Here is a 46,015-nt window from a genome sequence, read left to right as displayed (position 1 = left end):
TTCAGAGTCAGATGAGTTCCGGAGTTGCTTACTATGAAGGTGAGTTTTACAACGTTGTTCGTCAAGGCCGAGGCGTTCCAGCGGTTCCCCTTGTGCTGATCGGTATCGAACCATGAGACCTAACAAGGCGCTGCATTGGACGGCTATTCCGATGCGCTCCATAGCTGCCAATGAGCTTGGTCGTTAGGCGAGCTTTTAGAAGCAACTTGGAAAAGGAGCGTGATGACTTCAAAAACCCCTGACCAAACCAAAGCCAAGGTATCGGTCCCTGTTCTTGTGGGGTTTCTATTAACCTTGGTTGTACCGTTGCTATGGGTGTTCATCATCTCCCCGTTGGTGAAACCCTTATTGAACTCACAAGCTTTTATGATAGCTGGCGAGGTAGTTTTTTGGGGATTGGCCTTTGGTGTAATAGCCGTGGTGGTGTTTTGGGAGCGTCAGCCTCTGGAGTTCGGTAGGGGCTCACGGTCTGACCTGGAAAGAGGGGCTGTTGGCATTACTCTTGAGCATGGTTTTGTTTGTGTTGGCACCGATCTTGGTGATCATAGTGGGGCGTGTGATTGGGAGTTCAGTTAGCACAATGGCAGGCTTGGATGAGTTGGCTGAACAGTCAATCGTGCTGCGTATCCTTTTGGCACTCAGAGCAGGGGTTACAGAGGAGATTCTCTATCGGGCGTATCCGACGGAGAGAATGAAAGGCTTGACGGGAAAGACTTGGGTAGGCGCGCTAATGGGACTGGTCGTGTTCACGATCTTGCATGTGCCGGGATGGGGATGGGGGCACAGCATAGGTGTCGTTCTGCCGATAGGGTTGATATTACTGGGCTATACATGTGGAAACGAAACCTTACCTTGAACATCGTTGCCCATTTCTTGACAGATTTGATACTGTTGATTGTTGTGCCGTTGTTGCCGCCGCTGCCACTCTAAAGAGACGAGGGAAGCTCATCTAACAATGCGCTGGAGCTGACGTGGCTATCATGAAGCCTACGGAAATTGGATTGGGCTTGCCGTCAAGATTCTGAACAAGGGGGTGACCGCCTGGGCCGCCACGCAGCTCAACTCGAAGCCGTAAATCCTTGAATCACATGTCCAGACACGCTTTGTATTCTGTAATGAGTATAATAGGCGATTATTCTTAAGCTTAAGCTAATAGCCGAGGGCGCAGCCGTCTTTGCGGGATTCCGATCCGCCCAGGAGCACGCCGCGGTCATGGTCGATCCAGATGCCCTGGTAACCGCCGTACCCCCCGCGCCGGGGCACGATGCGGTGCCCCCGATCCATGAGTTCCCGCACCACGGACCAGGAAATGCCCGACTCCAGGTGCACCACGCCGCCATCGGTCATGGTGCCGCCGTTGGGCTGGGAAGAGCCACTGTGACGGAAGCGGGGGGCATCTCCGGCGGCCTGAACGTTCATGTCGAAATCGATGATGTTGCACAGAATCTGCACGTGACCCTGGGGCTGCATGGCCCCACCCATCACGCCGAAACTGAAAACAGGCTTTCCCCCTTTGGTCACCATGGCGGGGATGATGGTATGAAAGGGTCGCTTACCCGGAGCCACGACGTTGGCATGATCTCTTTCCAGGGAGAACAGGGCGCCGCGGTTCTGGATGCAGAATCCCAGTCCGTCGGGAACGTTTCCGGAACCGAACCCGCCGTAGTTGCTCTGGATTAACGAGACCACATTGCGATGGCGATCCACCACGGTTAGGTAAACGGTGTCTCCCGTTTCCAGGCGGGGATTGCCCGCGGATACGGTACGCGCTGCTCTTTGGGGATCAAACAGTTTGAGGCGGCGCAGGGCATAGTCCCGCGAAATCATTTCCCGGACCGGGACGTCCACGAAAGCGGGATCCGCGTAAAACTTCGCCCGGTCTTCATAAACCATTTTCTTGATTTCCACCAGGGCGTGCAGGTACGCGGCGGTGTTGTGACCCAGGGCGGCCACGTCCATTTCACTCAGCATTGCCAGCATCTGCAGCGCGGCGATCCCCTGCCCGTTGGGGGGAAGCTCCCAGACACGGTAGCCGCGGTAATCCACCGATAGCGGTTCCTCCCAGCGGGGAGTGCAGGCGGCCAGATCTTCCATGGTGAAATACCCGCCCACGCGGTTGGAATAATCCACCATGCGCCGCGCGATGGCGCCGCGATAAAAGGCGTCGGCACCGGATTTCCCGATCAACTCCAATGTGTCGGCCAATTGGGAGTTGCGGAAAACATCTCCTTTGGCGGGCGCTTTGCCGTCCGGGGCATAGAGTTGTTGGAAATTAGGGTAATCCTTGAATGCCGCCACGGACAATTCCCAATAGTGGGCGATCAGTTCGGTCAGGGGGAACCCCGCCCTGGCATAGGCGATTGTGGGCTCAAGAAGGGTTTTGACAGGCAGTTTGCCGAAACGCTCATGCAGGGCAAACCAGCCGGCCACGCATCCGGGAACAGTCCAGCTCAGGGGACCACGATAGGGAACCTGTTCGAGTCCACGCTCACGAAACATCTGCAGGCTATGACCGGAAGGTGCCGCTCCGCTGGCGTTCAATCCATACAGCTTGCCGGATTCGGCGTCCCAGACCAGGGCGAAAAGGTCGCCGCCGACTCCACTTCCCGTGGGTTCCATTAAACCCAGTGCCGCGTCAACGGCAATGGCGGCATCCACCGCGGTGCCGCCTTTCTTGAGGATATCGATCCCGATCCGGGCCGCCAGGGGATGGCTGGTGGCCACCATGCCGTTCCGGGCTACCACTTCCGAGCGGGTGGCCCACTCCGGTCCCGTGATGCGGTCCGCCGCGAACAAACCGGCGGCGAACAACAGGCAAATCAGCACAACAATTCTTAAATCAGGCATGGTAACCTCCCGCGGGAATTCCCGCCATGGTTGTACTGCGGGCGGAGTGGATTGTCCAATCAGGCGCGACCGTACACGCGGGTCAGGTGAGCCAACCAGTCCAGAACACCTGGATTCAGGTCTTGTGGTTTCAACTGCCAGGCCCAGTTGCCGCTTGCCCTGCCGGGGGTGTTCATGCGGCAATCCGCACCGAACCCCAACACGTCTTGCACCGGGATCACGGCCAGGCGGGCGATCGACTGCAGCGCCAGACGGATGATATTCCAGTGCATGTCGTGAGGATTCCCGGCACCCACGTACTCCATTACCCGTTTGCGCGACGCGTCATCGAGCTCCGGGCCGTAGAACCATCCGTTCACCGTGTTGTTGTCATGGGTGCCCGGATAGACCACGCAACAGGGAGAGGAGTAATTGTGGGGAAGGTGGATGTTACCTGGATCCCCGTCAAAGGCGAACTGCAGGATCTTCATGCCCGGCAATTCAAGCTCATCCCGCAGGGCCTCCACGTCGGGCGTAATCTCTCCCAGGTCCTCGGCAATAAGCGGTAGCGGCCCCAGCCGCTTCTGCATCGATTGAAAAAAAGCACTGCCCGGGCCGGGCCGCCATTGCCCGCATTCAGCAGTTCGCGAATCCGCGGGGACCGCCCAATACTTGGCAAAGGCGCGGAAGTGATCCAGACGGACCAGGTGAAACCATTCCAGCATACGCCGCATCCGGTTCTCCCACCAGTGCAGCACGGCCTGGTTCAAACTCGAACCATTGAACCAGTTGTAAAGCGGATTGCCCCAGAGTTGGCCGGTGGCGCTGAAATAATCGGGAGGTACGCCGGCAACGGCTCCAGGCTTGCGCGTGCGTTGGTCCAGGTCAAAGATTTCCGGGTGGGCCCAGGCATCGGCACTGTCCAGATTGACGTAGATGGGAATATCGCCGATGAGCCGAACTCCATGCTGCTCAGCCGACTCTTTCAGCTTCAGCCATTGCCGCTCAAACAGGAATTGACGAAAAACCACGGTTTCCGTTTCCGCCTCATGATCACGACGCGCGACGGCGAGAGCCCGGGGATCCCGAACGCGGATTTCTTCCGGCCAGTCCAACCAGTGCCCTGTTTGGAAGCGCCGGCAAAAACAGGTGAACAAAGCGTAATCGTCCAGCCAGCCCGCCTGGTTTTTTTTGAATTCATTGAACGCGTCCCGGTCCCGCAGAGGAGCGGATTTACAAAAGCCCCTGAACGCCGTTTCCAGGCGGCAACCACATCGTTCCGCGGCAGCGAAATCGACCCGGCCCGCAGCCGGCACTTCCAGGCTGGATAACTCCAAGTCGGGACACCAGGATTCAGCCTGGATCGACTCCAGGTCGATCAGGAGCGGATTGCCGGCAAGGGCGGATGGGGATGCGTAGGGCGAGTAGCCGAATACCGACGAGGTTGGATTCAGGGGAAGAACCTGCCAGGCGCTCTGCCCGGCCCGGACCAGTTGCTCGAGAAATGCTTCCGCTTCCCTTCCCAGCGTACCGATACCGAAACGGCCGGGCAAAGAAGTAATGTGCAGCAACAAGCCGCTGGAACGCTGTTCCCTGCCCAGAGGATCGTTCATTGCTTGCGGGCCGCGGCCAGCATGACCGCCTGGATACGCGGCACCAGCTCATCCATACCGTCCGCCATACCTTCAGCCAGCAATTGATTGTCCAGCAGAAGACGGGACAACTCCGCCAACTCCTCGGAGTCGGGTGACTCGCTATGCATGCGCACCAGCTCTCGGATCAGGGCATGCCCGGGATTGATCTCAAAAATACGCTGCGTGAACCGGTACTCTTCGTTCATCATGCGCATGACTTTTTCCATCTGGGCCGAGGGTCCGTCTCCCGGACGAACCAGCATGCAGGGATGATCTACGAGGCGGCTGGACACACGGACATCCGACACGCGATCCCCGTACAACTTTTTCAGGAAAGCCGCAAATTCCCGTGCCTGGTCGGGATCTTCTTTACCGGCGCCGGAGTCGTCTTTCGCCTCCAGGGATATATCCGCGCTTTCAGCGGATTTGAAAGGGTGCTCCTTGAATTTGCGCAGATGATCCAACACGATCTCATCCAGGGGATCCACCAGCAACAGCACCTCTATCTTTCGCCGCTGGAAAGCTTCCAGAGCGGGATTCTTGCGCAGAGATTTCATGTCGGGACCGGATATGAAAAAGATCTCTTTCTGATCGGGTTTCATGCGTTGCGCATACGATTCCAAATCCACCCACTCCTCTCCATCGCCGTAGGTGGAATGAAACAGCAGAAGCGGAGCCAACGCATCTTTGTGATTTGGATCCGTGGCCACGCCCTCACGCAGATGCCGGCCAAACAAATCCCATACCTTTAGGTAGAGATCACGATCGCGGCGTTGCAGGTCGCCCAGGTGGGAGATGAACTTCTTGACCAGATGTTGACGGATGCGGTCGATTCGGGCATTGTGCTGAATTGATTCGCGTGAAATATTGAGGGGAATCTCCTCGGAGTCGACCACACCGCGCAGGAAACGCAAATACTCCGGCAGGATGTCACGATTGCCCTTGCTGATCAGCACTTTGCGCGAATAGAGGTCAACGCCCGGCTCCGTCGGACCCAACCCCATGGACTCCAACGAGATTCCGGGAACAAACAACAGGGCGTTGAACTGAACCGGGGCGTCGGATGAAAGATGGAGCCAGGTCAACGGTTTCTCCGGTGTATGATCCAGAAACGAGTAAAACTCGCGGTACTGCTCCTCAGTCAGACTGGACTTGGGTTGGGTCCAGATGGCTTCCGCACTGTCAAATTTTCTGTTTTCCAGGTAAATGGGAAAGGGGACGAAGCGGGAATGCTTGTGCAGCGCCCGGCGAATCCGCGTGGGATCAAGAAATTCCAGGGCATCCTTTTTCAGGCGCAACTCGATGCGCGTGCCCCGGGTCTTTTTCACAGCTTCCCGGATGGAGTAGGCCGAGTCTCCCTTTGAACTCCATAACCAGGCTTTGGCATCGGCAGCCAACCCTCGGGTGGTCACATGAATCTCTTTGGCAACCATGAACGCGGAGTAGAATCCCACGCCGAACTTGCCGATCAAATCGACCTGACGATCGGACGCGGAGTCAGACAAATGCCTGAGAAACTCGGTTGTGCCTGAATGGGCGATCGTGCCAAGATTTTCAATCAACTCCTCACGGGTCATGCCGATACCGTTATCTTCAATGACCAACGCTTTCTGAGCCTGGTTCACCGAAATGTGAATGGCCAACTCTTCCTCTTTATCGGCAAGCTCCGGGTGGGTCAGAAGCTGAAATTGAACTTTGTTTAACGCATCCACGGCGTTGGACACGAGCTCCCGCAAAAACACTTCCGGGTTCTGATACAATGAGTAAACCAGGATATTCAGCAATTGCCGGACTTCGGATTGAAATTCAAAGGTTTGTTTTTTGTCTTTTTCGCTACTCATGCTTCCTCCTCAATGCAACTCGTTTCCCCGATCCGGATTGACTCCATTATTTCTCCAGCAACCGGGAAACCGGGACAAAGTGTACGCCCATGCCGCGAACCTCGTTGACCGCATCCCGGATGGCTTTGAGCGTGGTGGGGTAAGGATGTCCGATAGCCACGGCGTATCCGCGGCTGCGGGCCAGCTTGGCCCCTTTTATCACTTGACTGCGTGCGTAATGATAGGTGACTTGATCGTTGTTGATGTCTTCGAGAAAGACATCCCGCTGCGTCGCGGCCACGTTCATCTTCCTGGCCATGCTGTAGGCCACCGTGGATACGGAGGTACGGGAGTCCACGAAAAACAGTCCCTCTTCTTTCAATACGGACAATACCCGACTCATGGTTTGGGGATCGCCGGTAGTCAGTGAGCCCATATGATTGTTGATCCCCCGGGCATAGGGCACCAGGGTGCGGGAGCGATGGATCAAACGACGTATGGTGGTCAAATCCGCACCTTTGAGAACAAACTGGTCGGGATCGGGTTCCAAGTTGCGATTGGCGGCCTGCATGGGCAGGTGAATGATCTGTTCAATGCCGTACATATGGAGCTGGCGGGCTTCGTCATAAGCGTAGGGGGCGTGGGGAATCACGGCTGCCGTGACGGGAACGCCCAACCGCTTCAACTCCAGGGACCCCAATTCGTTAAAGCCGATATCATCGATGATGACTGCCAAGCGTCCTTTGATGGGCTTGCCGGAATCCGGAAGCGGTGCCGCCTCAGGAGCTGGGGCTCCCGTGGTAATGAGCATCAGGTGGGAAGCTTCTCCTGCATCAGAGTGGATGGAATACAGGTAAAGATGCTCCCCGTTGAGGTGCTGGACTTCCTCAATTTTCCAGTGGCGGCCGTGAACCTTCGCCAGTTTCTCTAGTTCGTCCACCACTTTTTTGCGCTTTTCATCCCCCAGTTTCCATTTGACATGATAGCGCCCGCGGGAATCCTGAACCAGGCTGTAGTTGGGATCCCGGGAATCCATGAGTCGCATCAACTTGTGGTGAAACGAATCCTTCGGCTTACCGGCATCAACCGCTTTTCCGCCATGCGGCCGACCCAGAACGCGAGACAAAAGGAAGGTAGGCTTGCCGTTGCGATGATCCAAGTATTCCAGGACGATAACGATCCCCAGGGCCAGGGCGGCAAACAGCAGAAAATAAGCCAACACATTGCTTTTTCTACGGCGGATTTTTCTTGCGCTCATTGTTCTCTCTGTAACATGGATTGCGCCCGGGCCAGGGTCGCGTCATCTTTCGAGGTTCTGACATTCGGAGTCAGAGATTCGTGCTGGATGTTTTTGCCGTCCCAGCAGAAAAATCCATCCACATGCACCAGTTCACCACCATCCGGCAGGGCAATCCGGCGCAAATGAGCGTTAAATCCTGCACTTTTTTCTCCCACCAGCTTTGTGCCCGCCGACCGCATAAATCGTGCCAGTATTTCCGCATACATGACGGTTGCCGGACCAATCAACACGGCCATGCGCGGTTGTGCAGCGCTGAGTTTCCCGGCACGGATGCGTTGGGCGCCATTGCGTGTGTGCAGGGTCAGCCCTGCGACAGGCGGCAGCAGGAGGTCCGCAAGGGACAGGCAAGCCCCCAGTTCACCATCCTGGTAATTGCGCAGGTCAACGATCCAGTTCCGCCCCGGACGCGACTGAAAAAGCGACGAAACCATTGTTACCGCTGCCGGGGTCAGGCGCCGCAGATCCAGGTGTATAGTGGAACCGGCGAGATTGTGAAATTCCACGTCTGAAAGCATGGGAATCGCGGAAACAGCGATTTCTACGGGGTTGAGCGAGTCGGCACGATTTACGGCCAGGTGAAACGTCTTTTCGGCAGTGGCGTACAGCAAAAGCTGAGCCTCCTCTAAAGTTCGCCCCGTCAGGCCTATGCCGTCAATACCTTCAATCATGTCACCCACTTGCGCGGCGGATCGCGCCGCAGGGGAACCGGGCAGGACACGGGAAACACGAAAACCCCGCTCAGTGGGGAGAATCCAGATTCCGGCCCAGAAACCCCGGCCTTGCCTCCGGGATCTCGATGCCGGAACCAGGTCGGGCGGAATGTAGGAAGCAAAGGAATCCAGTCTTCGCAGCATGGTTGCGTACGCTCCCGGCCAGGCTTTCTCTGGATCAACCACATCCACATAGTGCTCCTGAATCAACCTGGACACTTCAGCGTAAAGCGAGCGTGCGGAAACCGGATCCTCTTTATTCGCAGCCGGCGGATGCAAAACCCACAGGCGCACAACGACCACGGTGGCCAAGAGGACCAGAAAAACCAGTGTAGACCTTCGCATGGGACCGATCCGCTATTTTACCCCAAAGCACCTGAGGCATCAAGCCGCCGATCAGCGGGAAGATAGCCACTGGAGGGGGTCACTGGGCTTGAGGTCCGTGCGGATGGCAAAGTAGAGGGACGGCCCCGAAGTAGAACCACTGTCTCCTACCACGGCAATCACCTCTCCCGACTTTACCCGCTCACCCTGACCTTTTGCGAATCGCGCGCAATGGCCGTAGAGTGAATGGAAGTTCTTGGCATGCTGAAGAATGATCAGGTTGCCGTATCCTTTAAAATAATCGGCAAAAATCACTTTCCCCGGATAAACCGCCCTGATGCTGCGGTTGCCGCTTGGTTTGATTTCAATGCCGTCGTTCATGATAAACGTGTTGAACCGAGTACTGCGCTGTCGCCCGAAGCGCGATGAGATCGTCCCCGTCAGCGGCCATGGCAGACGGCCCTTCAAGGCGTTCAGGTGGCTCATGGGGGTCAGCGTGTCTCCGGTCCCGGCGCGATGGATCAGGTCTTCGAGCTCCCCGGCCCGGGCACGCAGTTCATTGAGTAAACGCAGATAGGTGCTGCGATCCCGATTCACCCGGGAAACCGCCTCTTTCTGCTGGGAACGCAATGCATCCAGTCGCTGGATGGCCTCCTGATGCGCCTGTTCGCGGCGGCTTAACTGTTGTTGCTGACCATCCAGTTCCCGGTTCACTTGCTCGAGCTTTTGTGTCTTCTTGCGCACGGAGTGGATCTGATCCAGATGGTGGCGGATCAGGATCATGAACAGGTGATAGTTGTGAAACAACTGATCCAGTGATTCGACCCGCAAAAACAGTTTTAAATAAGATTGCCCCCCCAACTTGTACAGGTACCGTGCCACCTTTCGTACCCGGATACGTTCGAGTTCCAACTCTGTTTCCAACAGACCGCGGCGTTCCTGGTTGGCGCGGATCTGATCTTGCAATTGGCGTTGTCCCAAATGAATGCGTTGAATCCCCAGCTGCTCACGCTCAATTTTCAGGTCGATCCGCGCCAACTCGGCCAGGATGGGTTGGCGGACGGCATCCAGGGAATTCAAGCGCTCGTTGACACGCCCGATCTGCTTGCGAAGGGAATCGAGTTCTTTATGCAGGTCCGGGGCGGCGCCGGGGGCCGGGATTCCACCGGCCATGACCCAACCAACCAAAAAAACAAACAACCATGGACGCCTCTTGGTCATGGACACGATCCAACCGCGATTATAATGCATGTTCCCCACAGGGCCAAACCCATCGATTCTATTCATTTGAGCGGCGGTAAAAAACAAACACCAGGCCGCCAAGCAGACCCACCATAATGCGAAAACCCAAATCCACAAACTCTGCCGCAAGGGCAAATGCGGCTGGAAATCGCATCAGGGTTCTGAATCCAGCCGTGCGAACCCCCAACCCGTTAATGGCCGGTACAACCATCAACAAAAACACCATGATGGGAACATTCAGCACGAAATCAACAAAATCGGGAACACGGTTCAGGGTGCGCGCAATCACCCAGTAATAAACCACCATGTTGAACTGGAACACCAGGCTGATTCCCAGGCAGGCTCCCAAGCTGGCCGGCCGGCGATAATACGCCCAGAGGCTTTCAACCGCGGCCTGGATACGACTACCCATACCGGTCGGCAGCAGCCTGCGCAGACGGGGAAGCCATCGAGACGCCGTACGGGGGTGGCCCAACACAACCGACAGCACGGCCAGCGCCGTCAATGCCAGAATCACCACGGAGATCAACCGGTTTCGCGACGTTCGCAAAGGGCCGTCCACCACTATACCAACAGCCGCGATCAGCATCAGGGCGGCAAGTCCGCTCAACCGTTCAACCAAAACCACCATCAGCGACATGGCACCCCGGGACGAATCCCTGCGGCTTTGCACCACTCTCAGGGCATCGCCGCCAATGGTGGAGGGCAGAAAATTGTTGAAAAAGGTGGACATGATATAAAAGCGAAAGAGACGTTTATATGGGGGATAGTGGTCCTGTGCGGCAAGCAATACTTTCCAGCGTAGGGTCAGAAGGGAATAGCCCAGCATCATAAGGCCCAAGGCGGCCAACAACCAGATCGGCCGGGCCATGGAAAACACGCGCACAAACTGGAGCCAGGCTCCGTGAAGCCCACCGTATCTGTCCGCCAGGTTGAAAACAAAATATCCGATCAGCAAAGCGCTGACCGTCAGCCGCAGCAACCAGGAAAACCACTTTCTTTTCATTTCGATCGCGGATGGTATTTGCGGTAAACCTTTAAGAGGTCACCATAATTCAGGCTGGTGTACTTCTGCGTTGTGGCCAGATTCGTGTGGCCCAAAAGTTCCTGGATAATCCTGAGGTTCGCCCCTCTCTGCAGCAGGTGGGTGGCGAAACTGTGGCGGAACAGGTGGGGATAAACCCTGCGGGTACTCTGCGTCAATGTTTGGAAAGTGGCCTGCAGAATACGCTCAATGGACCGTTCCGAAATGCCGCTTCCCCGGACGTTGAGAAACACTCTGTCAGGCAGAGAAGAAAAACGGGCACGACAAGCATCCATATAGCGTGTCAGCAAACGGCCGGCATGGGCATTGAATGGAACGATTCGTTCCTTTCTTCCTTTTCCCATTACCCGGATCAAACCTTCATTGACGCGAATATGGTCATGAGTCAGCCCCGTTAACTCAGATACCCGCAGCCCCGTAGCGTACAGCAACTCAAAGATCGTCTTGTTGCGCAACCGGATAAAAGTGTCTTCGGGCAGGCGGTCGAGAAAACCCAGCACTTCCGCCTCGGTAAGAATCTGGGGAATTTTGCGATCAATCTTGAGCGACTGGATACCATCAAAAGGATTGTCCTTGATGCGGCCCCGCTGAACCTGAAAATCACAGAAAGATTTGACCGCGTAGATCTTGCGGGCCACCGTGGTCTTGTTGCCGCTTTGCAGGTAAGCCCAGGTAATGAAGTCGCGTGCCGACTGCCGGTCGGCTTTGAGCCGGTTTTCTTTAAGGAAAGAGAGATACTGGCGGATATCCTGCCCGTATGCGCGCAGAGTGTGTTGCGATACATTGCGAATATCGCGCAGATATTCCAGGTAGTCGTTTAGAACTCTTGACGACGAATCCATTGGTCCAGGGTCTCCAGGGCCCGTTGGGCCAGTTGTTCTTTGCGCTCTCGTTTCGAGAGTTTCCGGCTTTCCCGGGACAATTCCAGGGGCGCCAGAAGACCGAAAGAGAACTTGGTGGGCCGGAAATTCTTCCACTCTGCGGATGAAACGTAATCCAGCAGGGCACCGCAGGCGGTTTCCCCGGGCAACGGTACCAGAGGCCGCCCGGTAAGATGACGCGACATCTGGCGCCCTGCCAGCAGGCCGGAGCAGATCGATTCCACGTATCCCTCCACTCCGCTGATTTGACCGGCGAAAAACAACGAATCCCTTCTGCGGGCACGCCCTGTCGCGTCCAGGATCAGGGGCGCATTGATATACGTATTGCGGTGCATGCGCCCGAAACGTTCAAATTCAGCCGCTTCCAACCCGGGGAGTGTACGGAAGATACGCTTCTGTTCTTTCCACTTCAGCCTTGTCTGGAAACCCACCATCTGGTAAAGGGTTTCACGGATATTGTCCCGGCGCAACTGAATCGCGGCAAAGGGCATATGCCCGGTGCGGGGATCCTTTAATCCTACCGGCTTCATCGGTCCGAATGCCAATGACATGGGTCCCCGGCGGGCGATCTCTTCTACCGGCAGGCAGGCCTCGAAAAAAATCCCTTTCTCGAAATCGGGGAGTTCTACGGTCTCCGCCTTGACCAGCTCGGAAACAAAAGCATGATAGTTACCCTCAGCCAGGGGAATATTAAGGAAATCGGCCTCGCCCTTATCGTAACGAGTGCCGCGAAAAACCCGGAAGAAATCGATGCTGTCGGAACGAATGATGGGGCTGGTGGCATCGTAAAAAAAAAGGTGCCTGCGCTGGGTAAACCGCGTGAGGTGCCGGGCAAACACCGGGCTGGTCAGTGGTCCGGTAGCCACAATCACGGGAACATCGGTTTCAGGCAACTCCCGCGTTTCTTCGCGGATCATTTCAATGCCGGGATGGGCCGCCAATGTGCTTTCCATGTTTTCAGCCAATTGATGCCGATCCACGGAAAAACTACTCCCTGCGGGTACGCGGAATTGGGCGGCGGTTTGGAGGAAACGACTCCCCAGCAACTCCAGTTCCGCTTTCAACAAACCGGAAGCCGAGTGAAGCTCCGTTGAGCCCAGGGAATTGGAACAAACCATTTCACCGGCAAACGGCGTTTCGTGAATTTCGGTGCCGGTTTGCGGTCGCATTTCGTACAGTTTCACCCGGATTCCCCGATCCGCCATTTGCAACGCGGCTTCACTGCCGGCAAGCCCGGCGCCGATCACCTGAACCGTTGGGATCAAACGGAATCCTCCCCTGATTCCGTCTTTTCAGATGGAGGTGACTTCTGAATATAGGTACATTCCGGATATCCCGAGCAACCGACAAAGTAGCGCCTGGTTTTGCGGGAATAGCTTTTGCGCAAGGGTTTCCCGCACACAGGACACTCTCCCAGTTCCGGCTCTTCCGTCTCGATATGGCGGCACTCGGGGTACCCGGTACAGCCGACAAAGTGTTGCCGCGTCTTGGGTGAATAACGACGAACCAGGGGTTTGCCGCACTGGGGACATGAACGATCCAGAGGTTCGTCCTTGGGACGGGGAGTATCCTTGTCCAACCGCTCCGTATAGGTACACTGGGGATATCCATTGCAACCGACGAACCAGCCGTTGGTTTTGCGTGAATACTTTTTTACCAGGTCTTTGCCACACTCGGGACAAGCCCGGCCCACTTTCAGGTCCACTTTTTCCGTATTGCGGACCTGGTCGAGGTTTTGTTCCAGGTGTTGATAGAAACGCTGAATTCCCTGCACCCAGTCCAACTTACCTTCGGATACTTTGTCCAGTTGCTTTTCCAACTCCGCAGTAAAGGAATACTGCATCATATCCGAAAAGTGTCTATCCAGGTATTCCGTCACCTTGATCCCCAATTGTGTCGGGACAAAACGTCGCTCTTCTCGAACAATGTAATCCCGCTTCCCCAGGGTGGAGATGATCTTGGCATAGGTGGAGGGGCGCCCGATCCCCTTCTCTTCAAGAATCTTGACCAGGCTGGCCTCCGTGTACCGTGACGGCGGCTTGGTAAAATTCTGTTTGGGGGTAACAGCCAGAGCATTCAGAACCTCTCCTTCCTCTAAAGGTGGCAGCAATGGCGTACCGCTGTCGGTATTCCAACATTTTAAATGACCATCAAAACGGATTACTTCGCCCTTTACGGCAAAAAGATAGTTACCATTTGCGATGTCGAAAGTGGTGACATCGATGCGAGCGGCTTTCATCTGGGAGGCCATGAAGCGGTCCCAGATCAGGCTGTAGATTTTAAATTGATCCGCACTTAAGAAGCCCTTGATGTCTTGCGGGTGGTAGAGTGGCACACTGGGACGGATGGCTTCATGGGCATCCTGGATCTTGCCTTTGCGCCCGAACACATTGGCTTTGTCGGGCAGGTACTCTTTTCCCCAGGTTGAGCGGATGAAATCAGCGGCGGCTTCCCGGGCGGAAGTGGAAATGCGGAACGAATCCGTACGCATGTAAGTGATCAGGCCGGTTTGTTCTCCTCCTTCAAGGTTCACGCCTTCGTAAAGCGATTGGGCCACTTTCATGGTCTTGCTGACGGGAAAACGATGTTTTTTAAAAGCTTCCTGCTGAAGCGTGGAAGTGATCAGGGGTGGAAGCGGCTTGGGGCGGCGAACCCGCTTGCGAACCGCTTTCAAAATATAGGGGTTTCGCGACAACTCATCCAGTATGTGCCGGGCGGCCTTTTCATCCGGAATCAAAAGCTTTTTGCCGTTGTGCTTCTCCAGGCGCGCGTGAAATGCCGGTGGGGCGCTGCCTTCCAACTCCGCGCCAATCGTCCAGTACTCTTTCTCGATGAAAGCCTGAACCTCTTTTTCCCGCTCCACGATGAGTTTGAGTGCGATCGATTGCACCCTGCCCGCGGAAAGGGGACCGCCGATCTTTCGCTGCAGCACGGGACTGATCTTGTATCCGGCCAGGCGGTCCAGCACACGCCGCATCTGCTGCGCGTTCACCTTATCCTGATCGATATCCACGGGACATTGCACCGCCTCCGATACCGCCTGGCGCGTGATCTCGTGAAACAGAATGCGGAATATCCGCTCATTGGAGGGCCTGAGAATCTCCTTTAAATGATAGGCAATGGCTTCGCCCTCACGATCCGGGTCCGGAGCCAGGAAAATTCGTTCGCAGCGTCTGGCCAGTGCCTTCAGATCCCCGATGACCTTCTTTTTATCCTTCAATTCTTCATAGTGCGGCTTGAAATTGTTCTGCACATCAATGCTGAGGATATGGGGATTCAAGTCGCGAACGTGGCCCATGGATGAGCTGACCAGGTAATCCTTGCCGAGATAGCGGGATATCGTTGATGACTTGGCGGGTGACTCAACAATAATCAAGGTTTTCTTTGTCATGACTGCTTGCGGTATCCGTCTCCTTCCTCGCGGATAAACCCCTTCATTGTCAATTCAAGCAGCAGGGAAACCACTACCGGAACGGGAAGGTTCAATGTTTCCACGAAATCGTCAATATGTTTTACCCCATCCGTGCTCATCAAGTCAAGCACGCGACGTTCCCGGGAAGAGAGACCGGCAAGCGACCGTTGGCCCGCATCCGCACTCAAACCGTACTCTTCAAGTATGTCTTGCGGTTGCTGAACCAGTTTGGCGCCTTGCTGGATCAATTGATGCGGACCCGAACTAAGAGGCGAATCGGCCGGACCCGGGACAGCCAGCAACTCACGGTTCTGGTCCAGGGCCATGCGCGCGGTGATCAGCGAGCCACTGCGCAATGTTCCCTGCACCACCATCACCGCCCGGCACAACCCGGAAATGATGCGATTGCGTACAGGGAAAAGAAACGGCTGAGGCGGAGTTCCCAAAGGGGCCTCGCAGATAATGCATCCATTTTTCTGGATGCGGTCATGAAGGCTGCGATTGCCCGCCGGATAAAGGTGATCCATGCCACAGGCGTTGACTCCCACGGTTGGGTGACCGCCGTCAAGGGCAACCCGATGAGCCAGGGTGTCGATGCCGTAAGCCATACCGGAAACCACCGTTATTCCAGCCATAGAGGCGGGAGGAATCAAACGGTTAACCATGCGCCTGCCGTAGGCGTCCGCCTTGCGTGATCCCACCACAGCCAACTGCATGCCCTGGAGATGGCGCGCATCTCCACGTACGTAGAGAATTTCCGGCGGGTCGTAGATTTCCTTTAACAATGGCGGATAAGCCGGATCATCGCGCAATATCAATGCCGTTCGCAGTTGTCGGCACTTTGCGATTTCCTCGTGCGCGGCCGCCAGGTATTTTTGCGGGAATCCTTCCAGTGCGTCGAAAGGAAATCCCAGGGAGCGGACATCGGCGCGATCCATACGCAAAAGATCCCGCAAACCCAGATTGCGCCGCAACATGCGCCGGCGGGCCGCAGCATGATGCCAGCAGAAAAGATGGGCCGCGATGGTGTGCAGCCGGAAATCATTCAGCGGCTGAATCACCGTTCGGCGGAAGAACGATCAGGGGGATCGAAGTGGCCAGCAACACTTTCTGAGTCACGCTTCCCATCAGGAACTTTTCCAGGCCCCTGCGCTGGCTGGTTGCCATAACGATCACATCTATGTCCTGATCGGCGGCCACTTCAATGATCTTGTGTGCCGGTTCCCCGGTCTCATGAATGATGTTTTGCACTTCGTAGTCCATATCGGCGGCGACATCGGCAATGCGCCGGTTGATGCGTTCCATCAACTGATGGTGTTTCAGTGCGGGAACCTTGTAGTTGTAGAATTCCGCCACGTGGGTCACGAGCAATTCAGAGCGAAGTTGCCGTGCCAGGGCAATGGCATAACACAACTCCCGCATAGACAACTCGTTCAGATCCACCGGAGCCAGGATGCGCTTGATGGCGGCTTTGCGCTTTTCTTTTGGCACCACGAACACAGGGGCGTGTGAGTTTCGCACCAACCGCGCCGTCGTGGATCCAACCAGGATCTGTTCGATCTCCGATAAACCCCGACGTCCGGCAAAGATCATGTCGATGGAATGCTCTTGGGCATAGTTGGAGATCTCTTCACTGGCGATTCCTTCTCGAACGGCCGCGACGAAGTCCAATCCTTTGTGCTTGGCGATCTCAGCCAATTTGGAAACGGATTTTTCCCGGGTGGACTCAATCTCCAGGCGCAAGTCTTCCAGGGAAAAGAAAGCAGCTTCGTAAACCCAGTCAGAAAAGCGCGGCAAGACGTAGAGAGCATGGGCTTCGGGTTGGATCCGGTTTTGCACCCATCGCATCCAGGATAAGCAGGACATGCTCTCATTCGAGAAATCAGTGGCCCAGAGAACCCGCTGGATCTGAAAGGAGTGTTTTTGTTTCATCTACTTTTTCGCTATAGATTGTTTCAGGTTTTTTGATGGAATAAACTTAACGATCTTTTTGGACGGGATAATCATGGGATTCTGAGTATTGGGATTGATGACCCGCTTGTTGTCTCGACGGATGATCTTGAACGTGCCGAAATTTGAGATCAGTACTTTGCGTCCGCTTTTCAGTTGCTCCACCACTACCTGAATCATGAAATCGATGAATTGATAGGACTCAAATTTCTTGATGTCCAACCGGCGGGCCATGAGTTCCGAAATCTCTCGTTTGTTCATGCGCACTCCTGGTCTCGCTTTACCACAGGGGAAAAATATTGTCAACAATAACGGGTGTTCAGTCCAAATTCCCCTGTTTTCCTCTTGACATGAACGTTGACATCACACGCAGAGAATCCTATATTAGTCAGTAGAATCGGATTCCATTGCTTGGATCCGCGGAATGGAGAATGAAACATGAACCACACCATTGAAGCCCGCTCCAAAATATACGAAGACGCTTACCGCCGGGTAAGGCAGCGCATCACTGAATGGGCGGCCTCCAGGCAACTCTGCCGACGTACCGGCGGCTGGAGCGACCGGTTTCTGCAATACCTGCTGGTTTTTCCCGACCTGGTGCATCTGACCATCCGCTTGCTCATGGACCGGGCCGTGCCCCCGGCAGTTAAGGGACGGCTGCTGATTGCCATGGCCTACGTGATCATGCCGCTGGATTTCATTCCCGATGTGATCCCCTGCGCCGGCCTGATTGACGACCTGTTGGTTACAGCCGTATTGCTGAACAAAACCTTTAACTCCGGCGGCCCGGATTTTCAGAACAGGCTCCTGACCAGCTGGGCGGGAAATCCCGAATTATTTGAAAAAGTGCGCGAAATCGTTGCGGTTCTAAACGAAATTGCAGCCCAGATACCACGAACGCTGTTGAACTACATCCGCCGTAGGGGCTGAACGTTTTCGCACGATAATGAACGGTCGAAGGTATGCCGGATGATATCGGTCAAGGTGATTGAGGCAAAGCGGTACTCGATCAGGTCCACCAGGTAGTCCCACAACGGCCGAGCATAGCAGGTGTCAAAAAGCGGGCAAGTGTCCCCGTTGACGCAGTCAGACAAACGGATTTTTTCGTTAAACGCGGAAAAAAGCTTTTGGATCGAAATCAGGTCCGGAGACATCTGCAGCCGGTAACCCCCGTAAATCCCCTGCACGCTGTCAATCAGCCCGGCCTTTTCCATTGGACCCGCCAGTTTGCGCAGGTATTTCGGTGATACTTTCATGGCCTCACCAAGTTCCGCGGTGCTGCGCACTTTACCCGGTTCTTCCGCCAGGGCAAGCAACATGCGCAGACCGTAACGCAACTTGGTATTGATCTTCATCGCCATGTTGTACCGCAGGTCCGGGAATGCTAATCCGCCGGGATCGGGGCAAAAAAAACCCCGCGGCTGGGGGCACCGCGGGGCTTATCGAATCTTGAGTATCTCTTTTTCAGGTCAGCCGCCCAGTTGTTCCAATTTTTTCATCTTTTCTTCCATGGCCAGCTGGCGTTGTCTCAATCTCTGGAATTTTTCTACATCTTCCTGTGCCTTGGCCGTGAATTCCTCGCGTTTCAGCGGTTCCACCTTGATCATTTCACGCCACAGCAGGTTGCTGTACGCCCAGGGTTCCGCGTAAGTGGGGTTGAGTTCCACCGACCGCTCCAGGGCCTGGAAACCGCGATCCAACACGTTGCGCCGCTCCTGGGCGCTCATCATGTCGATGGGTGTCTGGAAACTCTTGAACCAGCATACCACGCCAAGAGAATAATAGGCTTCAGAAAGCTTGGTCTTTTTTTCCCCGGGCATCTGATCCTGGATCTCTTTTAAGCCCTCCAGCTTGGCATTGACCGCTTCGCGTTTTTCGGCCAACGCTTTTTCCAAGGCTTCTTTGTCGCCGATTTCACGGATCTGCTGTTCTTTTTCCTCGATCATCTGCTTGCGCGCATCTGCGGAAATCGTACGGTTCTTGCGTACATGCTTGTCAAGGTATTCTTCGATCTTTTCAATATCCGACACCTTCCGTTCAAGTTCTTGGATTTCCAGGCGTTCCATCTGGATTTCCGGGGCCGTCATGGCAATGATCATGGATTCAAAAGCGTCCATGGCTTCATACCATTTGCGCTTGTTCTGCAGGTAATTGGCGTAGTACAGATAACCTTCCGGATCTTTCGGATCGAGAGCTATGCGTTTTTTGAACATCTCCCCGGACTTGTCTTCTTGATCGTACTTAGAGTAAAAGTCGGCCAGAATGTAGTAGGATTTGGGATTATCCGGTTCGTTTTCCAGGATCCGCAAATAGTACTTCTCTGCTTCTTCGGCGTTTTCCATCTTGTCGAAGATGTCGCCGAGAGCCAGGTAGATCTGTTCATTTTCCGGATCGTTTTCCAGGGCTTTCTGCAGGTATTCCACAGCTTCCTGTGCGTACTCCTCATTGCGGTCCGTGCCGCGGCCGGGACGATACAGGCTGGCGTACGCCGTGCCCACGTGAAAGTAAATCAATTCCAACTTGGGGTTTAATTCCAGGGCCTGCTCATATTCCTTTACCGCCTTGGCGAACTTCTCATCCCGGTAGTATTTGTTGCCTTTATTGAGGTGGTCGTTGGCCTTCAAGTTGTCCAGCTTGAGATTCTCGCAGCCGGTAAACGAGAATGAGAGCACAAGTAATGCAGCGAACATGCCGATTAAGAGCAGTATCGACGTTTTTCTCATAAGAGCCTCCTCCAAGTCTTCTATATAAATAAACCCTTGGCAAAAGTCAAGCCAAAATGTGTTGTTCCACTCAATTCCAGCCCTATCAGACGCGGTAAAACCACATCAAAAACATCCATAAGTCCTGAATATAGGGAATTCGTTTGTTGTTCAGAAAGATCACCGTGGTCTCGGCTCCCTTGACCAGCTCAAACAACTCATAAAGTTCATCCACGCGGTCCGGCGAAAAACCGGCGTAGACCCTGTAGAAATCACCTTCGCCTTCTTCCATGAAATGGGGGTTCCGCCTGGCCAGTTCAAGCGCCCGCTCGAAATTCCGCGTCAATTGCTTCTGGAAACGGATGGTGATCTTAAAGCAGCGGTTGGATTTTTTGGGATTCAGGATGTTATCCAACTTTTCCCGCTGAATGATCTCAGATGCGTTCATGGAGTTGGTATTATACGCCAAAAACACAATGAAATAAAGAGACAAAATCTCAGGTCGGGTTTAACGGCACGATCGACGTGTCGATCACTTTTCTTCCCCGCTCGGCAAAATCCACCAGCAAGCGATGGGTGTCAATGCGCTTTTCAATCCGTCCTTGTCCGAATATCGGGTGCACGACCTCTTCTCCGGAAGCTTCTCTAACCGGAAGCGGGTCCCGGCCGGCGCTGATTTCCTCCGGGGAGTGCGCAAAGCGGTAGAGGCGGGCGGGCAGCGAACTGAGGAAAGGAGACAAGCGCTCTGAACCGGTTGACACGATCAAGTGATGAATGGCCCGGGTAGAGGCTACGTAGAAGAGCCTGCGTTCCTCTTCCCACTCATGCAGGCCCTTGCGCAGAAAAAACGGTAAGTAAGTGGCATTGACACCCGCCGCAATCACGGTCTTGAATTCCAAACCTTTGGCATTGTGCATGGTTAAGAGAAAAGCATCAACGGAATGGTTGTGATCCTTGTCAAACGCATCCACATTGATACGATCCAGCAAGTCGGTGATTTGGGGGTTGGTCTCGTTTTCTTCCCAATTGCGCACAAACTCCTCCAACTCGTCCAGATTCAGTAAGCGTTCTTCCTCTTCCCGTTGCCGCAGAATCTTTCGATAACCGGAAAGCTTCAACAAAGAACGCAGCACGTCGGCGTATCCGGACCGGGGCGGATCGGCTGAAAGTTGCTCCAGGTGAAGCAGAAACGGCTTGGACCGGGCTTTCTGAGGCATCATGCGAAACAAGGTGGCCAGCAGGGGTTGGCCGGAGTGTTGGGATTCTCTTTCCAATTGGTCCAATGTGCGGGGACCGATCCCCAGGGGAAGGCTGTCGGCCAGGCGCCGAAAGGCCAGGTTGTCCGATTTGTTTAGGGCCAGCCGCAATACCGCCATGGCATCTCGAACTTCTTTGCGATCAAAAAACCGCTGCCCCTTGATAATGCGAAAAGAAACCCGCCCCCGGGCAAACGCGGTTTCCAAAGCCAGGGATTGGGAATTGATTCGATAAAGAATGGCTACAGGCAAGCGTTCCGGGAAAGTTTTTTTCCACAAAGAGACTAAATCCGCGATCTTGCGCGCCTCGTCCTGCTTGGAAACGGAGTGCAGTACGCACACCGGAGGCCCTTGCTCGCGTTCGGTCCACATCGACTTTCTTTTCCGTTCCCGGTTCATACCGATAATATGGTTGGCAAAATCCAGGATGGGCTTGGTGGAGCGGTAATTCTGTTCCAGCTTGATCACCCGGGTGTTGGGAAAATCGCGCTCGAAATCAGTCAGGAAACGAACGCTGGCGCCGCGCCAGGAGTAGATGGCCTGATCATCGTCGCCCACCACGGTAACACCATGGCGGCGTCCGGACAAAAGGCGGATCATTTCGTACTGATTGGGATTGGTGTCCTGGAACTCATCCACCACAACGTATTGGAACCGGTCGCCATAAAAGCGCAGGAGTTGCGGGTCGCTCTGCAACATCTTAACGGGAAGAGAGACCAGGTCTTCAAAATCCCAGACCTGTTCGCGGACCTGACAATCGTGGTAACGCCGGAAAAATCCAACCTCCTGGTTGGAAAAACCGCGTGCCTCCAGCAAATCCGGATTGTTGGGATACAGGGAATTCATCTTGGCCAGGTTGATCCGTCGACGTAACTGATCCCGTTGGTCCCGGGTCAAACCCGGCAAATACTCCCGGGCCAGGCGGTCCATGATGCGTCGCTGCTCGTTATCATCGATAACCGACCATTCCGGTGCGAATCCCTTTTCTTTACCGCTTTCACGCAACATTCTCAGCCCCAGCGCGTGAAAGGTGGATATCATGAAACGGCGGGCATCGATTCCGGTCAACTGCTCAATCCGGGTTTTCATCTCCGCTGCCGCCTTGTTGGTGAAAGTAACCCCGAGAACGTTACCGGGATTCAGCCCTTTCTCTTTTACCAGGTAAGCGATCTTGTGGGTAATGACGCGCGTTTTGCCTGAGCCCGCACCCGCAACCACCATCAGGGGTGAATCAAAGTAGAGAACAGCCTCCCGCTGCCGCGGGTTCATTTTCTCCAGCCATTCAGTCGACATGGCGGCGTTGAATCATGGGAACGAACTGAACGGGGATCAGATTGGTGCGTTTCAGGCGGCCGTCCGCCTCTTTCTCGACCAGGATGAGTTCCTGGACCTGACTGGAAAAGCTGACGGGAATCACCATCCTCCCACCCACGGCCAGTTGCCGGATCAGCGGCTCGGGGATGTGATCCGGGGAACAGGTGACGATGATACCGTCATAGGGGGCATGCTCCTCCCAGCCCAGGTAACCGTCCCCCGTCTTGAAAGAGACGTTGTCGTACCCCATTGAGCGAATCCGGCTGCGGGCCTTGGCGGTAAGACTCCCGTATATATCGATGGTATAGACGCGCTTGACCAGTTCCGCCAGGATCGCGGCCTGGTATCCCGATCCGGTCCCGATTTCCAGCACTTTCTTGTCAAAGCCCGGTGCGATAATTGCCGTCATTATGGCTACGGTGTACGGACGGTTGACGGTCTGACCTTCATCAATGGGCACTTCCACATCTGCATAAGCATGGTGGCGCAGTTCGGGATCCACGAAAAGATGTCGGGCCACGCGGTTAAAGGCATTCAGAATGCGGGAGTCCACAATCCCCTTGGCCAGAATCTGCTCCTGAACCATGCGCTGCCGGGCCCCAATCAGATTCTCGGCTGATGGAGCCGTCAAACTCAACAGGATCAGGGAACAGAAGGCGGCGACACGTTGCATTTTCCTATTCTAGCAGAAACACCCTCTGAGGCAAGACCGCGAAACTAATCCCGCTGAAAATCATTAAAATGGATGCCGTATTCTTCCAGGTTGCGGGCGATAATGCGATTGATTCGGGCCAGGGTCAGATTGAAGTTGATGGTGGATTGCAGGGCGCCGGCCTGGGCATTGGCGTAATCGCGCTGATAATTGAGCACCTGGTAGTTTGTCGACATGCCCACGGACAGCTTTTTTTCTTCGGCCTTGAGTTTCTGTGCCTGCAGCTCCAGGGCGATCTGATTGGATTCCACCAGCTTGCGATTGGCTTCCAGTTCTTTCAAAGCTTGTTTTAAATCAGAAAAAATCGTGTTCTCAACTCTCTGGAGATTCAAAAGGGCCCGCTTCATATCGATACGAGCCTGGGCCAGGCGCGCTTTCTCTTGTGCCTGACCCAGGGGAACGGAAAGCTTGATTCCGATTGAGTAGTTGCGATACAGGTTGGAGACGACTTCTTCCAAGGCATCTATCACATCCTTGCTGATTACGCCGATCACGGGGCGGTTCAAATCAAAAGGAGATGAATCCGGATCAAAAATCAGCTGGTCACCGCCACGGCCGGTGGTGTAGTAAGAAGCGGTCAGCTGCAAGTCGGGAAGCATCTGGTTGCGGGCGTACTTTACCCTGATGTTGTGGCTTTCCAGTTCAATCCTGGCCTGAAGAATGTCGGGACGACTGTCCATCGCCTCCTGAAGAAAAGCGTTGAAATCCAAGGCCATAGAGCGGACCTCCGGAGAGTCGGTGGGCATGATGACCTCAGCGGACTGGCTGATGTTGAGGATTTTCTTTAACTGTTCCTCGGCGGTGAGGATGTTTTTCTCCGCTTCCAGCAATTGACTTTCATAAGAAGCGACTTCCGCCTTGGCTTCAAGGATGTCGATCCTCGCGGCTGCGCCCACGCGCACCTTTTTCTCGTTCTGGCGCAACAGGTCCCGGGCGCGTAGCAACGACTGTTTTTTTGCATCCAGATTCTGGTGGGCATAGACCAGGTTCCAATACGCTTCCTCCACCTGGTAAACGAGGTCGATCATCGCCTGTTTCAGACTGAGATCGTTTTTGCGGTACTCGTTGGCAGCGATATAGATGTCTTTCTTGGTGGCCAGGGTTCCGAAATTTTTCAACAGGGGCTGGCTGATCGACAGCGTCAGGGTTGAGTAGAGAGCGGGATTGATGGTGGTAAAAGCGCTGTTGCTGGTGGAACGGGAATTCTGTAAACTGACGTTTAAAGTGCCCCCCAGGGCAATCTGCTGAGACAGACCGACATTCAAGGTATCATTGCCCTGTTTCTCTACATCCGCGCCACTGAGGATTCCACTGGAAGGACGGTTCGTCTCGCGTCGTTGATACTCAATGTTCAGGTTGGGTACAAAAATGGCTTGATTCGATCGCAGTGACTCCCAGAAGTAATCCCGGGTCTGGATCTCGATCTTCAGGTCCAGGTTGTTATCCAGAGCCGTGACAATGGCATCTTGAAGGGTGAGTTCCTTTTCCCGCTCTTGCGCCCATATTCCTGCCTGTATGCCGATAATCAGCAAAAACATCAACACCGATTTGAATGCGCTCATTCCGGACCTCCTCCTTTCCGTTTCACAGCTAAATACGAATGGGCGAGCGAAAAGTTCTGCCGCCGGTCACAACGGAACATTCGTATCGCGCGTGATGACACGGCGGCGCGCAACGGTCCCGGCCAGCCGTACACCATCAGTGACTATGGTCTGCACCAGGTGAGTATGGGCGCCGATTTCGACGTCGTCCCAAATGATGCACCGCTCTAGGTCGGCTGCTTTCTCTATGCGGCTACGCCCGGACCACGCGGCAGATTCCGCAAGGCCGGCATATTCCAGGTAATCAAACTGGGCGCGGTGGTAGAGAGCCGGCGTCCCCAGATCCAGCCAGATTCCCCCGTATTCCAAAAGCCGTACCCGGAAAGCGGAGCCGTCCAGAGAATGGAAAAAACTGCCATGCCGGATGGAAGCAAGAAATTTTTGCGAAAAAAGGCCGACTCCGCAATACATGCGGTCCCCTTCGCGTAGGTCGGGGCGGATACCCCGATACCAGCCGGATTTTGCGTCCACGGCAGAGTAAGACGCCGATGTGCGCGGCCGTACCAGAAGAACACCATCAAGAGAAAAACGTTTGTATTCCCGCCACATTTCGTCCAGGGGAATCTGCATGAACACATCGCCGTTCACCACCAGCATGGGACTGCAAACCCCGCCCCGGGGGCTTGCCAGGATGCGGCTGCCGCTCAGTGAATTTTCCTCTACGAATTTGATCCGATCCACGTCTCGCAAATGGTGGCGGATCTCATTTCCCCGGTAATAAAGATTGACAAAAGTGCGGTTGACCCCCCACTGCACCAACTGGTCGGCCAGAAGTCGAATCAGGGGAACATTGCCAAGGGGAAAAAGGGGTTTGGGACGCACCAGGCTCAACGGCCTGGCGCGCATTCCCCGGCCGGCGGCCAGGATAAAGGCATCAATCCCGGCCGGACTCATGGGGCGAGTCGGGGAAAAGCATGTCCCCCGTTCCACCACCGGCATGGAACAGGGATCTGTAGTTGGCGGTAATATAGTTGTTTTTCCTGAACCCCAACTCAGCTGCCAGGCGATCTATGGCGGGAGGATCCCCTTCAATTTCCATGAAATTCCCTACCGGGGTTTCGTCCAACATGACATGAATGCCGGCGTTTTCCAGGATCTCTCGGTATTTCTCATAAGAAAAAACAACCCCGAATCCGCTGTTTTCCAAAATAGACCGGGTGAGAGAAAAATCGGACACCCGGACTTCAATTTCGCTCCTCACTTTGTACCCCGCGTGGTCACGATCAGTTGTAACCGGGGACTTGGCGGTCAGGACGCTGTGGTCGCCTGCATGACGCAAACGCAACAGTCGCCCTTGTCGCGCCAAATCCCTGCCGGGAGTGTCGAATACGAGGTTTAATTCATGGAAACGGGGAGCCACGATCCGAAAACCCCGGGAACACAAATCCCGGCGCAGGTTCGCGATGTTTTCCAGCGCCAGTTTGATTTCGATTTCACGCTGTTCGGCAGTACGGGAGTTTTTGTGCAAAAAATTCAGATCGTTCATGTCAATAATTGCGCACTCCCATAAAGGCGACCATGCCCAGCAGGGACTCGCGGAAAGGAGAAGCAGGAAATTGACTAATGAAATTACGGCAACTCGTGGACAAAAATTCAATCCGGTTTTCTACTTCTCGATGCACTCCCGAACGGCGCATTAGATCTCCGATAGCGGCATAATTCCGCTCCCGGAGCAGTTTCCGCACCTGCCTTCCCTGCTTTCGCAACAGGAGGATCACCGGCAAAGTAATTTTCCCTTCCTGCAGGTCCCGGTAGCGGTCCTTTCCTGATTCCGGTGAAATAATGTCGATCAGATCGTCCCGGATCTGGAACAGCATCCCCAGGGAGTTTCCAAAATCGGCATACGCCTCGGCATCCGCGGGGAGCGGAGCCTCTAAAGAGGCGGCGATTCGGGCGATACCGGCAAACAGTGAACCGGTCTTCATGGAGATGATCTCCGTGTACGCATCAAGACTCGTATCCAGGTCATGCTGGTGATCCAACTCCAGCATCTGGCCCTCAATCATGCGGGCGGCCACATCCATGGCCACGCCTACGGCCACAATGCGCCCGGTGGCGTTAAGACCGCGGAAAGCGTTGACAAAAAGGTAATCCCCCCATAAAATCGACATCTGGTTGCCCTCGTCCATGTTCAGGGAACGGCGTCCCCGCCGCATGGTGGAGTGGTCCATCACATCATCGTGAATCAGGCTGGACAGGTGCAGCATCTCCATCTCCGCGGCGATACGAGGCAATTGGGGATCGGTGCAGCCTCTGACCCCGGCCAGCAGGAACATGAGCGTGGGACGAATGAGTTTGCCCTGGTATACCGGGAATTCTTTCAGGATCCGCTGAACCGTTGGCACGGGATCGATGAATTTGTTTTCGATGATCCGGTGAATGGATGTCAATTGGGCGCGAATGGGGGCCTGGATATCTGCCAAATCCATCCGCACATTCTAGCACCGGGTAATGATTGTTGTAAACCCGTACAACCCGGCTTATAATTCGGACATGGTGAAACATATCCAGATTCAATTTCAGACCGATACGCATCACCGCATGGTGGACATCACGACCCGTGTAGAGGAAGCGCTGGACCAGAGCGGAATGTGCGAGGGCATGGTTCTGATCTTTGTCATCGGCTCCACTGGGGCCCTCTCCACAATTGAATACGAACCGGGTCTGCAAAGCGATTTCCCTGAACTCATGCAAAAGCTGATCCCCGAAGAGCTGGATTATCAGCACAACAAGACCTGGGGCGACGGCAACGGGCACTCTCACCTGCGCGCCACCCTGTTGGGACCTTCCCTGACGGTTCCGGTAGTAGACGGAAAACTGGTGTTGGGTACCTGGCAACAGATCGTCTTCCTGGAATTCGACAATCGCTCCAGAAGTCGACGACTGCTGGTTCAATTCCTGGGCGAAACACAGTGACAATCGGATCCGCCGGGAAGGGTGGATTCGACAAGTCTCCCCCGCGGGTCGATCATATGTGTGGACAGGTCCGCCGTCAGGCAGGAATGAACCGGCACAACCGCCAGAAGGTCTCCGGGTAGAAAACGGGCGGCGCGTTTGCCCCCCAGGTACACGACTCCATGTTCCTGACTCAGCGAGCGCACACTGGCCCGGGGAAACGGTGCCGGCCAGGGATCGTCCGCATGGCAGGCAGCCACCAGCCCATAAAACGGTTTGCCGTCATCACCGCTGATGTTCTCCGCGGAAAGATGCACCTTTCCGCCGTGAACCACCACTTCGCCCCGTTGCGGATAACTGCCGATTACCGGACAGATCAGGCGTACCGCGACATCCCGTAAGCGGCAACTTCCCAAGCGGTATTGCATAATATCGTAAAACACGAAATTTCCACAACGCACCTCGCTGACTCCAAGAAACCCATTGCATACGCTGCACGCGGGAGTATCCCCGATAGATATCTCTAGTTCCGGCCCGCCGGCATCACGGATCCATTTTTTCACGGCAACCATTTGGGCCAGGCTGTCCCGGTGACATCGGCGGATGCCCGAGGGTTTGCCGGCCGCATAGGTATGGCCGGCATGGGTGAGCAAACCGCGCAGGCGCATACGGGGTTGACGTTCGATGCGACGGATTAGGTCCATGACTGCCTTGCTTTCCCCTGGAACCAGCCCGCAGCGACGGGCCCCGGTGTCGATCTTCAGCCACATTTCCACCGGGCGTTTCAACAGACCGGCAGCACGGTCAACCGCGGCGACATGATCCACCAGCAAATGAAGCACAAGGTCATCCGGCCAGGTATTGATCACCGGTATCTCATTTGGATTCATGGGCAGAGCGATCAACACATCACGCCAACCATCCGCGATAAAACGGGCCGCCATCTCAACGGAAGAAACGGTAATGGCCCGGACTCCCTCTTTTTTGAACCACCTCCCCACCTCCAGGGATTGATGGGTCTTGAAATGGGGCCGCAAACGGACTTTCAGGCGACTGAATTTTTCCATCATGGCCCGGATGTTGCGGCGGGCCACCTGGGGATTTACCATCAGGGTGGGTCGGGTGATCAGCATCCTGCCTCCATCGGCGAATATAGCATGCCTGTCCGCGGGGGATCAACTTAGGAGACGATTGCATTTCCATTCCGCCTCTCCTATAATAGCGCCGGAGTGGAAGTTTGAACGAATCACAGCAAACCCGTACACAAACCCCCTGGCTGGAGCGGATTCAGCAACACATCAACGGCTTTCAAGGCTATGAATACCCGGAAAAGCGTTTGCGGGAAGATGAACGCTTCCGCCGTTACCTGGATCAACTTGCAGCCGACGTCATTTCCCGGGTAAAACAACTCGTGAGTTCCGCCGCCAAGGAAAAACGCCTGGACCTCCTGTCCGACTTCGAACACATGCTTTCCACACTGCAACAACTTCAGGAAGCACTGGAGCCCCCCCCGGAAACCCTGGACGGCACTACCGTGGTTGCCCCCGGTCTTCTGGCTGAATGGCACCGCGAAGACTGTGAATACCTGGAATGCCTGAGTGCTTTCATGGACCGGATCGCGCAGTTGCCCGGTCCCGTTCCTGAACGCAATGATGTCTTGTTGCTGCTGGATACATTGGACCGGCTCCTGCAACGGATCCGGGAGCGAAAAAAACGTGGAGCTGAATCGGACCTCAACGAGGAATCCAAAAATGATTGAATCGAGGTACAGGCGCACTACTCCGGGTCCATGACACGGGAAACCCCGCCCGGTGCATCCACGTTCAGTTGCCCCCAATGTGGAGCCCCTTTAAGTCCACGCCAGCTGGATTGCTTTATCGCCTGTACCCATTGCGGCAGTTCACTGTTCCTGGACCTGGACACCTTAATGCCGGTGGCCACTTATCATCCCACGATCCCGGAAAAGGAATCCCCACTGCATGTGCGCCGGCACCTGGCGGAACTGACACTTGACAGAGGCATTGCGCTGGGCCAAGCGGAATGCCTGTACATTCCTTTCTGGGAAGTGAACAGCAACTCGCAATTGCAACGGGCATGCGCCACGTTCCCGGAGATTTCCCTCAACAAACCCGCCGCAACCCGGCAGGTTTTTCTTCCTGATCAACAGCCGCCGGGAAGTGTTATTCTGGCGGTGGATACCCAGCCCGGGGAAAGTGCCGAACGACGCCTGCTCTACATTCCCTTTTATCGAATCCCCGTAACCCACAGAAAAAAAGAATATTATTTTCTGTGCAACGCGGTTTCCGGCAGCGTCTACGGCCCTTCCATCCCCCGGGAACCGAACCCGCGTGCGTCCCGTTTGTTTCGCTTGTTCGCGGGTATTTTTCTGGTGGTCCTGGCGTTCGATATTGTCGTGGACACCCCCTGGGTGCTGCTTTCCCTGAACGCGCTTCTCTTTCTGCTGGCCAACCAGATCAGCCTGCCGTGGATTGAGAACCGACTCTACCGATGACTGTCTCTTTAATCAACTGCAGCCATTGCGGCGGGCCGCTTCCGGTTGTTGACGGTCAACGCATCTGCCGCTGTGCATACTGCCGCAACCCATATTTCCTCGACCATGACCAGCCTCCCGCGGTTGTGCTGGCCAGTGAGCTGACTGCCGACCAGGCCCGGATAGCGGTGCTGACCGCGTTACGGGATCCCCGTATTGAACCGGGTTTCCGCAAGGGCACTTTTTTTGAGCGGGCCACCCTTTTTTATATTCCCTTCAGCGAAGTGCGGGGCATCAAGGCGGGTTGGGCTGCCGCCGCGTTGGAACCCACCGGCCAAGACGCTTTCTCGATGGTTTCTTTTGAGTACCTTGAACCGGCCAATGATTTGTCCGCCCTGTTTCTGGACGTATTGGATCGCAGCATCGTGGAGGCCGCCATGCTCAAAGCCCGCCAAGTACCATTTCGTCCCCTGGAAATGCGCCGCCGGGGCGTGGTGTTGCCCGCAACGCCCACCCCAATCATTAAATCCACAAATGCGATGCCGGACCTCCGGGATACGATTGAAAACCATCTGCGCCTGGTTTATCTGCCCGTGTGGGAGATCGTATACAGTTACCGGGGCATCATGTTTCACAGCTATTGCTCCGCTGTGGACGGGACCATGATACTTGTCAACGGTCTGCGCAACCACCGCCGCAAACTATCACTGTCACTGCTGGGCTCATTTTCCCTGGCCTTGCTGCTGGGCCGAACGATCCGGGTTGCCGTCGAAATGGTCGGCCGCATTCGCTCGGGTATTTTTTTCCTGCTGACAGCCGGGATCCTGGTGGCCGGTGCGGCCCTGACCTGGGCCGTATTGTTCCCCTATCTGTGGCGCCTGTTCGCTTTCCGCGAGGAGATCAGTATCTCGGGAAATTTTACATCCACGCGAACCATCAGCTACCGGGAAGGCGCCTTGCTGAAGTTCAGCCGCCGCTTTGTCAATTCCCTGACGGGAGAATCCGGGGAAAGCAAGGAACCATGAAACTCTTGAGCCTGAAATGTCCCCGTTGCCGGGCGGATCTGGAAGGAGATAACAACAGTTGGATCTTTTTCTGCCGAAGCTGTCGCATCGGTGTTGACCTGAGTCGTGGACGTGAACAAGAATTCGATTTCGAATGTGCGGCGCCAGTGATTCAACGCTTGGAGACCCCACGATACTTTGCTTTCTGGCTTTTCCGTGCCCGATACCAGGCGCTTGCGGAAAAAAAACAAAACCCGGATGAAATCGACGGCCGTTTCTGGGTTCCGGCCTTTTTTATCAAGAACATCAGCTATTTCGGTGATATCGGTTTGTATTACACCAATCGCAATGTGGTCCCCAGCACAGAGCGTTGCCGGAAACTCGCGTTCTTCCCCGCTGACCGGGGCGAAGCCCATACCGCGATCTACCCCGAAATTTACGCCGTCAAAAAAGAAGCGGCACGGCGACGACGAGTGACAGGCATCACCATTCACTCGACCCGGCTGGTGTGGGTTCCTTTTTACGAAGCGGAAAAAGAATTCATAGACTCAATACTGGGCTGGTCTTATCCGATCGGGGCCATGATTTAATCAATAGAGTTGGAGAGTTGAAAAGAAGGTGACTGGTATCAGGTGGCAGGAGACAAGGATTCCCGATTTAAGGAATAACGAAGAATGTATTTTTCTACTTTCTGCGTTCTACAAGTTCTCCCTAAAACCCCTACTGTTGCGCCCAGGAGATCCTTCTACAGATACTCCTGAGTTCTCCTACCTTCTATAGAGCTTTCTGTTTTTTCATCACAGGCCCAGCGTTCCCTCATCACCAGGGCGCTTTGCGCCTTATCGCAAAGGCTCGTAATTTCTCATCACAAGAGCCAGTTGATAGAAAGGTGGCATGAAACAGTTGCTTCCGGTTCCGCGTGCGGTTGACTTTTCCCGGAGGTTTTCCTAGAATCGAGCCGGGTTACCGTTAAGCCCCGTGCCAACATTTTGGCTGGAGAAACCACCATGGAAAAGCGTCAAGTCATTATTGTCGGTTCCGGACCTGCCGGCCTTACGGCCGCCATCTACACGGCCCGCGCGGGATTAAAACCGCTTGTCTTTGAAGGTTACCAGGCGGGTGGCCAACTCATGATCACCACTGAAGTAGAGAACTTTCCGGGATTCACGGAAGGCATCACCGGGCCCGACCTGGTGGCCAATTCACGGGCCCAGGCCGAACGCTTTGGCGCCGAATTGCGCACAATTGATGTAACCAGGGTGGAACTGTCCGCGGGAGACCAGCGGATTTGGATAGAAGAAGAGGAATTCCGTTCTCCGGTGCTGATTATCTCAACCGGGGCAAGAGCCAATTTGTTGGGATTGGATAGTGAAAAGCGCCTCATGGGACGCGGGGTCAGCGCTTGTGCCACCTGCGACGGCTTCTTTTTCAAAGACCGCAAAGTGGCCGTAGTGGGCGGCGGCGACAGCGCCATGGAAGAAGCCTTGTTCCTGACCCGCTTCGCCAGCGAAGTTCATATTATTCACCGCAGAAATGAGTTGCGGGCATCTCACTACATGGTGGAACGAGCCCGGCGCAACGACAAGATCCACTTCATCATGGATTCAGTGGTGGAAGAGATTCTCGGAGAAGACAGGGTCTCTGGAATCCGGCTGCTCAACAAGCGCAGCGGCGAGAGCCGGGAAATGCCGCTGGACGGTGTGTTTGCGGCCATCGGTCACACACCCAATACCGGCTTGTTCGAAGGCCAACTGGAGCTGGATCCCCAAGGGTATATCATTACAGCCGCGGAAAAAAAGAACCAGACACGCACCAGTATTCCCGGCGTGTTTGCATGTGGAGATGTGCAGGATCCCCACTACCGCCAGGCCATCACCGCGGCGGGAAGTGGTTGCATGGCCGCCCTGGATGCCGAACATTACCTGGAGGCATTGGAAGACTGATTCCAAGCGCCTGCCGTGAAGTCCACAGATGACGCTGAATTCAAAAGCGGGTTCCACCGATTTCAAGTCAAGAAACTCATCTTATTCAGCTTACTGATTTTCTTTTCTTTTGCCGCATTCGCGCAGGATCGCCTGGCTCCCTCAATCGAGTGGAAAGAAATTCAAAACCCGCGCTTCGTCGTGGTGTTTCCTAAAGGATATGAAAATCAGGCCAATGAAATCGCGCAGACCGCGCTGCGGCAATACAACCTGCTTGTCGAATTGTGGAATGTAACCATCGAGTCTAAGGTCCGCCTGTTATTGGCGCCTGATTCCGATGTGGCTGGAGGCTCCATCACCCTCTTCCCCTTTCCAGCCATCCGCATCGATATGGCGCCGCCTTCCCCGGATTCCCGCCTCAGCGGAGGCAGGGAGCCCTGGCTGGATAAAGTACTGGCACACGAGCTCACACGGCTCCTGCTCCTGCATATGTCTTCGGGTTTTTTCAGGCAGCTCAGGCGAGTGATCGGCCCCCTGCCGTTCACCTTCCCCATGATGCAGTACCCCTCATGGCTGCACCAGGGCCTCGCCGTTTTCAGTGAATCCCTGATCTGCCCTTCCGGACGCCTGAACACCCCGGATTACCGGCAGATGTTTCAACACATCGCAGCAGAAGGAGATTTTCAACACTTTCTTTCCCTCAGGGGATCCCCATCCCGCTGGCCGGGGCCGGTCACCAAGCTCATGTACGGAGCGGAGTTTCTCCGTTTCCTGGCGCATCGTTACGGTCAGGAGTCGCTGCAGAATTTGGTGACCCACCTCAGCCGCGTTCCCCTTTCACTGGGCATATCCCTGCGTTTCAAGCATATGTACCACCTGCGCCTGAGGAAATTGTGGCGGCAATTCGGTCTGGCGGCCGGCCAAGGCGAAAACAGTGATGTCCCGCTGCGGCTGCTGACCCGCGACGGCTGGATCAAACAGCACCCGGAGGTCCTGGACGACAATAGACTGGTGTGGGTATCCGACAACTACCGTTCCCGGCCCGGTATCCGCATCCTAAACCGACGAAGCGGCAGACCGGGCTGGTTGCTGCGACGCTGGGGGATCTCCAGCCTGGCTTACGATAACCAAAGCCGGGAGTTGGTTTTTTCCGCCCCGGAAGTGTTTCGTTCATTTCGTTGGATCTCAGACATCTACAGCTGTTCGCCGGACAGCGGTGAATGCCGCCGCTGGAGCCGGGGAAAGAGCCTTTTTCATCCCCATCCCTTTCCCATTGGTTCAGGCCTCATCTGCGTCTCCCGGGATCGCGACCGTTTCCGCCTGGCGCGCTTGGACGCCCCCCTGTCTGAACCCGTCATGCTTTCCGCCAACTACGTCGGCCTGGCGCACCCGCGGATTTCACCGGACGGGAATAAAGTGGCCGTGGCCCTGAAACAGCGCGAAAGGAATTGGAGCATCGCCCTGTTCACTCCGGCCGGAGAATTGGAGTTTATTATCCACGTACCGGAGAAGCGTTGCAGCGTTCCCCGCTGGCTGGACAACAACCGCCTGGCCTTCGTGCTTTCAAGCCAGAAAAAAAGCACCATCGCCATCGCCAACCTTTCCCGCCGAAACGTACGCACAATGAAGGGACTGCACTCTCCCGAGATCCGTTACCTGGCCGTCGCCAACAACGACAGCCTGCTGACGATTTTTTTAAACGCAGGGGGAGAAGACCTGGCCGTGGTTTCCATTAACGAATCCGAGTGGACGGACATCCCGGCCGATTGGCTTTCCGCGCAACCCCGGCCCCGGCCGGAATCGGCCACCCCTGGCCGTCCCTACAACAAATGGCGGGATTTGGCCCCCCGATTTGTGTCTCCGGACGCAAGTTACGTGGAAAAAGAGCTCCAGATCGGTGCCCGAATCAGCGGCCGGGATCTACCCGGACATTATGACTACATGGCGCGGGCGCTTTACGGCCTGAGAACCCAACGCTGGAACACGGACCTGCGCCTGATGCTGGGGGATTTCTTTCCCCGCATCACCCTGACCTGGCGACGTGAACACCAGGTGTTGGAGAACCGGATCCGCGGTGATTTCATCCAGACCAATGCCTTTCTGAACCTGGAGGCCCAATTCCCGCTGAAGGTGCGGCGCCAATACCGCTGGGACCTGGCCGTGGGGATCCACGTCAACCGCATTCAAGACCGCAGTTTCCTACATGATCCGGCTGAAACCGTGAAACTCAATGGTTTTTCACTGACTCTGATCTGCGACTCAGACCAGCGTTATTACGATGCGTTTACACGCACGGATGGTGGACGGTTTGTCTTGATGACATCGTGGGACCTCACACTGAATGGATCGTCCGCGGTGCGATCGCTGGCGCTGGACTGGAGGCGCTACATCACCCTGCGCCATCCCAATGTGCTGGCGATGCGACTGGCCGTGGCCCACTCCTGGGGCGAAGCGCCCCGTGTATTCTACATGGGAGGGGCCGGGACACCGGGCCGGGCCGGATTGGTGGAAGGGCGTTTGTTTTCCCTGATGAGGGGTTTCCCCGCGGGTTATTCCTCTGGATTCGGGGGATGGCAGTTTAACCTTGAGACACGGCTGCAATTGCTCAAGATTGAACGGGCACTGCCCGTGGGCCCCAGTTTCGAGCGATTGTACATGGCGCTTTTCTGCGATATCGGCAACATGTGGACCCAACGCCTGCACTTCAGCCCGACGGTCACCTGGGGCGTGGAACTGGGAATGCTCCTGTACCTGGGAGGATCCGTGGAAATCGGCCTGGGAATGGCGGCAAATCATTCCCTGCCCGACAACCCAACCATCTATTTCCGTATTGGAGAGTCTTTCTAGAAAAAAGAAGTTGAGAGAGTTGAGGGTGGAAAAATAGGGCGAAAAATTTTTCGCTACGCTCGAGTGATACCTGTCACCTTCTTTTGTTTAATTACTCCGGCATCATTCTTGTGATGGCAACTCACGAGTGCTTGTGATGAGAACGACTTCGGCGTTTGTGATGAAGAAATTTTCGGGTTCTGTGATGAAAAACAGACGCCCCCAAGTTGTTTTAATGGCGAGTGGCGAATTTCCTGTCTCCTGTTACCTGATACCTGTCACCTTCTTTTCAACTTTATTCATATCCTCGGTTCCGACAGCACGTACTCCCTGCGGCTGAATACCCGGGCGGCAAGAACCAGAAAAACAGCCGATAGAAGCAACAGCACGATAACGGCTTGCAGATCCGGGGAAGGTTCCAACTGAAACATGAGAAACCCCTCCCCACCCGCCTTGTAGGGCAACAGGGATTTTACGTAATGGCTGATGGTCAGATGCTGGGTGGAGCCGGGAATGAACTGAACCACATACTCCCAACCGAAAATGTAGATAATTCCCGCGATCACCGGCTTCTTCAGCAGCGTTCCCAGCATGACAAAAAGGCCGGTATAGGCAAGAGTAGCCAAGATTCCCGCAAGCAGGTAACCGCCCAAACGCGCAAGCCCTTCACTGCTCAGCAGATACATGCCGAAACCCAGAGCGAAACTGATCGCCAAAGCGGGGAAAACGATGACCAGGGAAATCACTGTCTGCACCCCCGCTTTCCCGATCAAAACGGCGCTTTTTTTCACTGGACGGGTGGTCAGGAAAACCAGGGTTTGCTGATCGATCTCGTCGCCGACGCAGGAACTGCCGCCAAGCAATCCCATCAGGGGGATATACAGAGTGAACAGAAAAGGGACCGCCATCTGGTTGAAAAGGACAGGACCGATTGCTGTTCCCGTACCGCCCATGGTGACTGCTCGAGCCACCAGCAACACCAGTACCGGAATAAAAGCCGCGCCCAGGAGCAGCCAGGTGCGGCGGTTGTGCAGGCTGAGGCGGAAAAAGAACCCAAACACCACTGCGGTTGAATACAGGGCAGCCATTACTTTCTCCCTACCAGGTAGTTGAATACCGCCTGAAGGTTATCGTCAGGCGAGGTGATTTCCTCTATTTCCAGGTTGTTTTCAACCACAAACCGGTTCAAGCGCCCAAAGAAATGGTCACGGTTATCGGTCTTGAACACCACCTTCTGCCGGGCGTTGTCAAAACGGATCGTGAGCACGTGGTGATCTTCTACAAACCATTCCGCGATAAGTCGGAATTGAGGGGTCCGCACGGAGATCATGTGGGGGTGCGAATCCAACAGCCCGCGGATCTCCTGGATATCCCCCTCGGCCAGAATTTCGCCCTGGTGAATCAACACGATGTTGTTGGTCATGGCCTCGATCTCGGGCAGAACATGAGAAGAAACAATGACCGTGCGGCCCCGGGACGCAAAATCACGGATTAGGTCCGTGATACGCGCCCGCCACAACGGGTCCACTCCCTTCAGGGGTTCGTCCAGGATCACCAGTTGCGGATCGTGGAGAACGGCCGCACTCACTTTCAGGCGCTGGCGCATGCCCAGGCTGTATGCGGAAACGGCTTTATCGGCCACCTCTTCCAGCCCGACCTGATGCAGCGCCTCCCGGGCCTGGTCCCGTGCCTTTTCCATTGAGGCTCCATGCAAGCGGGCCAGGAAGGCGAGGTAATCCCCGCCACTCACACCACGATAATAAGCGTCGTTTTCGGGACAGAAACCCACGCGCTGAAACAATCCGGGGTTGTTGAATACCGGCTCGCCGAAAATGCGGATACGACCGCGGTTGGGTTTCAGCTGTCCGGTTGCCAAACGCAGAAACGTGGTTTTCCCCGCTCCATTGGGACCCAACAGGCCATGGACTCCCGGCATCAGGCGCAGGCTGATGTCGGAAACCCCGAGAATATTTCCATACCACTTCGACAGGGTTTCCGCCTCTATTACGGGTGCCATGTCAGACCTCCACCCTGCGGATACGCAATAGCGTCCATGTCAGGGCCAACAGGCTGACCATGACAACCAGTAAAGGCGCCACCCACAACGGCACAGCCATCGCGGGTTTTGTACCAAAGAGCAATGCGGACAAGTGGCGCATGGTACGTTCCGGTGACAACAAGCCCAGGGCCGAGTGTTTGAACACCACTCCGGACAGAATTCCCGCCAGCATATTGGCAAAAAAGAAAAAGCCCACGTATCCCACAATCACAAGCCGGGTATTCGGACTGAATGAGGAAAACAACAACACGAGGGATGCCAGGGCCAGGGAAGCCAGGAACGGGTACACCAGGATAGCCCCAAGCGTGGAAAGACCGATGCTCCACGTGCCGCTGAACAGCAACTTGGCCACAACCAGCAGCAATGCCGGAACCAGTGAGAACATCAGCAGGTAGAACATTACAACCGCCAGTTTGCCCACCAGGTAATCGAGCCGTTTGAGGGGCCGGGACAGGTAGAGCTGGATGGAGTTGAATTTCAAGTCAGCCGAAATCAGGTCCGACCCGGCATAAACGCTGAGCAGAAACAGCACGAACATCAATCCGCTGCGAGTGAAAAAGAGGTCGAAAAAGCGGGAGTCGTCATTGATAAAGCGGGTGATCTCATCCAGAAAACGCAATTCCGGCTTGCTGGCGACGTACACGGCGATCAGGAAAAACAAAAAGGGAAAGGCGGAAAAAAAGAAAAGCAACTTGGCGCGTTTTTTCTCTTTGACCTGGCGGATTCCATGAACGCTGATGGGGAACCAGGGGAATCGCCGCGGTGCCAATGACCCCTCCCAACCGTGATAGCCTCTTTCTTTAACGGGCATGGGATTCTCCTATTGCGGTCACAAAGGCATCCTCCAGGGTCAGTCGGCTGGGCCGGAAGTGCCGGATCTGAACACCGGCGTCCAGGGCACAGCGAAACAGGTTCATGGGGGGGAAATCCGGAGGCAAATGAAGCCGAAGCAAACCGCGGCGATCCGTTTCCGCCTGGATACCGGGTAGGCGTTCCAGAAAGAGGCGGGACTCACCCTGGATACCAACCTCAAAGGTGCTGGTCTCCCGGCCGGCGAAATCCAGGGTTTGCTGCTCGGAGACAATGCGACCGTGATTCATGATCAAGACGCGGGCGCAGGTTTTTTCGATATCCGCCAGGATGTGGGAAGAGATGATCATGTTCATACGCCCCTTGGCCACGATATCCACGATCAACTGCAGCATCTCCTCTCTTCCTCCTGGGTCCATGCCCGACGTGGGTTCATCCAGAATCATCAGTTCCGGATCGTGAACCAGGGCCAGGGCGAGTTTGAGGCGTTGCTTCATTCCCGAAGAGTAGGTGTCGGCCAAGCGGTACCGTGACTCCTCAAGGCCCACATAATAGAGCACTTCGTGGGCTCGCTTGATGGCCTCCTGCCTGGGCATACCGGAGAGTTCTCCCATATAGCTGGTCAACGTAACCGCGTCCATACCGGGAATCAGGCAGTGACTCTCCGGCATATAGCCGATGCGACGGCGTACTTCGGTCAGCCCGGTGTCCATGTCGGTCCCCAGGATGCGACCTTTTCCCCGCGCCGGCTGCAAGTGGCCCAGAATGATTTTCATCAGCGTGGTTTTGCCGGCGCCATTGGGCCCCAGTAAACCGTATACGCCCGAATTGATTGCCAGGCTCACGTCGTCAATGGCCCGGAAACCGTTGTAACAGAAATGGATCCCCTCTAGCTGGATGATGGTTTCGCTCATGTGTAATCATACGAAGATCACCGTCTTTGGTTCCCTTCAAACCAAAGCCCGGGTATAATATGCCGTCAGGAGGCAATCGTGGCTCAGGATCACACATTTGATATCGTTATCCTTAACGGACGCCCGGCAGCGGGAAAGTCGGAAATCATCGATTTTCTGCGTTCAGTGCCGCCGGCGGAACGCATGCGACGTTTTCATATCGGAGAATTCCGCGAATTGGACGATTTCCCCATCCTCTGGGAACAGTTCGAAGACGACGACCTGATGGAGGCCATGGGTCACCCCAGGCTCCTCACGGAACGGACCTTTGAGTACCGGGGCCGGCGCCATGCCGGTCACACTTTCCGCGAACCATGGTATTGGAACTTTCTGATCCGCAAACTGTGTCTGCGGTATGAACGATTGATCCGGGACGATCCAGGGTTTCATGAGCGCGGCGGCACCGTTTTTATCGAGTTCGCCCGGGGAAGTGAACACGGCGGATTTCGCGAGGCCTATTCTCACTTGTCTGAAACCGTTCTGGAACGCGCGGTTACGCTCTACATTGATGTTACCTGGGAAGAATCGCTGCGCAAGAACCGGCGCCGCTACAATCCGGATCGACCCGATTCCATTCTCGAACACGGCCTGGAAGACCTCAAACTGCAAAAACTCTACAAAGAGTCGGACTGGACCGCTTTCGCCGGCAGCGGTGACAGCGGCTTCCTCCAATGCAAAGAACAACGGGTATCCTTCGGCGTGTTCCGCAACATGCCGGAAAAAACCGACGATCCCGCCAAGATCGCCCCCCACCTGGAAGAAGTAATGAAGCGGATTCACCAACTGGCTGCGGAGCGCTGACATGATCCACGCCAGGGGATTCCGCACCCGCCGCTTCTGGAACTGGTTTCCCATGGGACTGACTTACGCCCTCCTCTACATGGGACGCTACAACCTCACGGTTTCCAAGAACGCTTTGGGCACTTTGATGACCAAAGTGGACTTCGGTTGGATTTTTGGTATCGGCGCCGCGGTCTACGCCGTATCGTTTCTGATCAACGGCCCGCTCGTGGACCGCATCGGCGGCAAGCGCGGCATTCTCATCGCCGCTTTCGGCGCCGGGGGCGCCAACCTGGCCATGGGTTTCTACCTGTGGCGGGTCATGGGCATGGAGGACCCTTCCGGAGCCCCGTTGCGACTTGTCTTTTCCCTGCTCTACGCGCTGAACATGTACTTTCAAAGCTACGGCGCAGTATCCATCGTCAAGGTGAACGCCCACTGGTTCCACGTAAAGGAAAGGGGAACCTTTTCCGGGATTTTCGGCATCATGATCTCTTCGGGAATCTTTCTCGCCTTCGACGTATCCCAGCGCATCCTGGAATCCCCCCTGGTGTCGGGCCAGGGCCACGCCGGGGGCGACGCCACCTGGTGGGTCTTTTTCTCTCCCGCCGTTCTGCTTTTCCTGCTTTTCGCGGTAGAGACGTTCCTGCTGCGCGATCAACCTTCCCGGGCCGGGTTCGCGGATTTCGACACCGGAGACGAGTCATCGGGAGAAGACCTGAACATCCGCATCCCCACTCGCCGGCTTTTGCGCCGCATCCTTACCCACCCGGTTATCCTTACCGTGGCGGGTATCGAATTTTGCACCGGGGTGCTGCGCAACGGCGTGATGCACTGGTTCCCCATTCTGGCCAATGAAAAAGTCGCCGCCGGGCTGGTGGGGAAAGGGTGGGATTTCATGCTTCACAACTGGGGACTGCTGCTCATGATCGCCGGCATCATCGGCGGCAACCTGGCGGGCATCCTGAGCGACAAGGTGTTCCAATCCCGCCGCGCGCCGGCCGCGGGTTTCCTATACGCATCCATGACGCTGTTCATCGTGGCCATGGCCTTCTCTCTCTCCGGGGGCTGGATGCTGGGTGCACTGGTGTTTTGCGTTTCCGTGTGCGTGATCGGCACCCACGGCCTGTTGTCCGGCACCGCCACCATGGATTTCGGCGGCCGTAGGGGAGCGGCCACCGCGGTGGGGATCATCGACGGGTTTGTCTACCTGGGCACCGCGGTGCAGTCCTTTTCCCTGGGCTGGATCACCAGCCGCAACTGGACGGCCTGGCCCTGGTTTCTCCTGCCCTTTGCCGTCATCGGCCTGGTATTGTTGATCCGCATCTGGAAAGCGATGCCGGGGGGGATCAAGAAAGTTGAAAAGAAGGTGACAGGTATCAGGTGACAGGAGGGCAGGCGTAGGGGCGACCGGCTGGTCGCCTCGGTTTTTTTCTTTCGACTTTCAACTTTAGACTTTCGACTTAGGTTCATGCCCCTGGCCATTCGCCTTAAACATCTCAACCAGTCAACTTCGGCAGGCTGTCTTCCAGCATATCCCTGGCCAGGGGATTGGTTGCCACGTGACGCAATGTGCGCGCCACGTAGCGGTTATAGCTTTTATTGCCGCGGGAATGGACCTGGAAGCCGAAGGTGCCCAGTGCCTTCAAATTGCGCTGCAGGGCGGTCAGGTACACCTGGTCCATGCCGGGTAACAGGCCCCGCTTTTCCAGGTCCGTCAAGAAGAGCTTTCTTAGTTTGCCCAGGTTCATGTAAGCGTCCCAGGCAAAAGATACCGCATCATAGGCGCGGGGGGCGCGCAGGGAATCCTGGAAATCGACCAGCACGATGCGTCCGTCGTGTACCATCATGTTGCGGCAATGAAAATCCCGGTGGGCGAACCCCGGCGCAAAGTCGATGGTTTCCACCAGGCCCACCAGCCGCGCCTGCAGGCGGCGGCTGTCGGCCAGGCCCATCAGGCGGGAAGCAAAATGCTGGATAAAAAAATCCATTTCCCAGTGCATGCGGTCGGGATCCAGAGTGGCGAGCGTGACCTCCGGGGGAATCCGCGCCAGCTTTTCCAGTATGTCCGCCACGCGCGAGAGCCGGTATCGCCGCTCCGCCATCCGCCCCCGGGTAAACACGGTCTGCAACCGCTGGTCGCCCAGGTCTTGTTGCAGCAGGGCGCGATCTTCCAGCACCGCGTAAATTCGCGGCACCGGGATGCCGTGGTTTAGGTACAAGTGTGTGAAATGTTGGATGCGTTCGATTGCATCCGGTTCCGGGCCCGGATACACCATGGCCACCCGGGTTTCGTTTTTGAATTCCAGGCGATAGAACGCCCTCGTCGAGGCCTCGGCCCGGATCTTGGTAACCCGGTCAATCCCCTCGACCCGCTCCCGCAACCACTTTTTCATGATCTCATTCTACTGAATTGAAACCACATGGACAACATTCCTTATTCCAGTGTCATTGTCCTTTCCCCTTCCTCCTCTCTCCTCGTTTCCCCTGCCAATCGCCACTTGCCGATCGCCTCTCGCCATGTTTCCTGATTGCCTCGCCGGGCCTTGTCGGGTAGAATGGGCCCATGCTGGTGCTGGGCTTTGAATCCTCGTGCGATGAAACCGCCGTAGCCCTGGTGGAGCGGGGCGACGGCAACGACCGCGTGGTATGTGAAAAGATCAAATCGCAGGTGGACCTGCATGCCCGCTTCGGCGGTGTGGTGCCTGAAATCGCCTCGCGCACCCACTACGAGAGCATCGACCTGCTGACCACCGCGGTACTGGAAGAGTCCGGTATCGGCCTTCAACAGGTGGAGCTGTTGAGCGTGACCACGGGACCCGGCCTGATCGGCTCGTTGCTCATCGCCCTCTCTTTTGCCAAGGGCCTGTCATACCGGACCGGCATCCCCCTGGTGGGCGTGGACCACATAGCCGCCCACATCGAGGCCGCGTTTATCACTCACCCGCAAATCGAATTCCCTCTCCTGGCCCTGGTGGTGTCCGGGGGACACACCACCCTGTTCCGCCTGGAATCGCGTTTTGACCTGGAGGTGCTGGCCCGCACCCGCGACGATGCCGCGGGCGAAGTGATGGACAAGGTGGCGCGCCACCTGGGGCTGGGGTATCCCGGCGGCCCGCTCCTGGACCGCATGTACGACCCCGGCCGCGACCGGGAATTCGAGTTTTCCCATCCCCGTATGAGTGATGGTTCAGCCGACTACTCTTTTTCCGGGTACAAGGCCGCGGCCCTGCGCCTGGTCCGGCGCCACGGCATCCGCGCCGACCACCCGCAACTGGCGGGCCTGACCTCTTCCCTGCTGTCATCGATGGTGGACTACCTGGTCGAATCACTGCTGCAGGCGGCGGATCAACACCCGGCCGCCGGGATCGTGGTTTCCGGTGGCGTGAGCCGCAACTCCCTGTTGCGCAACCGCCTGGAAAATGCCTTCCACAAAAGAGAGATTCCCCTTTTCCTGCCCCAGCCACAGTACTGCACGGACAACGCTTCCATGATCGCCTGGCTGGGATATGACACCTGGAGCACTTTTCCGGATAGGGATTACTTTCCGGGATATCTCAACGCCTATTCGCGCTCGGATTTCAGTCGCCGCGGTCCGCGCTGAGGGATACCTCCCCCACAATGCCTTATTTCCCGGGGCAACAGGCGCGGATCGACGCCGCGATCGGTTTTTCACCATACGCCTTGTCGTAGTGTTCACTGAATTCGGCTGCCAGGGTGTCCGCGCGGCGTTTGAACGCCTCGGGATCCCGCCAGGAATTCTCTGGATGCAGTACCGCGGGGTCCACACCGGGGAAAGTAACGGGCACCAGGATGTGAAAACGGGGATCTTCGCGGAACTCCAACCCCTCCAGGTTGCCATCCAGCACCTGGCGGATGATGTGGCGGGTAACGGTGATATCCATGCGACTGCCCGTGCCGTAAGGCCCCCCGGTCCAGCCGGTGTTGACCAGAAACACCCGCGTTCCATGGGCCTTGAGTTTTTCGCCCAGCATGGCGGCGTATACATCTGGGTTTCTGGGCATGAAGGGGGCGCCGAAAAAACGTGAAAACGTGGAAACCGGTTCCTTGATTCCGGTTTCCGTTCCCGCCAGCTTGCTGGTATAACCCATCAGGAACCACAACATGGCCTGGTCTTCAGTAAGTTGAGCCACCGGGGGGAGTACCCCGTTGGCGTCCGCGGTGAGAAAAAGGATGCGGTAGGGGTGGGTTCCCTGTGAAGAGGTCTTGATGTTGGAAAGAAAAGTCAGGGGATAACTGCCGCGGGAGTTTTCCGTCAGGCGGTTATCATAGAGATCAACTGTTCCATCGGGATACATCATGACATTTTCCAGTATGGCACCGTGTTCAAGAGCGGGAGCGTCGTGCATGACCGCGCGGTGGATTTCCGGCTCTTTTTCCGCGGACAGGTTGATCAGCTTGGCATAGCAGCCGTTCTCGAAATTCGAGATCCCCGGTTCGCTCCAGCCGTGTTCGTCATCACCCAGCAGGGCGCGGTCCGGGTCCGCAGACAGAGTGGTCTTGCCCGTACCGCTCAGGCCCAGGAAAAGGGCGATTTCCGCATCCGGGCCTTCGTTGGCCGATGTGTGCAGGGGCAACACGTCGATCCCGGGAAGCATGTAGTTCATCACCGTAAACATCAATTTTTTGACACTTCCCAGGTAGGCGCTGCCCACGATCACTCCCAGGTCACGAGAGAAATCCATTGCCACCACCATGTTGGAGGTTGCTCCGTCTGAGAGTTCACGCAGCCGGCCGGTGTAGCGTTCCGGGTCCAGCTTGTCGTTGGGCAGCACCACCAGGGTGAAGGGACGGTTGTTGAGACGGCTGCGATGGATGTCCGGCGGGATGGGCCGGAACATGTTGTCCGTGAACAGGGCAGTCACGGAGTTGTCGGCCACGGTATGCACGGGCAGGGCATAACCGGAGTCCGCGCCGATCACGCGGTCGGTCACGTAAACGCGTGGCTTTTCCGCCAGCAGGGTCAGGGCGTCCTCCAGGATCATGTCCAGGGTGCCGGGATCCATTGGGATGTTGTTGGGAGCGTCCCAGTCAATATCGGCTGAAGTGCCCGGTTCACGCACGATATAGGTGTCCTTGGGGCTGCGGCCGGTGGATTCCGGACGGGTCCACAGGGCCAGGGCGCCGTTGCGCGTGACCAGGGTCTCGCGGTAATCGATGCAATGGCGGATCATTTCCTGCCTGGGAGGGTTGTCGTACACTTCGGGGTGCCGGCGAATCACGGCGTCGATGCGGTCTCTTTCGTTCATGACTTTTCTCCTGGATGATGAATCTCCCATTATAGGCCCGGCCTTACCGCTTTTCAAGGAATCCCGCCGATTTCCTCCGGGCGTTGACTGCGCAAGCGCGATAGATTACCATGATTGCAATGATCGTGTTTGCCGTTTCCGGATGGTCCGGGGCGGGGAAAACCCGCTTGATTACTGAGCTCATAAAAGCGTTCCGTTCCCGGGGTCTGCGGGTACTGGCAGTAAAGCACACCGGACACAGCGCTCAGCTCGAACCCGAAGCCAAAGACTCCCGCA

Annotated in this window: 42 protein-coding genes; 13 read left to right on the top strand and 29 right to left on the bottom strand. The window is 55.9% G+C overall.

The window, feature by feature from the left end:
* Window positions 1–116, top strand: a 116-nt coding sequence (locus tag ENN40_02580; protein HDP94228.1) for a restriction endonuclease, incomplete at its 5' end; no start/stop codon positions are given.
* Window positions 117–490: 374 nt separating this feature from the next.
* Entirely contained in the window at window positions 491–856 is a 366-nt protein-coding gene (locus ENN40_02575; GenBank protein HDP94227.1) for a CPBP family intramembrane metalloprotease, read from the top strand.
* A 293-nt stretch (window positions 857–1,149) separates the two neighbouring features.
* On the opposite strand, the gene ggt is transcribed toward ENN40_02575, so the two are convergent.
* Genes ggt through ENN40_02510 form a run of 13 tightly spaced genes read right to left on the bottom strand, consistent with a single transcriptional unit; the run spans window position 1,150 to window position 17,405 of the window.
* The gene (ggt, locus tag ENN40_02570) at window positions 1,150–2,847 is read right to left on the bottom strand and encodes a gamma-glutamyltransferase (GenBank protein ID HDP94226.1); all 1,698 of its coding nucleotides are present in this window, start codon (window positions 2,845–2,847) and stop codon (window positions 1,150–1,152) included.
* Window positions 2,848–2,906: 59 nt separating this feature from the next.
* Complete coding sequence (gene malQ / locus ENN40_02565; GenBank protein ID HDP94225.1) at window positions 2,907–4,439, bottom strand: 4-alpha-glucanotransferase; 1,533 nt, start codon at window positions 4,437–4,439, stop codon at window positions 2,907–2,909.
* Entirely contained in the window at window positions 4,436–6,301 is a 1,866-nt protein-coding gene (htpG, locus tag ENN40_02560; protein ID HDP94224.1) for a molecular chaperone HtpG, read from the bottom strand. Before htpG ends, malQ begins: the two co-directional genes overlap by 4 nt.
* Before the next feature lie 46 nt (window positions 6,302–6,347).
* Window positions 6,348–7,538, bottom strand: coding sequence for a divergent polysaccharide deacetylase family protein (locus tag ENN40_02555; GenBank protein HDP94223.1), 1,191 nt, complete (start codon window positions 7,536–7,538; stop codon window positions 6,348–6,350).
* Window positions 7,535–8,635 (bottom strand): hypothetical protein, encoded by a 1,101-nt coding sequence (locus ENN40_02550; GenBank protein ID HDP94222.1) that lies wholly within the window; start codon window positions 8,633–8,635, stop codon window positions 7,535–7,537. The genes ENN40_02555 and ENN40_02550 overlap by 4 nt, the downstream gene beginning before the upstream one ends.
* A gap of 51 nt (window positions 8,636–8,686) precedes the next feature.
* Complete coding sequence (locus ENN40_02545; protein ID HDP94221.1) at window positions 8,687–9,901, bottom strand: hypothetical protein; 1,215 nt, start codon at window positions 9,899–9,901, stop codon at window positions 8,687–8,689.
* The gene (locus ENN40_02540; protein ID HDP94220.1) at window positions 9,894–10,862 is read right to left on the bottom strand and encodes a flippase-like domain-containing protein; all 969 of its coding nucleotides are present in this window, start codon (window positions 10,860–10,862) and stop codon (window positions 9,894–9,896) included. The genes ENN40_02545 and ENN40_02540 overlap by 8 nt, the downstream gene beginning before the upstream one ends.
* The gene (locus tag ENN40_02535; GenBank protein HDP94219.1) at window positions 10,859–11,743 is read right to left on the bottom strand and encodes a tyrosine recombinase XerC; all 885 of its coding nucleotides are present in this window, start codon (window positions 11,741–11,743) and stop codon (window positions 10,859–10,861) included. Before ENN40_02535 ends, ENN40_02540 begins: the two co-directional genes overlap by 4 nt.
* Entirely contained in the window at window positions 11,719–13,047 is a 1,329-nt protein-coding gene (locus tag ENN40_02530; protein ID HDP94218.1) for a methylenetetrahydrofolate--tRNA-(uracil(54)-C(5))-methyltransferase (FADH(2)-oxidizing) TrmFO, read from the bottom strand. The genes ENN40_02535 and ENN40_02530 overlap by 25 nt, the downstream gene beginning before the upstream one ends.
* Window positions 13,044–15,173 (bottom strand): type I DNA topoisomerase, encoded by a 2,130-nt coding sequence (topA, locus tag ENN40_02525; GenBank protein HDP94217.1) that lies wholly within the window; start codon window positions 15,171–15,173, stop codon window positions 13,044–13,046. Before topA ends, ENN40_02530 begins: the two co-directional genes overlap by 4 nt.
* The gene (gene dprA / locus ENN40_02520; GenBank protein HDP94216.1) at window positions 15,170–16,255 is read right to left on the bottom strand and encodes a DNA-protecting protein DprA; all 1,086 of its coding nucleotides are present in this window, start codon (window positions 16,253–16,255) and stop codon (window positions 15,170–15,172) included. Before dprA ends, topA begins: the two co-directional genes overlap by 4 nt.
* Entirely contained in the window at window positions 16,236–17,126 is an 891-nt protein-coding gene (locus ENN40_02515; protein ID HDP94215.1) for a universal stress protein, read from the bottom strand. Before ENN40_02515 ends, dprA begins: the two co-directional genes overlap by 20 nt.
* Window positions 17,127–17,405, bottom strand: a complete 279-nt coding sequence (locus tag ENN40_02510) for a hypothetical protein (protein ID HDP94214.1) — start codon at window positions 17,403–17,405, stop codon at window positions 17,127–17,129.
* Between the two features lie 177 nt (window positions 17,406–17,582).
* Here ENN40_02510 and ENN40_02505 point away from each other — a divergent pair, with 177 nt between their 5' ends.
* A complete protein-coding gene (locus tag ENN40_02505; protein ID HDP94213.1) occupies window positions 17,583–18,074 on the top strand; it encodes a DUF1232 domain-containing protein in 492 nt (163 codons plus the stop codon).
* On the opposite strand, the gene ENN40_02500 is transcribed toward ENN40_02505, so the two are convergent.
* The 9 genes from ENN40_02500 to ENN40_02460 all read right to left on the bottom strand — a co-directional run bounded on the left by ENN40_02500 (window position 18,053) and on the right by ENN40_02460 (window position 27,158).
* Window positions 18,053–18,505 carry an Rrf2 family transcriptional regulator gene (locus ENN40_02500; GenBank protein HDP94212.1) on the bottom strand — a complete coding sequence of 151 codons (453 nt, stop codon included), beginning with the start codon at window positions 18,503–18,505 and terminating at the stop codon, window positions 18,053–18,055. The two genes, ENN40_02505 and ENN40_02500, sit on opposite strands and share 22 nt — an antisense overlap.
* 108 nt (window positions 18,506–18,613) lie before the next feature.
* Window positions 18,614–19,867, bottom strand: a complete 1,254-nt coding sequence (locus tag ENN40_02495) for a tetratricopeptide repeat protein (protein ID HDP94211.1) — start codon at window positions 19,865–19,867, stop codon at window positions 18,614–18,616.
* Between the two features lie 85 nt (window positions 19,868–19,952).
* Complete coding sequence (locus ENN40_02490) at window positions 19,953–20,294, bottom strand: hypothetical protein (protein ID HDP94210.1); 342 nt, start codon at window positions 20,292–20,294, stop codon at window positions 19,953–19,955.
* Between the two features lie 49 nt (window positions 20,295–20,343).
* Complete coding sequence (locus ENN40_02485; GenBank protein HDP94209.1) at window positions 20,344–22,395, bottom strand: DUF3553 domain-containing protein; 2,052 nt, start codon at window positions 22,393–22,395, stop codon at window positions 20,344–20,346.
* On the bottom strand, window positions 22,385–23,089 hold the full coding sequence (locus ENN40_02480; protein HDP94208.1) for a protein-L-isoaspartate(D-aspartate) O-methyltransferase: 705 nt from the start codon (window positions 23,087–23,089) through the stop codon (window positions 22,385–22,387). The genes ENN40_02485 and ENN40_02480 overlap by 11 nt, the downstream gene beginning before the upstream one ends.
* Before the next feature lie 44 nt (window positions 23,090–23,133).
* Window positions 23,134–24,690 carry a TolC family protein gene (locus ENN40_02475; protein ID HDP94207.1) on the bottom strand — a complete coding sequence of 519 codons (1,557 nt, stop codon included), beginning with the start codon at window positions 24,688–24,690 and terminating at the stop codon, window positions 23,134–23,136.
* A 66-nt stretch (window positions 24,691–24,756) separates the two neighbouring features.
* On the bottom strand, window positions 24,757–25,668 hold the full coding sequence (locus ENN40_02470) for a hypothetical protein (GenBank protein ID HDP94206.1): 912 nt from the start codon (window positions 25,666–25,668) through the stop codon (window positions 24,757–24,759).
* Window positions 25,604–26,215 carry a class IV adenylate cyclase gene (cyaB, locus tag ENN40_02465; protein HDP94205.1) on the bottom strand — a complete coding sequence of 204 codons (612 nt, stop codon included), beginning with the start codon at window positions 26,213–26,215 and terminating at the stop codon, window positions 25,604–25,606. Before cyaB ends, ENN40_02470 begins: the two co-directional genes overlap by 65 nt.
* A 1-nt stretch (window position 26,216) precedes the next feature.
* The gene (locus ENN40_02460) at window positions 26,217–27,158 is read right to left on the bottom strand and encodes a polyprenyl synthetase family protein (protein HDP94204.1); all 942 of its coding nucleotides are present in this window, start codon (window positions 27,156–27,158) and stop codon (window positions 26,217–26,219) included.
* A gap of 64 nt (window positions 27,159–27,222) precedes the next feature.
* On the opposite strand from ENN40_02460, the gene ENN40_02455 reads away from it, so the two are divergent.
* Entirely contained in the window at window positions 27,223–27,645 is a 423-nt protein-coding gene (locus ENN40_02455; GenBank protein ID HDP94203.1) for a YjbQ family protein, read from the top strand.
* Here the strand turns inward: ENN40_02455 and ENN40_02450 are convergent.
* Window positions 27,621–28,757 carry an alanine racemase gene (locus tag ENN40_02450; protein ID HDP94202.1) on the bottom strand — a complete coding sequence of 379 codons (1,137 nt, stop codon included), beginning with the start codon at window positions 28,755–28,757 and terminating at the stop codon, window positions 27,621–27,623. The genes ENN40_02455 and ENN40_02450 overlap by 25 nt on opposite strands.
* 104 nt (window positions 28,758–28,861) lie before the next feature.
* On the opposite strand from ENN40_02450, the gene ENN40_02445 reads away from it, so the two are divergent.
* From ENN40_02445 to ENN40_02420, 6 genes are all read left to right on the top strand, one after another.
* Window positions 28,862–29,383, top strand: a complete 522-nt coding sequence (locus ENN40_02445) for a hypothetical protein (GenBank protein ID HDP94201.1) — start codon at window positions 28,862–28,864, stop codon at window positions 29,381–29,383.
* 30 nt (window positions 29,384–29,413) lie between these two features.
* Window positions 29,414–30,136, top strand: a complete 723-nt coding sequence (locus tag ENN40_02440) for a zinc ribbon domain-containing protein (protein ID HDP94200.1) — start codon at window positions 29,414–29,416, stop codon at window positions 30,134–30,136.
* The gene (locus tag ENN40_02435; GenBank protein HDP94199.1) at window positions 30,133–31,140 is read left to right on the top strand and encodes a hypothetical protein; all 1,008 of its coding nucleotides are present in this window, start codon (window positions 30,133–30,135) and stop codon (window positions 31,138–31,140) included. The genes ENN40_02440 and ENN40_02435 overlap by 4 nt, the downstream gene beginning before the upstream one ends.
* A complete protein-coding gene (locus tag ENN40_02430; protein ID HDP94198.1) occupies window positions 31,137–31,709 on the top strand; it encodes a hypothetical protein in 573 nt (190 codons plus the stop codon). The genes ENN40_02435 and ENN40_02430 overlap by 4 nt, the downstream gene beginning before the upstream one ends.
* A 417-nt stretch (window positions 31,710–32,126) precedes the next feature.
* A complete protein-coding gene (trxB, locus tag ENN40_02425; protein ID HDP94197.1) occupies window positions 32,127–33,062 on the top strand; it encodes a thioredoxin-disulfide reductase in 936 nt (311 codons plus the stop codon).
* A 15-nt stretch (window positions 33,063–33,077) separates the two neighbouring features.
* On the top strand, window positions 33,078–35,888 hold the full coding sequence (locus tag ENN40_02420) for a hypothetical protein (GenBank protein ID HDP94196.1): 2,811 nt from the start codon (window positions 33,078–33,080) through the stop codon (window positions 35,886–35,888).
* A gap of 278 nt (window positions 35,889–36,166) precedes the next feature.
* On the opposite strand, the gene ENN40_02415 is transcribed toward ENN40_02420, so the two are convergent.
* The 4 genes from ENN40_02415 to ENN40_02400 are packed head-to-tail and all read right to left on the bottom strand — an operon-like array spanning window position 36,167 to window position 39,650.
* On the bottom strand, window positions 36,167–36,955 hold the full coding sequence (locus ENN40_02415; GenBank protein HDP94195.1) for a hypothetical protein: 789 nt from the start codon (window positions 36,953–36,955) through the stop codon (window positions 36,167–36,169).
* A complete protein-coding gene (locus ENN40_02410) occupies window positions 36,955–37,884 on the bottom strand; it encodes an ABC transporter ATP-binding protein (protein HDP94194.1) in 930 nt (309 codons plus the stop codon). The genes ENN40_02415 and ENN40_02410 overlap by 1 nt, the downstream gene beginning before the upstream one ends.
* 1 nt (window position 37,885) lies before the next feature.
* Window positions 37,886–38,737 (bottom strand): hypothetical protein, encoded by an 852-nt coding sequence (locus ENN40_02405; GenBank protein HDP94193.1) that lies wholly within the window; start codon window positions 38,735–38,737, stop codon window positions 37,886–37,888.
* Window positions 38,727–39,650 (bottom strand): ABC transporter ATP-binding protein, encoded by a 924-nt coding sequence (locus ENN40_02400; protein ID HDP94192.1) that lies wholly within the window; start codon window positions 39,648–39,650, stop codon window positions 38,727–38,729. The genes ENN40_02405 and ENN40_02400 overlap by 11 nt, the downstream gene beginning before the upstream one ends.
* Before the next feature lie 78 nt (window positions 39,651–39,728).
* Between ENN40_02400 and ENN40_02395 the strand changes: the two genes are divergently transcribed.
* Together ENN40_02395 and ENN40_02390 are read left to right on the top strand one after the other, a co-directional pair.
* Window positions 39,729–40,490 carry a hypothetical protein gene (locus ENN40_02395; protein HDP94191.1) on the top strand — a complete coding sequence of 254 codons (762 nt, stop codon included), beginning with the start codon at window positions 39,729–39,731 and terminating at the stop codon, window positions 40,488–40,490.
* 1 nt (window position 40,491) lies between these two features.
* Window positions 40,492–41,856, top strand: coding sequence for an MFS transporter (locus ENN40_02390; GenBank protein ID HDP94190.1), 1,365 nt, complete (start codon window positions 40,492–40,494; stop codon window positions 41,854–41,856).
* Between the two features lie 112 nt (window positions 41,857–41,968).
* Here the strand turns inward: ENN40_02390 and ENN40_02385 are convergent, their stop codons facing one another.
* On the bottom strand, window positions 41,969–42,865 hold the full coding sequence (locus ENN40_02385) for a hypothetical protein (protein ID HDP94189.1): 897 nt from the start codon (window positions 42,863–42,865) through the stop codon (window positions 41,969–41,971).
* Between the two features lie 170 nt (window positions 42,866–43,035).
* Here ENN40_02385 and tsaD point away from each other — a divergent pair, with 170 nt between their 5' ends.
* Complete coding sequence (gene tsaD, locus ENN40_02380; GenBank protein HDP94188.1) at window positions 43,036–44,073, top strand: tRNA (adenosine(37)-N6)-threonylcarbamoyltransferase complex transferase subunit TsaD; 1,038 nt, start codon at window positions 43,036–43,038, stop codon at window positions 44,071–44,073.
* A gap of 22 nt (window positions 44,074–44,095) precedes the next feature.
* Here the strand turns inward: tsaD and ENN40_02375 are convergent, their stop codons facing one another.
* Complete coding sequence (locus ENN40_02375) at window positions 44,096–45,739, bottom strand: phosphoenolpyruvate carboxykinase (ATP) (protein ID HDP94187.1); 1,644 nt, start codon at window positions 45,737–45,739, stop codon at window positions 44,096–44,098.
* Window positions 45,740–46,015 lie beyond the last annotated feature (276 nt).

The sequence above is a fragment of the Candidatus Aminicenantes bacterium genome, from assembly GCA_011049425.1.
In the GTDB taxonomy this organism is placed as follows: Bacteria; Acidobacteriota; Aminicenantia; order UBA2199; family UBA2199; genus UBA876.
This window is presented reverse-complemented; position numbering and strand designations above follow the sequence as displayed.

Excerpts from the sequence above, each read along its gene's own strand:
- ENN40_02460 (HDP94204.1), bottom strand. The coding sequence starts at position 27,158 with ATGGATTTGGCAGATATCCAGGCCCCCATTCGCGCCCAATTGACATCC.
- ggt (HDP94226.1), bottom strand. The coding sequence starts at position 2,847 with ATGCCTGATTTAAGAATTGTTGTGCTGATTTGCCTGTTGTTCGCCGCC.
- ENN40_02435 (HDP94199.1), top strand. The coding sequence starts at position 30,133 with ATGACTGTCTCTTTAATCAACTGCAGCCATTGCGGCGGGCCGCTTCCG.
- ENN40_02470 (HDP94206.1), bottom strand. The coding sequence starts at position 25,668 with ATGCCGGTGGTGGAACGGGGGACATGCTTTTCCCCGACTCGCCCCATG.
- ENN40_02400 (HDP94192.1), bottom strand. The coding sequence starts at position 39,650 with ATGAGCGAAACCATCATCCAGCTAGAGGGGATCCATTTCTGTTACAAC.
- ENN40_02440 (HDP94200.1), top strand. The coding sequence starts at position 29,414 with ATGACACGGGAAACCCCGCCCGGTGCATCCACGTTCAGTTGCCCCCAA.
- ENN40_02500 (HDP94212.1), bottom strand. The coding sequence starts at position 18,505 with ATGGCGATGAAGATCAATACCAAGTTGCGTTACGGTCTGCGCATGTTG.
- ENN40_02550 (HDP94222.1), bottom strand. The coding sequence starts at position 8,635 with ATGCGAAGGTCTACACTGGTTTTTCTGGTCCTCTTGGCCACCGTGGTC.
- ENN40_02545 (HDP94221.1), bottom strand. The coding sequence starts at position 9,901 with ATGAATAGAATCGATGGGTTTGGCCCTGTGGGGAACATGCATTATAAT.
- ENN40_02375 (HDP94187.1), bottom strand. The coding sequence starts at position 45,739 with ATGAACGAAAGAGACCGCATCGACGCCGTGATTCGCCGGCACCCCGAA.
- ENN40_02485 (HDP94209.1), bottom strand. The coding sequence starts at position 22,395 with ATGTCGACTGAATGGCTGGAGAAAATGAACCCGCGGCAGCGGGAGGCT.
- ENN40_02455 (HDP94203.1), top strand. The coding sequence starts at position 27,223 with ATGGTGAAACATATCCAGATTCAATTTCAGACCGATACGCATCACCGC.
- ENN40_02410 (HDP94194.1), bottom strand. The coding sequence starts at position 37,884 with ATGGCACCCGTAATAGAGGCGGAAACCCTGTCGAAGTGGTATGGAAAT.
- ENN40_02480 (HDP94208.1), bottom strand. The coding sequence starts at position 23,089 with ATGCAACGTGTCGCCGCCTTCTGTTCCCTGATCCTGTTGAGTTTGACG.
- ENN40_02405 (HDP94193.1), bottom strand. The coding sequence starts at position 38,737 with ATGCCCGTTAAAGAAAGAGGCTATCACGGTTGGGAGGGGTCATTGGCA.
- ENN40_02540 (HDP94220.1), bottom strand. The coding sequence starts at position 10,862 with ATGAAAAGAAAGTGGTTTTCCTGGTTGCTGCGGCTGACGGTCAGCGCT.
- ENN40_02555 (HDP94223.1), bottom strand. The coding sequence starts at position 7,538 with ATGAGCGCAAGAAAAATCCGCCGTAGAAAAAGCAATGTGTTGGCTTAT.
- ENN40_02510 (HDP94214.1), bottom strand. The coding sequence starts at position 17,405 with ATGAACAAACGAGAGATTTCGGAACTCATGGCCCGCCGGTTGGACATC.
- ENN40_02475 (HDP94207.1), bottom strand. The coding sequence starts at position 24,690 with ATGAGCGCATTCAAATCGGTGTTGATGTTTTTGCTGATTATCGGCATA.
- trxB (HDP94197.1), top strand. The coding sequence starts at position 32,127 with ATGGAAAAGCGTCAAGTCATTATTGTCGGTTCCGGACCTGCCGGCCTT.
- ENN40_02390 (HDP94190.1), top strand. The coding sequence starts at position 40,492 with ATGATCCACGCCAGGGGATTCCGCACCCGCCGCTTCTGGAACTGGTTT.
- ENN40_02495 (HDP94211.1), bottom strand. The coding sequence starts at position 19,867 with ATGAGAAAAACGTCGATACTGCTCTTAATCGGCATGTTCGCTGCATTA.
- ENN40_02385 (HDP94189.1), bottom strand. The coding sequence starts at position 42,865 with ATGAAAAAGTGGTTGCGGGAGCGGGTCGAGGGGATTGACCGGGTTACC.
- ENN40_02490 (HDP94210.1), bottom strand. The coding sequence starts at position 20,294 with ATGAACGCATCTGAGATCATTCAGCGGGAAAAGTTGGATAACATCCTG.
- ENN40_02450 (HDP94202.1), bottom strand. The coding sequence starts at position 28,757 with ATGCTGATCACCCGACCCACCCTGATGGTAAATCCCCAGGTGGCCCGC.
- ENN40_02535 (HDP94219.1), bottom strand. The coding sequence starts at position 11,743 with ATGGATTCGTCGTCAAGAGTTCTAAACGACTACCTGGAATATCTGCGC.
- ENN40_02505 (HDP94213.1), top strand. The coding sequence starts at position 17,583 with ATGAACCACACCATTGAAGCCCGCTCCAAAATATACGAAGACGCTTAC.
- malQ (HDP94225.1), bottom strand. The coding sequence starts at position 4,439 with ATGAACGATCCTCTGGGCAGGGAACAGCGTTCCAGCGGCTTGTTGCTG.
- ENN40_02430 (HDP94198.1), top strand. The coding sequence starts at position 31,137 with ATGAAACTCTTGAGCCTGAAATGTCCCCGTTGCCGGGCGGATCTGGAA.
- topA (HDP94217.1), bottom strand. The coding sequence starts at position 15,173 with ATGACAAAGAAAACCTTGATTATTGTTGAGTCACCCGCCAAGTCATCA.
- tsaD (HDP94188.1), top strand. The coding sequence starts at position 43,036 with ATGCTGGTGCTGGGCTTTGAATCCTCGTGCGATGAAACCGCCGTAGCC.
- ENN40_02415 (HDP94195.1), bottom strand. The coding sequence starts at position 36,955 with ATGGCTGCCCTGTATTCAACCGCAGTGGTGTTTGGGTTCTTTTTCCGC.
- ENN40_02515 (HDP94215.1), bottom strand. The coding sequence starts at position 17,126 with ATGAAACAAAAACACTCCTTTCAGATCCAGCGGGTTCTCTGGGCCACT.
- cyaB (HDP94205.1), bottom strand. The coding sequence starts at position 26,215 with ATGAACGATCTGAATTTTTTGCACAAAAACTCCCGTACTGCCGAACAG.
- htpG (HDP94224.1), bottom strand. The coding sequence starts at position 6,301 with ATGAGTAGCGAAAAAGACAAAAAACAAACCTTTGAATTTCAATCCGAA.